At 60.9% G+C, this 57671-nt stretch carries 50 protein-coding genes; 10 read left to right on the top strand and 40 right to left on the bottom strand.

The genetic code is table 11. The features are described from left to right. Positions 1–794: 794 nt before the first annotated feature. From GSQ73_RS12345 to GSQ73_RS12335, 3 genes are all read right to left on the bottom strand, one after another. Positions 795–1082, bottom strand: a complete 288-nt coding sequence (locus GSQ73_RS12345) for a hypothetical protein (RefSeq protein ID WP_158884401.1) — start codon at positions 1080–1082, stop codon at positions 795–797. Positions 1083–1643: 561 nt separating this feature from the next. Beyond that, the gene (locus GSQ73_RS12340) at positions 1644–2108 is read right to left on the bottom strand and encodes a hypothetical protein (RefSeq protein WP_158884399.1); all 465 of its coding nucleotides are present in this window, start codon (positions 2106–2108) and stop codon (positions 1644–1646) included. Between the two features lie 144 nt (positions 2109–2252). Then, complete coding sequence (locus GSQ73_RS12335; protein WP_158884397.1) at positions 2253–3173, bottom strand: AraC family transcriptional regulator; 921 nt, start codon at positions 3171–3173, stop codon at positions 2253–2255. Between the two features lie 147 nt (positions 3174–3320). On the opposite strand from GSQ73_RS12335, the gene GSQ73_RS12330 reads away from it, so the two are divergent. Beyond that, on the top strand, positions 3321–4163 hold the full coding sequence (locus GSQ73_RS12330; protein WP_158884395.1) for an SDR family oxidoreductase: 843 nt from the start codon (positions 3321–3323) through the stop codon (positions 4161–4163). A gap of 202 nt (positions 4164–4365) precedes the next feature. Next, on the top strand, positions 4366–5289 hold the full coding sequence (locus GSQ73_RS12325) for an SDR family oxidoreductase (RefSeq protein WP_158884393.1): 924 nt from the start codon (positions 4366–4368) through the stop codon (positions 5287–5289). A 689-nt stretch (positions 5290–5978) separates the two neighbouring features. Here the strand turns inward: GSQ73_RS12325 and bamE are convergent. The 5 genes from bamE to GSQ73_RS12300 form a co-directional block, all read right to left on the bottom strand. Then, positions 5979–6824 carry an outer membrane protein assembly factor BamE gene (bamE, locus tag GSQ73_RS12320; RefSeq protein ID WP_158884391.1) on the bottom strand — a complete coding sequence of 282 codons (846 nt, stop codon included), beginning with the start codon at positions 6822–6824 and terminating at the stop codon, positions 5979–5981. Between the two features lie 86 nt (positions 6825–6910). Continuing rightward, positions 6911–13033 (bottom strand): ESPR-type extended signal peptide-containing protein, encoded by a 6123-nt coding sequence (locus GSQ73_RS12315; protein WP_158884389.1) that lies wholly within the window; start codon positions 13031–13033, stop codon positions 6911–6913. Positions 13034–13979: 946 nt separating this feature from the next. Then, positions 13980–14270 (bottom strand): hypothetical protein, encoded by a 291-nt coding sequence (locus GSQ73_RS12310; RefSeq protein ID WP_158884387.1) that lies wholly within the window; start codon positions 14268–14270, stop codon positions 13980–13982. Positions 14271–14342: 72 nt separating this feature from the next. After that, positions 14343–14654: a hypothetical protein gene (locus tag GSQ73_RS12305; RefSeq protein WP_158884385.1), complete on the bottom strand. Its 312-nt coding sequence runs from the start codon at positions 14652–14654 to the stop codon at positions 14343–14345. 62 nt (positions 14655–14716) lie between these two features. Then, complete coding sequence (locus GSQ73_RS12300) at positions 14717–15361, bottom strand: hypothetical protein (RefSeq protein WP_158884383.1); 645 nt, start codon at positions 15359–15361, stop codon at positions 14717–14719. 318 nt (positions 15362–15679) lie between these two features. On the opposite strand from GSQ73_RS12300, the gene GSQ73_RS12295 reads away from it, so the two are divergent. The 6 genes from GSQ73_RS12295 to GSQ73_RS12270 all read left to right on the top strand — a co-directional run bounded on the left by GSQ73_RS12295 (position 15680) and on the right by GSQ73_RS12270 (position 23815). Beyond that, positions 15680–16900: a PQQ-dependent sugar dehydrogenase gene (locus tag GSQ73_RS12295; RefSeq protein WP_158884381.1), complete on the top strand. Its 1221-nt coding sequence runs from the start codon at positions 15680–15682 to the stop codon at positions 16898–16900. 230 nt (positions 16901–17130) lie between these two features. Further along, complete coding sequence (locus GSQ73_RS12290; protein ID WP_158884379.1) at positions 17131–18141, top strand: ligase-associated DNA damage response exonuclease; 1011 nt, start codon at positions 17131–17133, stop codon at positions 18139–18141. After that, positions 18141–19736, top strand: a complete 1596-nt coding sequence (locus tag GSQ73_RS12285) for an ATP-dependent DNA ligase (protein WP_158884377.1) — start codon at positions 18141–18143, stop codon at positions 19734–19736. Before GSQ73_RS12290 ends, GSQ73_RS12285 begins: the two co-directional genes overlap by 1 nt. Further along, positions 19693–22137, top strand: coding sequence for a ligase-associated DNA damage response DEXH box helicase (locus tag GSQ73_RS12280; RefSeq protein ID WP_158884375.1), 2445 nt, complete (start codon positions 19693–19695; stop codon positions 22135–22137). The genes GSQ73_RS12285 and GSQ73_RS12280 overlap by 44 nt, the downstream gene beginning before the upstream one ends. Then, positions 22134–22781 (top strand): ligase-associated DNA damage response endonuclease PdeM, encoded by a 648-nt coding sequence (pdeM, locus tag GSQ73_RS12275; RefSeq protein WP_158884373.1) that lies wholly within the window; start codon positions 22134–22136, stop codon positions 22779–22781. Before GSQ73_RS12280 ends, pdeM begins: the two co-directional genes overlap by 4 nt. Before the next feature lie 530 nt (positions 22782–23311). Then, complete coding sequence (locus GSQ73_RS12270; RefSeq protein WP_158884371.1) at positions 23312–23815, top strand: PepSY domain-containing protein; 504 nt, start codon at positions 23312–23314, stop codon at positions 23813–23815. A gap of 77 nt (positions 23816–23892) precedes the next feature. On the opposite strand, the gene GSQ73_RS12265 is transcribed toward GSQ73_RS12270, so the two are convergent. From GSQ73_RS12265 to GSQ73_RS12190, 16 genes are all read right to left on the bottom strand, one after another. Further along, positions 23893–25446: an FAD-dependent monooxygenase gene (locus tag GSQ73_RS12265; protein ID WP_158884369.1), complete on the bottom strand. Its 1554-nt coding sequence runs from the start codon at positions 25444–25446 to the stop codon at positions 23893–23895. A 51-nt stretch (positions 25447–25497) separates the two neighbouring features. Next, positions 25498–25890, bottom strand: a complete 393-nt coding sequence (locus GSQ73_RS12260) for a VOC family protein (RefSeq protein ID WP_158884367.1) — start codon at positions 25888–25890, stop codon at positions 25498–25500. Between the two features lie 86 nt (positions 25891–25976). After that, on the bottom strand, positions 25977–26459 hold the full coding sequence (locus GSQ73_RS12255) for a hypothetical protein (protein WP_158884365.1): 483 nt from the start codon (positions 26457–26459) through the stop codon (positions 25977–25979). Positions 26460–26512: 53 nt separating this feature from the next. Continuing rightward, positions 26513–26866, bottom strand: a complete 354-nt coding sequence (locus GSQ73_RS12250; RefSeq protein ID WP_158884363.1) for a DUF3147 family protein — start codon at positions 26864–26866, stop codon at positions 26513–26515. Between the two features lie 63 nt (positions 26867–26929). After that, positions 26930–27313: a DUF6869 domain-containing protein gene (locus GSQ73_RS12245; RefSeq protein WP_158884361.1), complete on the bottom strand. Its 384-nt coding sequence runs from the start codon at positions 27311–27313 to the stop codon at positions 26930–26932. A gap of 43 nt (positions 27314–27356) precedes the next feature. Continuing rightward, positions 27357–27695, bottom strand: a complete 339-nt coding sequence (locus GSQ73_RS12240) for a hypothetical protein (protein WP_158884359.1) — start codon at positions 27693–27695, stop codon at positions 27357–27359. 68 nt (positions 27696–27763) lie between these two features. Continuing rightward, positions 27764–28492, bottom strand: a complete 729-nt coding sequence (locus tag GSQ73_RS12235) for a copper homeostasis protein CutC (protein ID WP_158884357.1) — start codon at positions 28490–28492, stop codon at positions 27764–27766. Next, entirely contained in the window at positions 28489–29538 is a 1050-nt protein-coding gene (locus GSQ73_RS12230) for a N(4)-(beta-N-acetylglucosaminyl)-L-asparaginase (RefSeq protein ID WP_158884355.1), read from the bottom strand. Before GSQ73_RS12230 ends, GSQ73_RS12235 begins: the two co-directional genes overlap by 4 nt. A 115-nt stretch (positions 29539–29653) precedes the next feature. Beyond that, a complete protein-coding gene (locus GSQ73_RS12225; protein WP_158884353.1) occupies positions 29654–29860 on the bottom strand; it encodes a cold-shock protein in 207 nt (68 codons plus the stop codon). A 153-nt stretch (positions 29861–30013) separates the two neighbouring features. Beyond that, positions 30014–30775, bottom strand: a complete 762-nt coding sequence (locus tag GSQ73_RS12220; protein WP_158884351.1) for an S-methyl-5'-thioinosine phosphorylase — start codon at positions 30773–30775, stop codon at positions 30014–30016. Positions 30776–30885: 110 nt separating this feature from the next. Further along, positions 30886–31437: a hypoxanthine-guanine phosphoribosyltransferase gene (locus tag GSQ73_RS12215; protein WP_158884349.1), complete on the bottom strand. Its 552-nt coding sequence runs from the start codon at positions 31435–31437 to the stop codon at positions 30886–30888. Beyond that, positions 31434–32450 carry a beta-N-acetylhexosaminidase gene (nagZ, locus tag GSQ73_RS12210; protein ID WP_158884347.1) on the bottom strand — a complete coding sequence of 339 codons (1017 nt, stop codon included), beginning with the start codon at positions 32448–32450 and terminating at the stop codon, positions 31434–31436. The genes GSQ73_RS12215 and nagZ overlap by 4 nt, the downstream gene beginning before the upstream one ends. Continuing rightward, on the bottom strand, positions 32444–32965 hold the full coding sequence (locus tag GSQ73_RS12205) for a CYTH domain-containing protein (protein WP_158884345.1): 522 nt from the start codon (positions 32963–32965) through the stop codon (positions 32444–32446). The genes nagZ and GSQ73_RS12205 overlap by 7 nt, the downstream gene beginning before the upstream one ends. A gap of 8 nt (positions 32966–32973) precedes the next feature. After that, complete coding sequence (gene rlmD / locus GSQ73_RS12200; RefSeq protein WP_158884343.1) at positions 32974–34311, bottom strand: 23S rRNA (uracil(1939)-C(5))-methyltransferase RlmD; 1338 nt, start codon at positions 34309–34311, stop codon at positions 32974–32976. An 81-nt stretch (positions 34312–34392) separates the two neighbouring features. Then, complete coding sequence (locus tag GSQ73_RS12195; protein ID WP_158884341.1) at positions 34393–35001, bottom strand: YdbL family protein; 609 nt, start codon at positions 34999–35001, stop codon at positions 34393–34395. A 42-nt stretch (positions 35002–35043) separates the two neighbouring features. Then, positions 35044–37074: a hypothetical protein gene (locus GSQ73_RS12190; RefSeq protein WP_158884339.1), complete on the bottom strand. Its 2031-nt coding sequence runs from the start codon at positions 37072–37074 to the stop codon at positions 35044–35046. Between the two features lie 45 nt (positions 37075–37119). Between GSQ73_RS12190 and GSQ73_RS12185 the strand changes: the two genes are divergently transcribed. Further along, the gene (locus GSQ73_RS12185) at positions 37120–37860 is read left to right on the top strand and encodes a response regulator (protein ID WP_254063400.1); all 741 of its coding nucleotides are present in this window, start codon (positions 37120–37122) and stop codon (positions 37858–37860) included. Between the two features lie 4 nt (positions 37861–37864). On the opposite strand, the gene recO is transcribed toward GSQ73_RS12185, so the two are convergent. The 11 genes from recO to GSQ73_RS12130 all read right to left on the bottom strand — a co-directional run bounded on the left by recO (position 37865) and on the right by GSQ73_RS12130 (position 50042). Beyond that, complete coding sequence (gene recO, locus GSQ73_RS12180) at positions 37865–38575, bottom strand: DNA repair protein RecO (protein ID WP_158884335.1); 711 nt, start codon at positions 38573–38575, stop codon at positions 37865–37867. Positions 38576–38689: 114 nt separating this feature from the next. Continuing rightward, complete coding sequence (era, locus tag GSQ73_RS12175; protein ID WP_158884333.1) at positions 38690–39628, bottom strand: GTPase Era; 939 nt, start codon at positions 39626–39628, stop codon at positions 38690–38692. Between the two features lie 117 nt (positions 39629–39745). Then, on the bottom strand, positions 39746–40405 hold the full coding sequence (gene rnc, locus GSQ73_RS12170) for a ribonuclease III (protein WP_158884330.1): 660 nt from the start codon (positions 40403–40405) through the stop codon (positions 39746–39748). 3 nt (positions 40406–40408) lie between these two features. Further along, entirely contained in the window at positions 40409–40792 is a 384-nt protein-coding gene (locus GSQ73_RS12165) for a DUF4845 domain-containing protein (RefSeq protein ID WP_158884328.1), read from the bottom strand. Positions 40793–40939: 147 nt separating this feature from the next. Continuing rightward, positions 40940–41869 carry a signal peptidase I gene (lepB, locus tag GSQ73_RS12160; RefSeq protein WP_158884326.1) on the bottom strand — a complete coding sequence of 310 codons (930 nt, stop codon included), beginning with the start codon at positions 41867–41869 and terminating at the stop codon, positions 40940–40942. 24 nt (positions 41870–41893) lie between these two features. Then, entirely contained in the window at positions 41894–43687 is a 1794-nt protein-coding gene (lepA, locus tag GSQ73_RS12155) for a translation elongation factor 4 (RefSeq protein ID WP_158884324.1), read from the bottom strand. Positions 43688–43902: 215 nt separating this feature from the next. Next, positions 43903–45366 carry a DegQ family serine endoprotease gene (locus GSQ73_RS12150; protein WP_158884322.1) on the bottom strand — a complete coding sequence of 488 codons (1464 nt, stop codon included), beginning with the start codon at positions 45364–45366 and terminating at the stop codon, positions 43903–43905. A gap of 143 nt (positions 45367–45509) precedes the next feature. After that, positions 45510–46175: a sigma-E factor negative regulatory protein gene (locus tag GSQ73_RS12145; RefSeq protein ID WP_158884320.1), complete on the bottom strand. Its 666-nt coding sequence runs from the start codon at positions 46173–46175 to the stop codon at positions 45510–45512. Next, complete coding sequence (gene rpoE / locus GSQ73_RS12140; RefSeq protein ID WP_158884318.1) at positions 46172–46786, bottom strand: RNA polymerase sigma factor RpoE; 615 nt, start codon at positions 46784–46786, stop codon at positions 46172–46174. The genes GSQ73_RS12145 and rpoE overlap by 4 nt, the downstream gene beginning before the upstream one ends. Positions 46787–46975: 189 nt before the next feature. Continuing rightward, entirely contained in the window at positions 46976–49540 is a 2565-nt protein-coding gene (locus tag GSQ73_RS12135) for a bifunctional diguanylate cyclase/phosphodiesterase (protein ID WP_158884316.1), read from the bottom strand. Positions 49541–49550: 10 nt separating this feature from the next. Next, positions 49551–50042, bottom strand: a complete 492-nt coding sequence (locus tag GSQ73_RS12130; RefSeq protein ID WP_158884314.1) for a hypothetical protein — start codon at positions 50040–50042, stop codon at positions 49551–49553. A 241-nt stretch (positions 50043–50283) separates the two neighbouring features. On the opposite strand from GSQ73_RS12130, the gene GSQ73_RS12125 reads away from it, so the two are divergent. Beyond that, positions 50284–52365 carry a 3-hydroxyacyl-CoA dehydrogenase NAD-binding domain-containing protein gene (locus tag GSQ73_RS12125; protein WP_158884312.1) on the top strand — a complete coding sequence of 694 codons (2082 nt, stop codon included), beginning with the start codon at positions 50284–50286 and terminating at the stop codon, positions 52363–52365. Between the two features lie 152 nt (positions 52366–52517). Here GSQ73_RS12125 and GSQ73_RS12120 read toward each other — a convergent pair whose 3' ends face one another. The 5 genes from GSQ73_RS12120 to GSQ73_RS12100 form a co-directional block, all read right to left on the bottom strand. Beyond that, positions 52518–53126 carry a DUF2058 family protein gene (locus GSQ73_RS12120; RefSeq protein ID WP_158884310.1) on the bottom strand — a complete coding sequence of 203 codons (609 nt, stop codon included), beginning with the start codon at positions 53124–53126 and terminating at the stop codon, positions 52518–52520. A 21-nt stretch (positions 53127–53147) separates the two neighbouring features. Continuing rightward, entirely contained in the window at positions 53148–53363 is a 216-nt protein-coding gene (locus GSQ73_RS12115; protein ID WP_158884308.1) for a SlyX family protein, read from the bottom strand. Next, entirely contained in the window at positions 53360–54703 is a 1344-nt protein-coding gene (locus GSQ73_RS12110; RefSeq protein ID WP_158886450.1) for a UDP-glucose/GDP-mannose dehydrogenase family protein, read from the bottom strand. The genes GSQ73_RS12115 and GSQ73_RS12110 overlap by 4 nt, the downstream gene beginning before the upstream one ends. Before the next feature lie 132 nt (positions 54704–54835). Next, a complete protein-coding gene (locus GSQ73_RS12105) occupies positions 54836–55612 on the bottom strand; it encodes an FKBP-type peptidyl-prolyl cis-trans isomerase (RefSeq protein WP_158884306.1) in 777 nt (258 codons plus the stop codon). Positions 55613–55746: 134 nt separating this feature from the next. Further along, positions 55747–57537, bottom strand: a complete 1791-nt coding sequence (locus GSQ73_RS12100; protein ID WP_158884304.1) for a cation:proton antiporter — start codon at positions 57535–57537, stop codon at positions 55747–55749. Positions 57538–57671 lie beyond the last annotated feature (134 nt).

Raw genomic sequence — 57671 nt, 5'->3', positions numbered from 1 at the left:
GACCAGAAAGACCCACGCGCCACCGGAAAAGAGCCAAGGACGGCTCTCCGAGAGCCAACGTCGACACTCAAAGACCCACGGTCGGCTCCATAAGACCCAAGCGCCGATGAAAAAGAGCCACCGTCGGGACGCGGAGAGCCACGTTTGGCATTCGGAGAGCCAACGTTGGCTCTCAAAGACCCACGCTTGGCACTAAAAGACCCAAGCGACGATGAAAAAGACTCAACGTTGGGACTCTGGGAGCCACGGTTGGCACTCGGAGAGCCACCGTTGGCTCTCAAAGACCCACGCTTGGCTCTAAAAGAGCCAAGCGCCGATGAAAAAAATCCAACGTTGGGGCTCGGAGAGCCACGGTTGGCACTCGGAGAGCGATCGAACACGGGTCAGAATCGACATTCCAAGGCACCCGCCCCAAGGAAAGTGCCCACTGTCCCGGGTTTCGGAAGTTGACCAGAGCGAGATCTAGCGCCCTATCGGCCGTGCAATGGGGGCCATCCTTGATGAAACCGTTTGGCCTGCCGTTCGCGCTTACCCGGAAAGAAACTTGGGTAGCCGTCGTCAGGGCCAGGGTCGCTGCGCGACCGGTTTGAGCTAGGAGCAGTAATTCAATCCGCAACACTGACCCCGCTCATACGTGGGTTCATGTCGATGATGCGCTGTGCGGTCCGCCTTGCAGCTGACACGGCCTGCCCCTCCCTCGTGGAGCACCTGTTGCCCAAGGCGTGCAGTGAGCCTTCGAACCCGGCCTATGAAATGTCCGCTTTGGGTCGAAGCGGACTTGGACAGGTCAAGCGTTAGTGGTTTCCCTCATAGGGGTCCTTGACCCCCAACAGACCCAAGACTTCCTCGCGATCCTGCGGAGAAACGTCCCTGCTTTGAAAGTCGCCACAACCTTGTGCCGTCAGGAAATTGTTTCCTACATCGAGGTCGCCGAGAAATTTGTTCCCCGCATAGAAATTGGCTCCTACTAGAGCAACGGGTACACCGGCCCCATTCGTTTTCCATTGGGTGTCGTGCGTTCGGGCGAAAGCTGTGAGTTGACCAATTTCACGGTTGTCACGAATGACTCGCAGTGTTGTCATGTTGCTCGTCGCGATGTCTATTCGATCAGCTTGATTCAATCGACCGAAATCCATCCGTGTACAGCGCTGCTCGCTTGGCACGCAGTCAGATCGAGAATGCATAAAACAAGAGCGACCTTACGCGTCAATGACACAAACGTATTCACCGATCCTCCTGCATTTGGCAATCGAACAACTTCACTCTTCAGGTCCGCTCTGGGTCGGAAGCGGACGTTAGCGTCAAAGTGAAAACCGTTCGCGCAGCGACGCCGAGTCAATGAGGAGGTCCTCGCCGAGAATATGCGCTAGTTGGGTAACCTGTTCCGTCCATCCTTGTTGGTTGTGACTAGGCAACTTGTATTCGGTGAATAGTGTCCGCCGCCCGTCGGGCGACACACGAAACACGCGAATCAAAGCTGTGTCGGCATCTACAGTTACCAAGTGATCGTGCACGTTCTCACCCCTAAACTCGTGACACTGAGAGTAAGCCTCGCGATGTGGCCCGCACGTCCGCTTTGGGTCGAAAGCGGACACTGGATGAGTGTCACAGCACCACTGGCGCCGATCGTCTCTAAGTTCTCATCATCTATGTTGCTTTGACAGCAAGAAGCTTCGCAAACGCTGCGTCAAGACGAATACTGCAATGCCCACCAAAATACATATCAGAGCCCGAAGTCCTAAAGCACCGAACAGCCTATGCCAGTCACCTGCAAAAGCCTCACCAATTAGGGCGACCGCTCCAGCGAGGATGGCGGCTAGCGCCAAGGCGCGCAGGGGAAGCCGCCAGAGTCCAGAAGCGTCGCCGCTGGCCACGCCCGCTCCCACCAAAAGAAGCAGTGAAGATACGAAACCAAAGAGCACTCGAAGCGCAATGAAATGAGATAGCGATACAAGCGCGGTGGCCACCAAATAGAAAGACGCGAAGGCGCTGATGAAGCTCACGATTAAGAGTATGGCCTCTAAAAGCAAGCGGCCATCAGAATGTTTTTTCGTGTTGACGGCGCTTTCTAAGAGCACATTGAATGCTACAGCCCGGAGACGTCGCATCTAACTTTCCTTACTTTTAAGACAGCGGTCATCCCAATTTATTTCCTGTTGATCGGACTTTAATGTCCGCTATGGGTCGAAAGCAGACATTCTCAGTTGAGGTATCGCTCGGCTGAAATGACGGATTGTTTCCAAACCTTCCAACTAGCGAAGTCGTGCTTGGGCGCGGTAGCGTGCGGGAGCCTTGCCAACAAGCCGTTTGAACGCATTGCTGAATGCACTTTCCGATGTGTATCCCAGCGAATAACCAAGTGTTGAAATCGCGCTATCGCCGTCGCGCAATGCCCGTTCTGCCAAACGCATACGCCACTGTGCCAGGTACGCGAGCGGCGTGATCCCGGCGTCTGCTTTGAAATGGACCGCAAATGTTGCGCGTGACATGTTGCACTCGCGAGCAAGTTCTTCCAGTCCCCATGCTCTGGCCGGTTCGCCGTGAAGCAGTCGGACAGCAGGTGCCAGGCGTCGATTGCCCACCAGGCGCAACCAGCCCGGAGCAAGCTCGGCACCCGAGTCCAGACGGGCGCGAAGAATCTCGATGAACATCAAGTGGGCGAGTTGAGTCGACGCCGTCGCGACACCCGGCATGTCCTCCGTCCGCTCGCGCACGAGTTGCGTGAGCAGACATTCGAGGATGGTTGCGTGTTGTGATCCATGGCGAATGTGAATCGATGACGGCAATGCATCGATGAGCGCCGCTCCATGCGCTGCGTCCAGTTCCACCTTGCCGCCGATCATCAAGAACTGCTCGCCTTGGCCATGATGAAGTCGGCCATCCGTGCCCGATGCGAGCACGTCTTCGAAATCGACCGGCGTCGTGGCCATATCACTGGCCAGAACGGCCCCTTCAGACGCGGTACGCAAAAGAAAGTCTCCGGCTTCGAGATGGAGCAGCGCGTTGGCTGATCCAATCCGTACCCAGCACTCGCCTCGCGCGACGCCCCAGAAGTTGACGAGGTCCGACGGCGGAAATCGAATCGACCACGCACCACCCGCCACCAGACTGCCGGACACAACCGACTTGGCCCGGATCAGGTCAAGAACATCGGAAAAGGGGTCAACAGACATCTCGGACCTCAAGACATAGAGGAGTCTATGTAATTTTCAGACTATTGAGCAATTAATCAAGACGTAAAAGTATTCATAGTCTGACCAAGCCACCTTACCATCAATCACATGGTCGAGCTTCCTCGACGCTCATGCACGGAGATTGATATGGCACAAAGAACTTGGCTCATCACTGGTGTGAACAGCGGTTTCGGCCGACACATGACGGAACAACTGCTCGCGCGCGGCGATCGCGTGGCGGGCACCGTTCGCCAAATGGAGGCGATGAACGACCTCAAGCAGAAGTACGGCGATCAGCTTTGGCTGAGCCATCTCGACATGACGGACACGTCCGAGATTCAGCAGGTCGTGGATCAGGCGTTCGCGCAGCTCGGCCGGATCGACGTCTTGGTAAGCAATGCCGGCTACGGCCTCTTCGGCGCCGCCGAAGAACTGAGCGACGAGCAGATCATTCATCAGCTGAACACCAATCTGGTCGGCCCGATCATGCTGATCCGCGCAGCTTTACCCCATCTGCGAGCGCAAGGCGGTGGACGCATCCTCGGCCTGTCGACTTTTGGTGGTCAGGCGACACTTCCAGGAGGTTCGCTTTACCACGCAAGCAAGTGGGGTCTTGAAGGTTTCCTAGACTCGATCGGCCTAGAGCTTGCCCCCTTCAATATCGGCGTCACCATCATCGAGCCAGGTGGGGCCCGTACCAACTTCCGCGGCGGCAGCGTCAAGCTCGGCAAACAAATGGACGCTTACAAAGGCACGCCCGCAGCTTTCGTCTACGTGATGATCAAAGACACATCGCGCCCCGCTCCGGGTGATCCGGAAAAGGTGTCGGCAAAAATCATTGCCAGCGTCGATCAGGAACCTGCGCCGAAGCGGATCGTGATGGGCAGCGATGCTTACACGATTATTCAGAAGGCGTTGTCGGATCGTTTGGCTTCAATTGAAGCGCAAAAGGATGAGGCAGGCTCGACCAACTTCCCGGTGAGCGCTTGATCACTGCCACTGCCCGTCTCCCTCGTCGACAGCAAGCGTGGAAAGCGGCGCCCATGGCCACAGGTTCGTCGGCGACATCTCCGACACGCAATGACGATCGCGACGCATTGAGCCGAGTGCGGCCTCTCCGCATGGAGAAGAGCGAGCGCTTGTCGGCCAAATGCAAACACGTGATGAAACTTCAATACGAAGGAATACAGACATGACGACCTGGACTGCTGAAAGCATCCCCGATCAATCCGGCAAACTGGCCATCATCACCGGTGCAACTGGCGGTCTTGGACTTGAGACCGCGCTGGGATTGGCTGCCGCGAAGGCTGACGTCATCTTGGCTGGACGCAATCCGACCAAAGGGCGCCATGCGGAAGCATGGATCCGCCAGAAACATAAAAATGCGAACGTCCGATTCGAACTCGCTGACATGGCCAGTCTGACTTCGATTCAGAATTTCGCTAACCGCATGCTCGCCGCAGGTCGGCCAATCAACATGCTGGTAAATAACGCAGGCATCATGGCGCCGCATGATCGCGGGACCACGGCGGACGGGTTCGAGTTGCAGTTTGGCACCAACTATCTCTCTCATTTCGCGCTGACTGCGAGACTTCGACCACTTTTAAGCGCAGCGAAAGCGCGCGTGGTTCAGTTGTCCAGCTTCGGGCACCGCACAGGCGCAATCCAGCTCGACGATCTCAACTACGAGCATGGGTACAAGCCATTCCCGGTTTATTCTCAGTCCAAGCTCGCCATGCTCATGTTCGCGCTCGAGCTTGATCGACGAAGCAATGCGAATGGCTGGGACTTGACCAGTGTCGCAGCGCATCCGGGTTTCGCGCGTACGGACCTGTTTGCCAACGGTCCGGCGCCCAAGGCAAATATTTTCTTGCGCACTATTATCCCTGTCGCAAAAAGTCTCATGGGTCAATCGGCCGCTGCGGGAGCGCTGCCTACACTGATGGCTGCAACGATGCCTGGAGTGAAGGGTGGTCAATATTTTGGCCCGCAGGGCTTCAAGGAATTCAAAGGGCCGCCGGGCCCAGGAAAGATCGAATCACAGGCGTTGGACGTGAGCGTGGCCTCGAAGCTTTGGAACGCATCCGAGGGGTTAACGGGCATTGTATTCCGCTAAATGGTAGTCACACCTTGCGTGGAAGTCGTTTCGTAAAAATCGACACGATAGCGCTTCCGAAATTCTATGAGTCGAAGTGGACAGTACGTTCGCAGCGCTAGCGAATGAGCAGCTCTATGGCCGCATCGCCGCAGCCATGTCCGTTTTTTGACCAGCTGTAAGAGATTGTGCTGAAAGAGTCTGCAGGTGCGCGCATATAAATCCCAATGTCGCCAATCCACGCAATATCCGTCGCATAGGGCCGTCCGTTGCTTTTCGCGCCAGGTCCGCTTTGGGTCGGAAGCGGACCTCTCGGTCAGCCACCCGCGCGCCGCTTTCCACGCAGAATCTGCACCCACTGGCGAAGGCCAAACATCAAGGCGATGGCGCAGAGCAGGCCTACCACTAGTTGTCAGAGTTCCAAGCTACGAAATGGGAAACCCGCGAGCGCGACCAAACCAAAGATGACGAGCGAACCGGCAATCAGCCAGAACACCGTAGTTGCGATTTTGTCACCCATTCGAGCTTCCCCTTGACCCTCGTGACACCAGCATAGAAAGATCCGCTTTGGGTCGAAAGCGGACGTTTCGCGTGATCGAACACCTTAACCAATCGCGCTGAAAGCGAGAGCTTCTGGAATTTTCAGGGTTTGAACCGGGCTAGATTGAATGGAGCAATCATTCATCGTCATTTGCGCTTGTCGCATGGAGTCAATGTGTGTCGCTGTTTGCAATGCCTTCTACACGAATCTCAACCCTGCGGTTTGGCATCAGGCAGGCGATCAGTGTGTTGCGATCAGCATCCTGGCATTCCTTTACGGGCTCGTTCATGCCACGACCCTCGGCATTAATGTATTGGTCTGACACACCGCGCTTCATGAGATATTGCATGACCGATTTAGCCCGGCGATCCGACAAGTTGTCGTTGTAGGCGGCGCCGCCGAGCCGGTCAGTGTAGCCAACGATGTGGATATGCCGGACTTGGCCATCTTTCGCGACGATCTGAGCTGCCAGCGTATCGAGTTGTTCGAGACCTCCTGACTTGATATCGCCGACCGCTGATTTATCGAACGCGAACAGCGCATCAGTGGATAACGTAAAGACCTCCTCCTTCGCTTCGTGCCGCTCGTGCATCGGCTCATCCAGCATCGCCGCACAGGTTTGTGGCTGCCAGTAGAAACTGCGCGACAATTTCTGCTCGTCGAACAGCACCTTGTACTGACATTGCGTCACTTCATTCGAGCCATGCTTGCGGAAGTTGAAGAGGTAGTTCCATTCGCGCACGCCCCAAACGCCTTCGCTGAAATGCGGCGTGCCGATCAACTGCGCGATCTGATGTTTATTCATGCCGGGCTTGATGAGCCGCAAGTCGGACACGTCTGGAAACGTGCCGTTCTTGTGGATCGGCGTCGTGCTGTCGGGCGATGGCCACACCAGTTGTTCCGCGCTGCTGCCATCGGCAGCAATCTTGTGGCTGATGTTTCCGCAGGCACCCAACGTGCCTGCAACCAGCAACACGGCCATCATCCCAACGCTTCTTGCCAATGAACTATGCATGTTGTTCTCGCTATGTAGGCGCGCATGTCTGCGCGCCGTTCAAGTGATCGACGCTTTCCGACCGGAAAGCGCCGCCGTCATCGGAATTACCAGACCACCGCCGCACCGACGCCCACGCCAGCATCACCGCGCGTGTTGGTCGAGGCGTTCACTTTGAAGATGTAGTGGCCGCTTTCGGTGATGGTCGATACACCGACCGCGATGCCGGTTTCACCGTGAAAATTGCCCAAGGCCACTGCCGCCGAGCTCTGGTTGGGCTGATAGGCCTGCGGCAGACTGGACATCGCCATGGCAGAAGCAACGCCACCGTTCGCGCGGTTGCCGATCGTGTTGAGTTCGCTGTTGATCGTGCTGAGTTTCTGGTCGGTGTAGTTCTTGGCCCAGTTCTCGGCGGTCGTGATGCCCTGGTTCAACTGACCCACGTTTGCAGCATCGGTATTTGCCACGCCCGCACCCAGGTTGTGGATGATGGTCGGGTCGCCACCCGGATCCAGCGTCACGTTGTGGTAGTCGACGCTGCCGTCGCCGTTCTTGTTGTACTGAACGTTGCTGGCGTTGGCCTGCGTCACCGACTGCTTCAACTGGCTCACGTTCACCGCATCGGTGTTTGCAGTACCGGCTGCCACGTTGGTGATCTGGCGCTCATCGCCCGCCGAACCGACCGAGACGCTGTTGTCCCGATCCGTCGTTGAACCCGAGCCGATCGCCACACTGTTGTCGTTGGTCGCTGTCGCGCCTGTGCCGACTGCTGTACTGCCCTGACCCGAAGCCGTGCTGCCGTTGCCTACCGCGGTGCTGTTGTCGCCGGATGCCGTACTTCCATGACCGGCAGCAATGCTGTTGTCACCGGAGGCGACAGATGTCGGACCGATGGCTACCGCGTCGGTGCCGGTTGCCTGGCTGTCCGCGCCAGTCGAGTTGGCGTGGAAGTATTTGCTGTTGGCGTTTCCGTTATTGATGTTGCTGACCACGGTGCCCAGGTTGTCCACCGCCTGGTTGGTGGCATACAGCTGGGAGCCGTTGACCGCATCGGTACTGGTGGCCGTCACCTGCCCGGCTGCCACATTGGTGAGCTGGCGTTCGTTGCCCACGCTGCCCACACTGACCACGTTCGCGGGGTTGATGCCCGCAAAATTGTAGGTCACGCCGTTGATCGTCACGCTGGCCGTATCTACGGACGCCGCAGTGACGGACCCTGCACCCAGCGCAACATCGCCGTCGTTATTGGCCATCGCATTCTCACCGATTGCTACGCTATCAGCACCCAAAGCCTGACTGTCTGCACCGATCGAGTTGGCATGAAAATACTTGATGCCACCGCCATTGTTGATGTTGTCGATGTCGGTGGTGTTCTGCGTCACCTGCTGGTTGGTTGCAAATAGCTGCGAGCCATTCACAGCATCCGTGCTCGAGGCACTTAACTGACCGGCTGCCACGTTCTGAACCTGACGTTCGTGACCGACCGAACCAACCGAAAACGCGCCGTCCGGCGTCGCACCGGCGAAGGCATAGCTAACACCCCCGATCGTTGCACCAGCCGCGGCCACTGTCGCGGCGGTCGTCGATGCCGATCCGACGGCGACATCGTTGGCGAAGTTGGCAACGGCGGTCGGTCCGATCGCCACGCTGTTCGTGCCAGTGGCGGTCGAATCAGCGAGTGTCGAATTGGCGTGGAAGTATTTGATGCCGCCGCCCGCATCGATATTGCCAATGTCGTTGGTGTTCTGTGTCACTTGCTCGTTGGTAGCGAACAGCTGGCTACCATTGACGGCATCCGTCGAAGTGCCGCTCAGCCTGCCCGCCGCGACGTTCTGCACTTGGCGCTCATGACCCGCAGATCCGACCGAAAACGCGCCATCCGGTGTAGCGCCAGCGAAAACATAGTTGACCCCACCAATACTTGCCCCGGTAACCGCTGTGGTTGTCGCAGTAACTGAAGCCGCACCGATCGCCACGTCATCAACGTTGGTGGCCGTCGCTCCATTACCTGCCGCCACGCTGTTACCGCCCACAGCGTTGGCTTCCGGTCCGATCGCCACGCTGTTTGCACCGGTCGGCGTCGAGTCGCCGAGCGTCGAATTGGTATGGAAGTACTTGATACCGCCACCATCGTTGATGGTGCTGATGTCCGTGGTGTTCTGAGTCACCTGTTGGTTCGTGGCGAAGAGCTCGCTGCCGTTGACGGCATCCGTGCTTGTACTGGTCAATCGCCCCGCCGCCACGTTCTGAATCTGACGCTCGTGACCGACCGAACCGACCGAGAATGCACCGTCCGGCGTCGCACCGGCGAAGGCATAGCTGACACCCCCGATCGTTGCGCCGGACACAACGGTGGTTGCAGCCGTCGACGAAGCTGAGCCGATGGCGACGTCGTCGGCAGTATGGGCTGCCGCGCCGTTACCAACAGCAACACTATTGCTGCCGACAGCGTTAGCCAGCGGTCCGACCGCTACGCTGTCGGTACCTGACGCCGCTGAGTCCGCAAGCGCCGAGTTGGCGTGGAAATACTTGATGCCGCCGCCTGCCGTAATGCCATTGACCAGGTTGTCGACGTTATCAATGTTGGTGTTCAAGCCGCTGAGTGCATCGCCAACGTTGTTGTAGCTCGACGTCGACTGGCTACCTGTTGCACTGATGTCGGTAAGGTTGAACGTTGGGCCGGAGACACTGCCGTCCGCGTTGGCGGTCATGTATCCGCTGCCGATCGTGCTGACCAACTGACCTTGCACAGTCTGCAATTGCCGCACGTTGACCGCATCGGTCGCTTGGGTGCCACCGGCAACATTCGTGATCTGCCGCTCGCCACCGGCGCTACCCACCGACACCGCGCCAGATGTCGACGTGATTGCTACGCCCGAGAACAACTCCGGTGCTCCAGCCAGTCCCGTACGATCCGCGCTGCTGCCCAACCCCAGCGCAACCCCACCCACAGCCGTGACCTTGGCCATCTGCCCAATGGCCGTGCCATCGTTCACCGTAACCGCGGCTCCCTGTCCCACCGCAGTGGAACGCGTGCCGGTGGCAACGGCGTTCATGCCAAGCGCTGTCGCATTGTTAGCAGCATTGGCGCCGCGACCAAGCGCGGTTGACTGTGCGGAGGTCGCCTGCGCGTTGGAACCAATGGCCGTCGCTTGCGGACCGCTGGCCTTCGAGCCATCGCCGATCGCCATGCTGTTTTGCGCGCTGGCAACCGACTGGTTGCCGATGGCGATGGTCGAAATGCGTGTCGGGTCACCACTGATGCCGGCCGTCGCGCCATTGCCGATCGCGATGCTGTTGTCGTTCCAAGCTGTGCTGCCCAAGCCTTCGGCCACACTGGCAGTGCCCGCAGCAACAGCCGTCGGACCGATTGCCACGCTGTTTGTGCCGGCCGCACTGGCGTCAGCCAGTGCCGAGTTGGCGCGAAAATATTTAATGCCACTACCACTGTTGATATTGTTGAGAGCCGTGCCGATGTTGCCCACTTCGGTATTCGTTGCGAACAGCTCGCTCCCATTGACGGCATCCGTGCTCGTCGCAGTGACGCGGCCAGCAGCTACATTGGTGATCTGACGTTCTGCTCCATTCGAACCGACGGACACAACGCTCGTGACCCCTGCGCCGGCGCCGGCAAAGTTATAGACGGTGCCGTCGATGGTTGCGCTGGGCGTGACGTTTACGGCGGCCGTCAATGAATTCATCCCGAGCGCTACGTCACCGGCGTTGTTGGATATCGCGCCACTACCGATGGCGACACTGTCTGCACCAACAGGACTGCTATCCGGCCCCGTTGAATTTGCGTGGAAATACTTGGTGCCTGTGGCAAAAATATTGTCAACCTGTGTACCCAAGTTGGTGACATTCGTGTTCGTCGTGTTGAGTTGCGAGCCGTTCACCGCGTCCGAGCTGGTGGGGCTGAGATCACCATCGGCAACGTTGGTCACGGTGACTGGCGTCGTAGCGCCCACACCACCCAGCGTCACACTGGTTTTCCCTGGGTTGTCGTACTGCACAGCGTTATTGGCAGTGGTGGCAACTGATTCGAGTTGACTGACATTCACCGCGTCGTTCGCTTCACTGCCCGCCGCGACTCCTGTGATTTGACGGTTGCCGACATTGACTTCGCCAGACGAAGTTTGAGCTGCGGTTAGGCCAGGAGCGGAGTACCCCGTCAGCGCGCCGCGTGTATCTTGAGCGCCAGAGCCCAGTGCAACATCGTTGTCGAAATTGACTGTGGCGTTAGAGCCGATCGTTACGCCGTTGGCACCGACGGTCCGCGTGTTGTTCCCAAGGGCAACGCTATCACCGCCGATTGCGCTGGCATTGTTACCAACCGCCGTGTCGTCCCCGAGGGCACTACCCGCGTTCGAACCCGCACCCAAGGCTGTATTGCCGCCACCGGTGAAAGTTGTCGCTCCCGAACCGACGGCGGTGTCATTCGCATCTGCAGCCAATGCTCCGGTGCCCGCAGCAAGGCTGTTGGCCCCATTCGATTGGCTGTCCGGACCGATGGCCACCGAATCCGTGCCCGTCGCTTCGCTATCAAGGTCCGTGGAATTGGCGTGGAAATACTTGATGCCCGAACTGTTCACTGCAGCCAGTGCCGCACCAACATTGTTTACCGTGCCAGTGCTGCCATCCGCATTGTAGGTTGTGTAGCTCGGCGTCGAGATCACACCGGTTGCACTGTTGTAAGTGCTGCCACCGCCCAATGCGGCTGCAGCAGCCGCGCCTTCTTTGTTGACGCCCGTCGCCACGGAATTCAACTGCGAGCCATTGACCGCATCCGTGCTGGTGGCAGAAATCACACCGGCGGCGACGTTGCTGATCTGACGTTCGTTACCGAGGGAGCCCACAGACACGACGCCGGAAGCTGCTTTGGCGACCCCCGCAGCAGAGGCGCCGTACAAGGCTGTCACACCGGTCGTCGGCGCGGCAGTAACACTCTTCGCACCCAGTGCCACATCGTTAGAATTTTGGGCCGATGCACCCGAGCCTAGAGCAACACTTGCTGCAGCCGCTGATGCAGTGATCGCACCGCTGCCGACCGCCACACTGTCACTGCCGTTGCTGCTGCTGGTATTCCCCAGCGCAACGCTTCGGTTGCCGATTGCAAGTGTTGATTGACCAGCAGTGTAATTTCCGGCCGGCTGACCCCCGATCGCAATCGCCCCAATGCCTGACGCCTTGGACCAGTCGCCGATCGCAATCCCACTGCCCGAGGTACTCACGGCGTTAGCACTGAACCCGATGGCCACGGGTGTGCCGCCAGGAGATGATCCCGTTGCGCCATTACCGATGACGACTGCGCTGGTCAGGGCTTTTGCTCCCGTACCGATCGCGATCGACCCCAAGCCCCCGCCGGAGGCGTTGGTGTTATTGCCGACTGCCAAATCGCCGTTGGTTGCCGAAATAGCGCCATTTCCGAAACTTAACGCACCCGCTGCTGCGGCAGACGAACTTGCGCCAAAGCTGATTGCGCCGGCACCCGATGCGACAGATGCATTGCCAATAGCGATGCCGTTAGCGCCTGTCGCGCTGGCTGCTGTTCCCGTGGAATTGGCCCGAAAGTATTTGAGACCAAACGTATCGATATTAAGCAGCGCGCTACCCACGCTGGTAGCTGTTCCCGTCGAAAGCGCGTAGCTCGGTGCCGTGATGACTCCAGTCGTACTAATGGCGCCACCTGTACCGCCGAGTGCGGTCAGCAAGCCATTGCCCGTGCTGTAAAGTTCCCCACCATTAACACCGTCGGTGCTTCCCGGAGCTACGGAACCGTTGGCCAATGCTGTCAGCTTCTGATTGTTCAGTGCGAGACCGTCGATGATTGAGCCGGTGCTATTGACGTAAAGCAATCCGCCAAGGCTGAGACTGTTTGAACCCGTACCAGCCGATCCGGCAGGTCCAAAAAAAGTCGAATGGTCTGTCTGTGTTGCGACGTTGGTGTTGCATTTGCTGTTCACCACGCTTCCGGAAAAGACGTTCACGGTAGTGTCCGTGATGACCGCGCACGTTCCGTCCGTACCATCATCAATAAATACTTGCGCTGAGGCAGGTGCACTCACACCGACAGCAACAGCGAAACCGATCATCGTTAAAGCCAGGGCGAACGGTGAGCGTGTTTGGCCCGTCCCGCATGTAGATCCTGAGCGAGCGCTGCTAGCTAGTTCAGACGCCACAACCAGCTGACCCAAGGCGCTGTTCCACACTTTGCTATAGATCTTGTTCATGATGATGTCCGAAATTTAGATAAAAGAATGAGTAGCCCGGCGGAAAGCCAGACTTGCCAGACGTTGCTGGCGCATGCAGTACGAACAGTCTTGTTCTAGCGGTGGCGATGTGCCCCGCCGCGGCAGGACAAGACGAGCAGCGTCCGAAGATCGCCGCGTGAGCTCTGATATTCCCCCTCCCCCTTGTTTACGCACATCGCGGTTAAAGCTCCCCCTGCCATGCAGGCCTTACCCTTCGCTTGCTTGCCTGAAGAACCAATCATTTTCGGTTCGGTACAGGAGCGCGGTTGCACGGACTGTGCCAGCGGTCACATTATTTGTCGAATCTCACAGCTTAAGGGCCTATAGGAGGGTTTTAGGCGCTGAAAAACCAAAGAGACCAAAGCAATAGGGAGTCAACCAGCCACCCTCACGGCAAAAAAAGCGTGCAGCTGTTGACCATGCTTCCGCAGAAAACGTCGCCGGGCAAACCATAAGCCGACGTTGTTCGCCTTCACTTTGAGGCGAATCAACGATAGATAAGGAAGAGTCCCGGGACGTCTTGCCGACGATCGAAGCGGGCAATGCAGTGAGTGGGAGGCTGCGTGCGACTCGTTGCGTGCGAACCAGACAACAGAAAGGTCGTTCAAAGGAAGCGACCCGATCTGCGAAGCGTGCGAGAAACGCGCCGCCGAGTACGCGCCTTTATCAGTCAGGCTTAATTTTTGTTTCCTTCATGCGCCGCGTTGTACGTCTTAAACGTCGTCAGTGGGTTAGCTGTTTTGCGTTTCTGCTCTTCACTTTCGATCCGCCACTTTCAAAGCGCTAAAGCCACTCCGCCCTTTTTGCACGCCGTTACTTGGTCGTCACGATCAGACGCCAACGTATGGGCACTGCCGAGTTGTGCTGATGGTGATGCTCACATTGCTTAATGTTCGCTATGGGTCGAAAGCGGCCACTTTGCTTTTCAAAACGAGATTGCGTACGAAGCGCCATGGAAAATCGGTCTCTTCATTTCCTTAAGAGTCACGAGATCGCCCCTCTTTGCAAACGGTTTGAAGACCCAAACCTGCTTGTTCGAAGGTGTAAGAACAACAACGCATTGGTTTGCTCGCTCGATGACCTCACAGTCCACCACGTGACCAACGACCCGGATGCCAGTGTCTTCAGGAGCATCAATGATGGACCATGACAACACTGCCAGTACCGAACCTGCGGCGAGCATCGTGGCGATTGCCGTTTTACCAGGTTTGCGCACTTAGAGGTCCAACGCTGATAGCTCGCGGCCATGATATTGATCGACCGGTTGCATTGGGTCAAAAGCGGACAACTACCCGCCTACAACTTCCCCGACATAGGTTAGCAACGGAGCAACCTCCGTCAGCGTAAGTGAAACAGGTGATGCGCCCGTTTTGAGGACACTGGGAACGAAATCCAGATCATCATTCAAGTTACCCACTCCTAGCTCACTCGGTGGCTCATCCATTTTGCGAGAATCGTGGGGGAGAATTGACCAGTACATAGGCTGGTCGATGACGACCTCATTAATGCCGCGAGCAATCATCACGTGGTCAAAAAGAGCGTCGACTGCTCTTCGCAACATTGCCAGTTCGATCGTCCGAGTTTGTTTGCCGGTTGCCATGAGCCTTCAACCTCGTTCTCCGGAGTCCGCTATGGGTCAAAAACGAACGTCACACAAACACGTTAGTCAAAGGTGCTTGGTTGCCCCTCGATGCTCGGCAAACCTAGAAGATTTCTAGCACGTTCGACCGTCCCCATAACCTCGGCATCAAATCCGCTGCGAAAGCCTAGGCAGCGCATGAGTTCAGTGGAACGTCGCCTGATGTCAGCAGCCCAAGGCCTGTCCTCTGGATCGGACATCACATCGGCGAAAGAGCGTTTACTCAGTTCTGTTGCACCGGCCAATCCGGCCGCTACGGCTAGGTGGTAGTGATCCCATATTGAAGCTGCTTGCTGATCCGCGAGCCATGCGTGCACATGCGTAACTGACTTAAAGCGCTCGCGCAGGACCACTACCTCTTCGCTTGCACGTTTCGCCAAGCTTCGGGCTATCAACGAGAACTGATCATCGCTTGAGGATGGCTGGAAGTTTTCGACCCGACCTCCCGTATTGAAAGACAAGTATTCCTTCTCGTACCAAAGCCAGCATGCTCCAACGTTCAAGTAACTGCCTTGTGCCCAAGCGGACGGCTGGAACTCAACTACCCCGATCCACCATGCATGATCATCAAGCCAAGTTCTTGATCGTCCTTTCTGCACACAACCAAGAGGCTTGAGGGCTGCTTTAGCCGCTGCATCAATCGAACGCGAATGCTGGGCTGTCGACATTGAAGGTAATTTTGCGCTCAAAAATACGACTGTGAGAAATCCGCTTTGGGTCGAAAGCGGACCTTCGTTTGCCGTTCGCTACGCAAGATCCGCTTCACGCAAACGACCGCAGCAGTCTGATTCAAACGCATAAGGATGGAAATCAATCGGAGGATGAAACTTCTTGCGATTTCAAAGCAGGTAATTGACAAGACACAGTCCGCATCGATCTCCCTTTGCAAAGCAGTTCACAGCCCGAATCAAGGCAAACCATCACACCAAGTCGGCATTCGAAACACTAGGATGTTCAGGATCATCCGGACGCAAAGGAAACAGGCAATGATGAAGCTGGCACACGCGATTGTTCTCTCGGCGCTGCTGACAAGCGCTGCCCATGCGCAGACGAATGCGGGCGATCAGAAACCCGACCCCGATCTTCCCTTCACCGTTACCAAGGTGGCGAGCTTCGATCTGCCGTGGCGCATCGCGTTTCTGCCGGATGGCCGGATGCTGGTGACCGAGAAGGTCGGCCGTGTCGATCTGGTGACGCCGCAGGGCGAGAAAACCGAACTCAAGGGTGTGCCCGCGAGTTATGTCGAGGGTCAGAACGGCATGCTGGGCGTGTTCCTCTCACCGCATTACGCCACCGACCACAATGTGTATCTCACCTATGTGGAACCGGGTGACTACGGCGGTGGGCTGGCGCTGGGCCGGGGCAAGCTGGTGCTGGATGGCAAGAAGCCCGGGCTGGACGGTTTTCAGGTGATCTGGCGACAGATGCCCCGGGGCAAGGGCGGCCAGGCAGGCGCGCAGATCGCGTTCTCGCCGGATGGCAAATATCTCTTCCTCACGGTCGGCGACCGCCAGCGCTTTACGCCCGCGCAGGATCCCAACCAACCGGTCGGCAAGATTCTTCGGCTGACGCTGGATGGCAAACCCGCGCCGGGTAACCCGTGGGCAGGCAAGGTCGGCGCGCAAAGCATTCCGCTGATCGATCCGGCCGCCGATACCGAGAAGGCCAAGACGGCACCGGTGGTGAGCACGTATACGTTCCCCACGCCCAACCTCACGCCGTCGGAAACCTGGAGCATCGGTCACCGCACACCGTATGGCCTGGCCTTCGGCCCCGATGGCCGGCTGTGGGAACTGGAACATGGCCCTCGCGGCGGCGACGAGTTGAACCTGATCAAGCGCGGCAAGAATTACGGCTGGCCGCTGGTTTCCTATGGCATGAACTACAACGGCGTGCCGATCCCCAGTCCCGATACGCGGCCCGACCTGGTCAAGCCGGTGATCTATTGGGTGCCGGTGATCGCGCCGGGCAACCTGATGTTTTACAAGGGTCACCTCTTTCCGAAATGGAATGGCAGCGCCTTGCTGAGTGGTCTGGTCAGCGAGGGAATCATCCGCGTCACGTTCGACGGCAAGGGCGGCGCCACGGCGGTGCAGCGCTGGACCATCGGCAAACGCATCCGCGATATCGAGGAGGCGCCGGACGGCTCGCTGTGGATGCTGCAGGACGCCGATGACGGCGGGCTGTTTCACGTCACGCCGAAATAATCCGACGGCCCGATGTCCTCAGATCCACTGGTGTGCTGAGGACACGCCGTTGTCGATGGATGGCTGATCCAGCAGATGGCGCGCTTGCGAAAGCGCGCCATTTTTCATGGCTCATGCGTTGACTGCCGGTACACCGCTCACGAAGCGAATGCTTGTCATCGCGGTGAAAGTCGGAAATGCCCCGACCCACCTTGCCGCCGCATTGACGCCGCCGCGCCTAACGTCGAGTGATGTCCGATCCCCTGCTGCAACCACGTCCCGAAGGTCTCTACTGCCCCGCCGGTGATTTCTTCATCGACCCGATGCTGCCGGTGGCGCGGGCGGTGGTGACGCATGCGCATGGGGATCACGCGCGCTCGGGCAGCGGCCGTTATCAGGTGGCGGCGGCAGGCATCGGGTTGATGCGAGAACGGTTGGGGCACGACGCGGTGATCGACGCGCATGGCTACGGCGAGGTGTTCGCGATGGGCGATGTTTCCGTATCGCTGCATCCATCGGGACACGTGCTTGGCGCCGCACAAGTGCGCATGGCATACGACGGTCGCGTGGTGGTGGTGTCGGGTGACTACAAGCGCGAGCCGGACCCGACCTGCGTGCCGTTCGAACCGATGCCGTGCGATGTGTTCGTCACCGAGTCGACATTCGGACTACCTGTGTATCGCTGGCCGCCGATGGCGCAGGTGATCGACGACCTGCTCGCCTGGTGGGACGACTGCGCGCGCCGGCAGGTGCCGGCCGTGTTGTTCTGCTATGCGCTCGGCAAGGCGCAACGCATCCTGGCCGAACTGGCGTTGCGCACGGATCGCGGCGTGCACCTGCATGGCGCGATGTTGCGGCTGGTGGAAAGTTATCGCGAGGCCGGCGTGCGCATGGTGCCCACGGAACCGGTCGGCGAATCGGCGCGTGGCCGCGACTTTGCCGGCGAGCTGATTCTCGCGCCGCCCTCCGCAGCGGGATCGCCGTGGATGAAACGCTTTGCGAAGGCATCGACGGGTTTCGCATCCGGCTGGATGCAGATACGCGGCAACCGTCGGCGTCGCGGTTACGACCGCGGCTTCGTGGTGTCCGATCACGCCGACTGGCCCGGGCTGCTGAAAAGCATCAGGGACAGTCAGGCGAAACGCGTCTACGTGACACACGGCGATGGCGAAACGCTGATCCGCTATCTGCGCGAGCAAGGGCACGATGCGCAACCGCTGCGCGTGCTTCGCGGCAGCGACAACAACGAGAGCGGCGGCTGATGCAACGTTTCGCGGCGCTCTACGCCGAACTCGATCGCACTGCTTCCACGCTGGCCAAGCGCGAGGCCATCGCGAGTTATCTGCGCGATGCGCCCGCCGCCGATGCGGCATGGGCGGTGTACGTGTTGGGCGGCGGAAAGTTGCGCCGGCTGGCGACGTCCACCGAGTTGCGCCAGGCATTGTCGGCGAGCACGGGCTACGCGGACTGGCTGATTGACGAGAGCTACGAAAAGGTCGGTGATCTCGCCGAGACGATCACGCTGATGCTACCCGCCGGCGACGGCACATTGGCGGACACATCGCTGCAATCGTGGATGGAAGAAAAACTTCCCGCACTCGGGCGGCTCGAAAGCGCGGAACGCATCGAACAACTGCGCGAGTGGTGGCGCAGGCTGCCGTCGACACAGGTATTCCTGCTCAACAAGCTGATCACCGGATCGATGCGCGTGGGCGTGTCCCAACGGCTGGTGGTGCAGTCGATCGCGCAGTGGTCGGAACAATCCACCGACCTCATCGCCCATCGCATGAGCGGTCCTTGGAGACCCGACGCTGCTGCGCTGCAGGCATTGACGCGCGATGCGGACGAAGGCGAGCACCTTGCCGATCGACCCTACCCTTTCTTTCTCGCGTCGCCGCTGGAAAACGACGTCGAAACATTGGGCGAACCTTCGCTGTGGCTGGCGGAATGGAAATGGGATGGCATCCGCGCGCAACTGATGCGCCGCGACGACAACGTCGGTTTGTGGTCGCGTGGCGAGGAACGTCTGGACGGCCGTTTCCCCGAGATTGAACGCGCCGCGTTGTCGTTGCCGGCCGATGGCGTGCTGGATGGCGAAGTGCTTGCGTGGGATGCGGCGAGCATGATGCCGCGCCCGTTCACTGCATTGCAGAAACGCATCGGCAAACTCAAACCCGGCGCGAAACTGCTGACCGACGCGCCGGTGCGTTTCATGGCGTACGACCTGCTGGAAATCGACGGCGTCGATCTGCGCGAACGGCCGTTGCAGGAACGCCGCACGCTGCTCGCCGGCCTGCTGGAGAAAACCGATGCGGCCTTGATGCTGTCGCCATCGATCGTCGCCGATGCATGGGAGGCGCTTGCCACGGAACGCGAGGCATCGCGCGAACGGCAGACCGAAGGCCTGATGCTGAAGCGGCTCGATTCGCCCTATCGCGTTGGCCGCAAGCGCGGCGACTGGTGGAAGTGGAAGATCGATCCGCACACGCTCGATGCAGTGCTGCTGTATGCGCAACCCGGCCACGGACGGCGCTCCGGCCTGTTCACCGATTACACCTTCGGCGTGTGGGACGGCGACACGCTGGTACCGGTGGCGAAGGCCTATTCGGGACTTGATGGCGCCGAGATCGAACGGCTCGATCGCTGGATTCGTGCGCATACCACCGATCGTTTCGGGCCGGTGCGCGCGGTGGATGCAGAACAGGTGTTCGAGCTCGCGTTCGAGGCGGTGCAGTTATCCGGCCGACACAAGTCCGGCGTGGCCGTGCGTTTTCCGCGCATCCTGCGCTGGCGTACCGACAAGGGCATCGGCGATGCCGACAAGCTCGACGACCTCCGCCGCCTGGCGTCGGGCTGAGGCCCGCCTGCGTGCCTGGTTCGCGACGATGGGTCGCAAGCCGGCACCGTTCCAGCGCGCCGCGTGGCGCGCGTGGGCCGATGGCCGCAACGGACTGATCCATGCGCCCACGGGCACGGGCAAGACGCTGGCCGCGGCCGGTGGACCGATGATCGACGCGGTGTTGCGACCCGAACGCGGTTTGCAGTTGTTGTGGATCACGCCGCTGCGCTCGCTCGCCACCGACACCGCACAACATCTCACCGCCGCGGTCGAAGCGATGGACCTGCCGTGGCGCGTGCTGCGTCGTACTGGCGACAGCACCAGCAGCGAGCGCGCGAAGCTTCGTCGCGGCGATTGCGAGCTGCTGGTGACCACGCCGGAGAGTCTCGCGCTGTTGCTCAGTTATCCCGATGCCGCCGAACGCTTCAGCCATCTGCGCGGCGTGGTGGTCGACGAGTGGCACGAGCTGATCGGCAACAAGCGCGGCACGCTGCTGCAACTCGGGCTATCGCGCTTGCGCACCTTGCAACCGGACATGCGTGTGTGGGGTTTGTCGGCGACGCTCGGCAATCTCGATGAAGCACTGGCGACGCTCGCCGGTGACGGTGTTCTGATCGGAGGTGGCGCCAGCAAACGCACGCAGATACAAACCGCGCTACCCGATGCGGGCGAACGTTTTCCATGGGCCGGGCATCTTGGCCTCAAGCAACTCGCGCGCGTGTTGCGCGCGGTGCTCGACGTACGCTCCGCGCTGGTGTTCGCCAATACGCGCTCGCAGGCGGAGCTGTGGCACGAGGCACTGGCATCGGTGTGGCCGGAGTCGCCGGAGACGCTGGCGATCCATCACGGCTCGATCGATCCCAAGCTGCGCTTCGCCACCGAGGAAGGCTTGCGCCAGGGCACGCTGCGTTGCGTGGTGGCGACGTCGAGCCTCGATCTCGGCGTGGATTTTTCCAGCGTCGAACGCGTCATCCAGATCGGCAGTCCCAAAGGTGTGGCGCGCTTGCTGCAACGTGCAGGTCGCAGCGGACACGCGCCGGGATTGCCATCGAAAATTCTGTGCGTGCCGACGCACCTGCTGGAGCTGGCGGAAATCGCGGCGGCACGTCGCGCACTCGCTGCGCATCATCTGGAACCACGTCGCCCGTTGCGCGGTTGCCTCGATGTGCTCGCGCAACACCTGCTGACGCGCGCGCTCGGCGGCGGTTTCGAGGCCGAGCAGGCGTATGCGGAAATCGGCAGCACACGTGCCTACGCGCAGTTGCCACGCGCGCAGTTCGACGCGGTACTGGCGTACCTGCAGCACGGTGGCACCGCGCTGGCCGGCTATCCCGAATATCACAAGCTGCAGCGCGCCGACGATGGCCGCTATCACGTCGAAAGCAAACGCGTCGCGCGGCTGCATCGCTTGTCGATCGGCACCATCACCGCCGACGGCAGCCTGCAGGTGCGCTACATGAAAGGCGCGCGGCTCGGCGCGGTGGAAGAAAGTTTCGTGTCGCGCTTGCGACCGGGAGATCGCTTCCTGTTCGCCGGGCGCCATCTCGAACTCGTGCGCGTACGCGACATGACGGCATACGTGCGGCAGGCATCGAATCGACAAGGCGGCGTACCGCGATGGATGGGCGGACGCATGCCGTTGTCCGGCGAACTCTCTGCCGAATTGCGTCGCACGCTGGCCGACGCCGACGCGCCCGACGCGGAGATGCGCGCGCTCGCGCCGCTGCTGGCGATCCAGCGCAAGCAGTCGCGCTTGCCACAGGTCGATGAAGTGCTGATCGAGCGCACGCACACGCGCGAAGGCGATTACCTGTTCGTGTATCCGTTCGCCGGACGTCTCGCGCACGAAGGCCTTGCCGCCGTGCTCGGCTATCGCCTCTCGCAAATCGCCAAGGCCGATTACGGCTACGCGGTCAACGATTACGGACTCGCGATTACCGCGCGCAAACTGCCGCCGCTCGACGCCGAATCGATGCGCCAGTTGCTGCATCCATGGAACCTGCGTCGCGACATCCGGGCCAGCATCAACCTCACCGAACTGGCGCGGCGACAGTTTCGCGAAGTGGCGCGCGTCGCCGGGCTGGTGTTCAACGGTTACCCCGGCGGCGGCAAGACATTGCGCCAGTTGCAGGTCTCCAGTGGACTGCTGTTCGACGTGCTGCGCCAGCACGATCCTGGCCATCCATTGCTATGGCAGGCCGAACACGAGGTGCTCGACCAGCAACTCGATTACCCGCGCCTGCGCGACTGCCTGATTCGTTGCGCGCGCAGCCGATTGCTGTGGGTCGAAACGCCGCGACTCACGCCGCTGGCGTTTCCGTTGTGGGTCGAAAGATTGCGCGGCGGCGTGCACGCGGACGACTGGAAAAGCCGCGTCGATCGCATGCTGGCCACCCTCGAAAAGGCCGCCGACCGATGAACGAACTGCGCATGCGCATCGCCGGCGAATCGTGGACGCTGCACGCCGAACGCGCGATGTACTGGCCGCGACACAAGGCGCTGCTGGTCACCGATGTGCACTTCGGCAAGGGCTCGGTGCTGCGTCGCGCGGGACTCGCCGTGCCAACCGGCCAGACCTCAGGCGACCTCGCGCGACTTGACGCATTGATCGCGCATTACGAACCGCAACGCGTCTTCGTGCTCGGCGATCTCGTGCACGGCGCCGCGCCGCTCGACGCGCCATGGATTCGCATGGTCAGTGCATGGCGACAACGCCACGCCGCCATCGCGATGATCCTCATCGCCGGCAATCACGATCGCCATTTCGACGCGCGTGAACTCGGTTTCGAAGTCATCACCGAATCGCTGCGCATCAGCGACATCGTGCTGCGCCATGCGCCCGGCGAGATCGACGGCTGCTACGTGCTGGCCGGTCACGTGCATCCCGGCGTACTGCTGCACGACGGCTGGCGCAGGCATCGATTGCCCGCGTTTCGGTTTGACGAACACTGTGGGTTGTTGCCGGCATTCGGCACGCTGACCGGTTTGCACGAAACACCGCCAGCACCCGGCGAGCGCATTGTCGCCGTCACGCCCGCCGGCTTGGTACCGATGGGCCCATGAAATAGCTGGCGCTATCCACTGTTGAAGAACTCTTTAGAGACTTCGTCATTCCGGCGAAGGCCGGAATCGCACTTGGTGTGGAGCAGAGCCTTCACGCTGATACAGAGCGCGAGTCACTTTTCTCTGATGACCAGAGAAAAGTAACCAAAAGAGAGGCCACCCCACTTGGCGCTTGCCGAGCTTCGCCGGCAAGTCCGTGAGCCGTGGCCGGGCTTTTCGACAGGACTCCTGTCGATTCCCCTGCGGGCCTGCCGTCCACACCTCACCGCCGCACAGGGATTGAAGATCAAGAGCGCAGATCAAGAGCCACAAAAAGCTCGTCGCTCGGATGATGAATTCGCGACGAAGGGCGCCGTTGATTCAGTTGCTGAATACCTATGGCCGAGCGCCCACCATGAGTTTCCATGACGCCGCGTCCACATAACTGAACCGCACCTACGCCACGCTTCGCAGTGACGCAGGATTTCACATCACCATCCGCAACACGGTGATCCCATCACTCTGGCTTCAAGCCCCCAAAGGAGTTCACCATGATCAAGCGTCTGCTTCCTCTGTTGATCGCGTTGTCGATGGGCAGCGTTGCCTTCGCTCAGGACACGCCGCCCGCAACCGCGCCGGCTACTGGCGCCACGGAAACCACCACCACGGTTACTACGTGGACCACCACCCAACCGGTGGGCGCACTGACCCAGGACGCCATCGAAACATCGATCGCGAATGCCGGCTACAAGGAAGTCGAGAACCTGAAATTCAAGGATGGCGTGTGGCGCACCAAGGCCCGCGGCGGCAACAAGCAGTGGGTCAAACTTGAGGTCGGCCCGATGACCGGCAGGGTCTATCCGGCGAATGCGCCGTCCAAGCTCAACGAAGACGAAATCAGCGCCAAGCTGGCTGGTGCCGGCTATCAGAACGTCAAGCATGTGAAGTTCGACGACGGCCTGTGGAGCGCCGATGCCAAGACGCCGCATGGCGAGGACGTTGCCGTGCTCGCCGACCCCACCGATGGCAGCGTGGTCGCCAAATCGCGCGATTGATGCCTGTGGTTTTGTTTTTGTACTGATGAAAAACCCGGCGCCGTGATGGCGCCGATTTTTTTTCAACCGAAGTCTGGCTACGGTTTCCGATGACGACCCGACAACGCGTCGCTTGAGGAAACAGGCACCGCGATGCGTCGCAAATACTCCATCAGCGGCGCCGCATCGACATGCCTTGTGACCATTCCGACATAGTTGTCCGGCCTGATCACGAACAACGCTTCGTCGCCATAAGCAGCTCGCGCGTGATCGTGCTCATCCACAATGTTCGTCATGTCATCGGATGACGCAGCAATGACGTAGCCCCGCACGTCGTCGCCGAACGCTGCAATGCAATCGTCGATCAACGGTCGCCAACGTGCGCCGAAACCGAGCAGCGTGATGTGTGGCCCGCGCAGCAGGTCGAAGACGCGCATCGATCGGCCGGCTGCGGACAAGCCCGGCGCATCCGGCGCGCGATCGCCGGCACGCAAACCTTCGCCTTCCGCACGCGCGTCCTGCGACAGGCCTCCATGGCGATATCCAAGGCCGAGTTGCATGGTTTTTTCATCGCGACTGAACACCATGCCGCGCGCCGCGATGGCGGCATTCATCAGTTCGCTGGAAACGCCGAGCACCCACGACGCGATGGGCAACCGTTCCTCGCCATAGGTGTCGACAAGGCTTTCATCGCAACCACGCAGCACGGCGGCGAGTTTCCAGCCCAGGTTGTACGCGTCCTGGATACCGGTGTTCATGCCCTGCCCGCCGGCCGGTGAATGCACGTGCGCCGCGTCGCCGGCCAGAAGCACGTGGCCGTCGCGATAGCGGTCGACCATGCGCACGTTGGCGCGCCACATCGACTCCCATGCGGTGTCTTCGACACGGATGTTCCGCTGCCGCGTGCGTTGATCGATCAGGCGCTGAAAAGCTTCGCGCGAGGGTTGGTCTTCCTGCCCCGGCGCGATCGATATCTGCAGCTGAAATACGTCGGTGGAAGGTAGCGGACATAGCGCGAGAAAGCCCTCTTCGCTGCGCCAGATGTGCCAGTGCTCGCGATCGAGTCCGCTCACGCGTATATCGCCAAGCATCATGCGGACTGTCTCCAGGGTTTCGCCGAGAAACGAAATCCCCGTCTGCTGACGGACGGAGCTCTTGCCGCCATCGCAACCGATCAACCAGCGGGCACGCACGGTGGTTTGGCCGTCCAAACTGTTGAGCTGTGCGGTCACGCCATCATCATCCTGCGCAAAGCTCGACAGCGTCACGCCGAATTCGACCTCGCCACCAAGCTCGGCGAGCTTCGCGCGCAACGCCTCCTCGACGCGCCATTGCGGCGTCAGCAACGTCGACAGGTATGGCGCATCCGGCCTCGGTGGAATATCTCGTCGCGGAGCCTCGGCGGGTGCGCCGGTCTCGTCGTACCGAAGCATCTTGATGCCGAAGCTGCCGTTGCCGATCACGCGATCGACGATGCCCAGATCGTCAAACAATTCCAGCGTTCGCGGCTGCAGCCCTTTTCCGCGCGATCCCGTTTGCGCTGAAGGCGAAGCTTCGATGATGCGAAATCGCACCTTCCGCTGCGCCAGCATGCAAGCCAGGGTCAGACCCGTCGGGCCCGCGCCGACGATCAGCACATCGATGTTCGGCATGGGTGGTCTCCTTGCGTTGATGGCTGTCGGACGGCTTCTTGAGATGCGTGCTCACAGCGGTCGGTAAAATTGCAGGCCATTCTGTCCGGGATCACGAAGATGAAACTCCCGCGTTCCCCACGGCGTGTTCGCTGGTACTGCCCATGGGCTCACATGCGTAGCGCCCGGATCGATGCAGCCGCTTTCGACGAACTCGCGATGGATCGCATCGACGTCGCTGACGACAAAACGATACACGGGACGATCCACCGGATACGCCCATTGCTCTGAATCCGCCCACTGCAGATGGAGCTGCACGCCATCGCGCGTCACTCCCGCGTACCTGGGGTCGTCAGGATGATCCTGGAATGCCAGAACGAATCCGAGGCGACGATAAAAGTCGATCGACGCCGCCACGTCGCGTGCCATCAGAACGGGATGAATTGTCTGAAGCATGGATGCCATGGTTGTCTCCCGAATGACACGCGTTTGAATGATGTCGCTTCGTGCTTCATTGAAACTTCGGTCGCGGAAAACCAGGCACGTCCGCTCTAACCAAGCGCCGCTCCGACGAAAATCAGGATCAGCGTGGCAACGATCGCCACGACTCCCATTCTGAAAATAGCGCGCTGGGATGGGCCATAACCGTCCGCTGGAGAATTGCAGTCTTCAGCTTCCAGGGCACGTCGCGCCCAGGGGATTCGATAGACGAGGAAGTTCGCCAGCATGAATGCCGGGAACATGCCGACAAGCATGGACGGAAAAATGATCAAGCCCGTAGTCAGGCGCATAGGCCCATCGAAGAACGCGCCAGCTGAGGCGTTCAACGCTGGATTGAATGCCAGATGGATAAGTTCACCCAGCCGGACAAACAGGAAGGCGAAGGCGGCCCAAAGTGGAAGGCCAAACAGTGGAAGCAAGAGATTCCAAGGACTTTTGCGTCGCTGTGATCGACGCTGAGCATTGTCCAGCCAGTCTCCCGTTTTCAGTTCCTTGGTGAAACGCGCTATTTGGTCTTTGTCATCGCTGTTCATTTTTCACTCTCGAAAGTCATCGCCACTAGCGGCGATAAAAGATGCTTGCAACTTCACGGCAACAACTGAATCCCGAATTGCCGCACCAGCAGTGCGAACAATCCAAAGCAGACCACCGTAATCCCGATACTGGCCAGCAACGTCAGCCAGAAACCGAGGCGTGGCAGCAACATCGGAAACGCGAGGAACATCGGCAGCGTGGGCACGACATACCAGAACGTGTACCAGGCGTGGTTGGAAATCTTGGACAGCGGTTGTTTCTCGACGTAGAGCCAGATGAGCGCAAGAAATGTGACCAGCGGGAGCGCCGCAATAAATCCCCCAAGCCTGTCGCTGCGCTTGGCCGCTTCGGACACCGCGACGACCACGGCCGCAGTGAGCAGGTACTTGGTAATCAGCCATCCCATCGATGATCTCCGGAAGCCTCTAACACCATAGCCGGGGTAACCCGCATCAGATTGAACCAAAGCTCACCACGGCTGACCACGATACTTGGCCAGCCTTGAAAGTACGTCCGGCTTGATCGTGTTGTCCCATATACCGTTTAGTAAAAGGCGAAACGCCGGATCGCGTCTTGCCAGCACCTCCACGCGATCAATAACGATATGCCCATTCGCTACCAGAAGGTCTTCCAGCGGACCGGCAGCCAACACTGCAAGAAGTCGGTTGGGTGATGAACAATCGATGCGCTCCAGGACGCTGATGATTGATTCGAGGCACAGATTCGGATCTTCCGTTGGAAGCTCAAAATCCAGACGAGAATCGCTCACTACTCCACTATCGGCTGGCAATTTTTTCGCAGACCAAGCCTGAATCCATTCTTCGGCGATTTCTACGGGCAATTGATCGGTCATGTTTTTTTAATTGGCGCCGAAGACGCACATATGGAGCGAAATGCTAGGCAGTCTCGCCGTTGACGCCAAATGAAGTCTGATGAAGCTCACCGAACCGTCGAAATAGCGAAGTGGTGCCCCATATGCCAAGTGCGATGCCAATCGATGCGAACGCGAGAGCAATACCGAAAAGACTGACAAGAGCTTCCGTGCTTAGAGTGACAAAAAAAGGTATGGCTCCCATGACCGCATAGACGGCAGCGAATGTGGTGCCCAAAGCGAGTAACCAGAAGCTTCGGTGTGCGTAGCGACGCAACGCGCCGATTTGAAGTGAAAGCATGACGACTTGAGTAGCCATGCCGAGAATGATGGACGCAAGCCAAAGTACGCGCAGAGCGTTCAAAGAATTCCCCTCATGTCTAGCCATATAGATTCAAAGTCGCGGTTCCAATCCTGTCATTCAATCCGCAATCAGCGTCGCGCATTGTTCAGAGCCGCCACAATGCTACGCACCTGCTCGACATCGCTGCGCAACTCACCGCCCTGCATTTCTTTCAATAACTCCGGCTGCCATTGCATGCCCGACGCGTGCTGCTGTTTTGCCGACGCATGAAATTCGCTAGCACCGGTAAGTTCGTGTAGCTTGCCGATGTTTTCGGCGGAGACGCTCGCTCCCGGCATCACGATGATGCGGCCGGCGGATAGTTCGAACAATTGGCGAATGAGCGGTGCTCCTTCAAGCGCGCTGCCTTGTGCGCCCGAGGTCAGCACGCGTTCGCAGCCGAGTTCGATCAGATCGCCGAGTGACGATTGCGGCTTGCGGGTGAGGTCGAAGGCGCGGTGAAAGGTGACGCCCATGTTGCCGGCGGCAGAGATGAGTGAGCGACAGCGCGGCATGTCGATGTCGCCGTCGGCATCGAGCACGCCGAATACGACGCCGTCGCAACCCGCTGCGTCGCAGGCTTCGATGTCGCGCAGCATGGTCTCGCATTCGAGATCGTTGTAGAGAAAGTCGCCGGCGCGCGGGCGAATCAACACGTAGAGCGGAATGCGCAGGTGTTCGCGCGCGAGTTCGATCTGCGCAGCCGAGGGCGTGAGGCCGCCGAGTTCGAGTGCGGTGCAGAGTTCGACGCGGCCGGCGCCGCCTTCCTGCGCGGCGAGTGCGGAGGCGACGGAGTTGGCGGCGACTTCGAGGATCATGAGTAGCTCGTGGTGTAGACGCTCTGCGACGGGATCAGGCCGTCCTGTTTCTGCGCGTCGCACACCGCGTAGGAGAAGCCGTGCTGGATTGCATAGGCGCCGACTTCGCCATGGCGGTTCATCGCAAGGAAGCCGACCTGCAAGGTCTTCGATGCTTCGCGGCGTTTTTTGACGATGCGCATGACGGCCTCCTTGCAGGCGTCGTGCGGCGAGCGGCCCTGGCGCATGAGTTCGACGACGAGAAAGCTGCCGGCGTTGCGGATCACTTCCTCGCCGACGCCGGTCGATGTTGCGCCGCCGACGTCGCCATCGACGTACAGGCCGGCGCCGATGATCGGGCTGTCGCCGACGCGGCCGCGCATTTTCCAGGCCATGCCGCTGGTAGTACATGCACCGGCCATGCGGCCTTGCGCGTCGATGGCGAGCATGCCGATGGTGTCGTGGTTGTGCGCACCGCCGGGCATGCCGGTCGCGCTGCTTTTGCCGTAGTCATGCACTTCGCTGTTGATCGACGGACTGTAGTGCGCGGTTTTCTGCCACTCGTGCCAGGCCTTTTCGGATTCGGGCGTGAGCAGCTCCTGCTTTTTGAAGCCCTGCTCAAGCGCGAACTGCAACGCGCCCTCGCCCACCAGCAACACGTGCGGCGTGCGCTCCATCACCCGGCGCGCGACGGAGATCGGATGCTCGATGTGTTCGAGCGCAGCGACGGCGCCGCAGCTGCCATCGCCATCCATGATGCTGGCGTCGAGCGTAACGTGGCCATCGCGATCGGGATAACCACCCTTGCCGACGCTGTGGTTTTTCAGATCGGACTCGGGTACCTGCACGCCTTTTTCGACCGCGTCCAGCGCACGCCCGCCGGTGCCGAGCACGGTCCACGCCGACTGGTTCGCCGCGATGCCGAAGTCCCAGGTGGAAACCACGCGCGCGCCGGTGGCCTTGCGCGCGGCAACCGGCTGGCCAGCGACGAGCTTGCCGCCCCAGGCGAGTGCCGATGCGGAGGCGCCGAGCAACGAAGCCTTGAGGAAATATCTGCGATCGGTCATGCCGTTCTCCGTGCCGTCGAAACAGAAACTCCGCACAGTGTGCGGCCGCTCCTCGATAAAAACAAAAACCCCGCACACTGTGCGGGGTTCGTTTTTGCATCACAACGCCGATGGATCAACCAGCGACTTCGACACCCGAAGCCTGGGCGCCCTTGGGCCCCTGGGTGATCTCGAACTGCACGCGCTGACCTTCCTGCAGGCTGCGGAAGCCTTTGCTGGAAATGGCCGAAAAATGGACGAAAACGTCCGCCCCCCCGTCCTCAGGCGAAATGAAACCGAAGCCTTTGGCGTCGTTGAACCACTTGACCGTACCGAAACTCATTGCTTGAACCTCTGGACCCATGGAATGGAGCGCCAGGTTTCGCACGTAACCAGCACTCCCCCGGTTCGCCGCCTGGCCGCGAAAAAGTATCAACACATGAAGGGGCAACGCAATACGTGTTTTTCGCACAACGCCAAAAGCCCGACGCCGTACTCAGCTTTCGAGCATGGCCGACAGGATGCGCGGCACCTCGGCGGTGGCCGCAGCCAGATGCGCGAAGATTTCCTCGATGCTGATTTCCGCTTCGTCGCCGCAGCCGGCAGCGAAGTTCGCGACCAGTGCGAGGCAGGCGTATTCGAGCGAGAGCTCGCGTGCCAGCGAGGCCTCGGGCATGCCCGTCATGCCGACGAGATCGCAGCCATCGCGCTTCATGCGCGCGATCTCGGCGCGGGTTTCCAGGCGAGGCCCCTGCGTGGCGCCGTAGCAGCCGCCGTCAATGGCAGCGATACCCGCAGCGCGTGCGCCGGTGATCAGCTGCTGACGCAACGACTCGGTGTACGGCTCGCTGAAATCGATGTGCTTTACCTCGGCGCCTTCGACATCGCAAAAACTTGTGTAGCGGCCGTGCGTGTAATCGATGAGCTGATCGGGCACCACGATCGCCCGCGGCCCCATGTCGGCGCGAATGCCGCCCACGGCGTTGACGCCAATCACACGCCGCGCACCGAGGCTGTGCAGCGCCCACAGATTGGCGCGGTAGTTCACGCGATGCGGCGGCAGGCTGTGGCTTTCGCCATGGCGCGCCAGGAACGCCACGCGGCGACCAACGAAATCACCGATGACCACGTCACCCGATGCAGAGCCATACGGCGTGTCGATGCTGCAGCGCTCGGTGTTTTCGAGCCCGGGAAATTTGTACAGGCCACTGCCGCCGATGACGGCGAGATCGATGGGCGTGTGGTCTGGATGAGACATCGTAGTAATCCGTCTGAACATGGATGAGTGTAGGAGCGCACCCTGTGCGCGGTGCTTTTTGTGACGTCAGGATGAACTATCGCGCACAGGGTGCGCTCCTACCGACGCCGCTATTCTTTCAGCGCATAAATGCCCGGCAGGTTGCGGCCTTGCTCGTGGAAATCCATGCCGAAGCCGAACACGTAGCGATCGGGCAATTCCACCCCGTTGAAGTCGGCGGCGATGCCTTCGACAAGTCGGTTGTGCCGCTTGGTGCAGAGACTCACGATGAGCACCTTGCGTGCGCCGCGCTTGTAGCAATCTTCGCGCACGGCTTTCAGCGTATGACCTTCGTCGAGGATGTCGTCGACCAGCAGCACCACGCGTCCTTCGAGTGAAACGTGCGGCTCGCGCAGCCAGTGAAGATCGCTGCCGGAGGTCGCGCCGCGATAGCGCGTGGCGTGCACGTAATCGAATTCGAAGTCAGTGCGGATCGACAACGCGAGCTGGCCGGCGAAAATCAGCGCGCCGTTCATCACGGTGAGAAACACCGCGCGTTCGCCTTCCAGCGCTGCATCGATGCGTCGGCCCATGTCGGCGATGATGCGGTCCAGCGCGCTGCGTTCCCACAAGAGGTCGGCATCGACCATCACATCGGCGAGCAAGGGAGTCGGGGCGGTCATGAAGTTTCCTGGGTGGCATGCAGCGCCGTGATGCGCGCGACGAAACGATCGCGCTGCGGGTTGTCGAGCAGGCCGGCCCACTCGGCGGTGAGTTCGCCGCGCAACGCGGCAAGCTGCGGCGGTAGCGTTCTCGACTCGCCTCGCACAGCTGCCAAGGCTTCGTCGACCACGTCGGGGAAACACGCCAGCACGAGATCGCAACCGGCGTCGAGATGCCCACGCACGCGTTCGCTAACACTACCTGCCGCACCGGCGGCGGCCATGCTGATGTCGTCGCTGATCACCGCGCCGCGGAAATTCAATTCGCTGCGAAGAATCTGCTCGATCCAGATCTTCGAATAGCCGGCCGGATGAGCATCGACGGTCGGATAAATCACGTGCGCCATCATGATGGCCTCGACGCGCGCTTCGATGCAGTCAATGAACGGCAGCAAGTCATCGCGACGAATCTCGTCGAGGCTGCGTGGATCGATCGCTTTGGCCCTGTGCGTGTCGGCGGCGACCGAACCGTGTCCCGGAAAATGCTTGAGCACCGCGGCCATGCCGCCCAGGTGCATGCCGCGCACGTAGGCCTGCGACAACTCCGACACGACGGCCGGATTTGCATGAAATGCGCGCAAGCCGATCGCCGCATTGCCGCGCGCCAGATCGATGACGGGCGCAAAACTGAAATCGACGCCGCTTGCGCGCAACTCGCTGGCCATCACCCAGGCATGTTCCTCGGCGAGGCGAACGGCTTCATCGGGATCGCAATCGTGGATCGCACCGACCGCGGCCAGCGGTGGCAATCGCGTGAAGCCGTCGCGGAAACGCTGCACCGGCCCACCTTCCTGATCGACGGCGATCAGCAGGTGGTCGCCGCCGACATCGCGAATCGATTCACACAGCGCGATCAACTGCTCGCGCGATTGATAGTTGCGCGCAAACAGCAGCACGCCCGCGACGCCATCGGCGATGAGCCAGCTTTTTTCGCGCTCGGCCAGTTCGATGCCGGTTATTCCGATCATCAGCATGCGGCGTCCTCGGCAGCGCGCTCGGCCGACGACCATTGCCGGTACGGATGCGCGATCAAGTTGACGTTGTAGAAGCGCACCAGCGCGCTCACTTCGCGGCCCAGCCATGAGGGTCGCGGGAACACGGCGTCGACGGCGGGCAGTTCGACCTCGGCGACAATCAGCCCGATGTTGTCGCCGAGAAATTCGTCGATTTCGAACAACACGCCATCGACGCGCACGTGATGGCGCGTTTTTTCCAGCACGCCATCGCACAACGTATCCAGCAGCGTTCGCGCATCGTCTGCCGGTATGGGGTATTCGAACTCGGCGCGCGCGATGCCGGGCGTGGCCGCCTTGATGTTGAGCCACGCGCGATCGCCCGCGATTCGCGCACGCACAGAGGCACGCGCGTCGCCATTACGCAATGCCTGCGCACCGACCAGGTAACCCTGCGAGAGTTGTTCGCTGTGCTCGATACCCGCGCGCCAGCTGTCGTCTTGCAGGAGAAACTTGCGTTCGATCTCGATGCCCATGCGCTTTCCTATTTCTCGAACAGCGCGATGGATTCGACATGCGCCGTATGCGGAAACATGTCCATCACGCCGGCCGACACCAGCTTGAAGCCATGCTGGTTCACCAGGATGCCGGCATCACGCGCCAGCGACGCCGGATGGCACGACACGTAGACGATGCGGCGTGTCTGCTTGTGCGGTAGATATTCCAGCACCTTGTCTGCGCCGGCGCGCGGCGGATCGAGCAGCACCTTGTCCCACGGTTGCTTCGCCCAGTCGGCATGGCGTTGATCCTCGAAAAGATTGGCCACATGGAACCGCGCATTGTCGATGCCGTTGCGCGCTGCATTCTGCGCAGCGCGTTCGACGAGGCCGTGTTCGCCTTCCACGCCTGCCACTTCGGCGACGCGACGCGCGATCGGCAAGGTGAAATTGCCGAGACCGCAGAAAAGATCGAGCACGCGATCGGTCGGTTGCGGATCGAGCAACTCGATGGCGCGCGCCAGCATGCGCTGGTTCATGCCCGCGTTGACCTGCACGAAATCCAGTGGCTCGAATTCCAGCTCCACGTCGGCATAACGCGCATCGTCGCTGCCGATGCGGAAAGCGAGCCGCGGGTGTTCGGGCCACAACGGATGCACGCTGCTGTTGCCGCCCGGCTGCAGATAGATGGCCAGACCGTGTTGCTGTCCGAACACGATCAGCGCGGCGGTATCGCGTTCGCTCAACGGCTGCATGTGGCGAAACACCAGCGCCATGATGTCGTCGCCGGCAGCGAATTCGATCTGCGGAATATCGCTGGCCGCATCCATGGTGTTGAGCAGTTCGGCGAGCAGCCCGATCTTCGGGCCGAGCGCCGGATGCACGACTTCGCAGTGCTGGATGTCCGCGACGAAACGCGGGTTTTCCTCTTCGCGGAAACCGACCAGCACGCGGCCCTTCTTCACCACGTTGCGCACCGAAAGCCGTCCTCGGCGACGATAGGCCCACGCGTCACTGGTCAGCGGCGGCAACCACGACTGCGGCGACACTTTGCCGATGCGCTCGAAATTTTCCGACAGCACGCGCTGCTTGGATTCGATCTGCGATGCGGCGTCCAGATGCTGGAACGAGCAGCCACTGCATTCGCCGAAATGCCGGCAGCGTGGTTCGACGCGGTGAGGAGACCGCTCGAGCAGTTCGACCACTTCCGCCTCGTCGAAACGGCGATGACGCTTTCGCAATCGCAGTATCGCGCGCTCACCGAGTAGCGCGCCGCTGACGAAAACGGTCTTGCCGTCGACGCGGGCGACGCCGCGACCGTCGTGGCCGAGATCGGTGATGACGGCTTCAAACGGTGTCTGCGGAACGGAGTTGGATCGAGACATGAGGACAGGCGGCGGCGCGGCGATGGCTGGCCGCCGATTATCACCCATCGATCCGGCGGCCGCCCAGCAAGCTGTGCCCAGTTACTTCCTCTGCCAGGCGCCCGCGGCGTTCTGGTAGTACCAACCGGCACGTGCCTTGTCGATCCAGCCCTTGGCGAACGTGGCGCGAATCTGCGGCGCCCATTCCGGATGATTGTTGGCGTTGGCGACCTCGGCATACAGCGCCGCGCGATCGCGGTTTTCGTCAGCAAGCGTCGCGTTGGCTTGCGTACGCTGATTGAGAGCGACTTTCGACGCGTCTCGCATGGCCACCATGCCGTCGCTGGTGAAACCTGCGGCGCCACTGTCGAGCAGCGCGCCGAGCGCACCGCGAATACGCGCCTGCATGCGATTGCGGATCGCCTCGGTGGTACTGGTCTGGATGCGCAGGTTCGGCGTGGTGTCGGCCGCCTGCGCGGCGGGGATCAGCAGGTCGAGCAACATCGCCGATGGCGGGTGACTGGCCGGCGGTGCGGGCTTGGGATCTTTCGATGGTGGTGCGGTCGCCTGGCTCGAATCGTCAAGTACGTTGCCGATGAATTGATCCGCCGCTTTCTGCGCTGCCGCCTCGGGAAAGTACACGTTGATGGTGACGCAACCAACCAGCGCGATGGCCAGCGAGGTCATCAGGAGGTAGACGAACTTGCGCATGAAGCACTCCGGGAAACGAAATCACGTGGATGAACGAAAAGGTCAGCGGATTTCCGGTGCGTTGCCGTTGATGGCGTCACGCAACCGTCGAACCAGCGTCGGCCAGTCGACCTGCGCCTGATGTCCGATGACCTGCAACCGAGGCAGCCCGCTGCCTTCGAGGATAGTGTAGCCATCGCCGTTTTCGCCGAGACCACTCATCTGGCAGACCGAGCCCTGCAGCGTGCAGTTCAGCCCGATGCGCTTGTAGCCAAACGTTTTGAACAGCTTGAGCACGGCGCCCTGCAGGCCCGCGGCGAGGCCGCCGCTGCCACCGCCGCCGACCGCCGTGAGGTTGTTGACAGCGCGCTGGCTGATCCGGCCACCGCTGCCGGCAAGCAGACTTGCCTTGAATGCCACCGGGTTCCAGTCGACCAGGCGCAAATCGCTGACCTGGCCATCCAGCGGTCCGGTCATGCTGCCGAAATCGAACACGCTGGTGATCGATGCAAGGTCGAGTTTCTGCAGATGCAGATCACCGCTCAATACCGGGCTCGGGCTGAACGGCTGTTGCAGCGAGAGCCGCGTGATGTCGACGAAGCCGCCGAACACGCTGGCGGACAATCCACCCTGCAGTTCGAAGCGATCATCGACCCAGCGCAACGAAGGCACCGCGCCGCCGAGCGTGCCGGGGAAAGCAGGCCAGCCCATCGCACGGCTGAAAGTCGCCATGTCGATGCCGGTCAACGCGAGCGATGTTTCCAGCCGCTGCCCCTTGGCCGCGGCGGGATTCCATTCCAGCTCCCCGATGCGTAGCTGGCCTTGCAGCACAGGCACTTCCACCGGCTGCAACAGACTCAGCGTGCCGTTGCGGCTCTGCCAGTTCGATTGGGCGGCGCCATTGAGCACGCGGTAGAACTTGAGGCTGCGCCAGGCGAGTCTGGTCGCGGGACGATCGCCCTGCGCACTCCAGTCGAGCCCGCCGTGAAGACCATCGACTGCGAGGCGGCCATCCGCATCGGTGACGTCGAGGCCATCGGTTGTGAAGGCGAAACCGCGCAGGCCGTCGGGGCGCAGATCGATGCTGCCGGTCAGCTGGCCCTTGATGTTCGCAACGTGCAGGCCGAGCGTGCTGGCCCACGCCTTGCCGTAGCGCTGGTACGCCGCGGGGAAGATGGCGTGGATGCGGTTCAACTTGAGCTTCTGCAGGTTGCCTTTCGCATCGAAGGCCAGCGCGCCGTCGAGCTGCAAGGCGTCGGCATCATTGACATGCAAACGGCTCAGCTCGAAGGCGCCGTGTTGGGCGGTGGCATGTAGTCCCAGCTGCGTCGTCTGATTCGGCAGTTCGGCGTAGATGGAGCCGAGCAAAAGCTGCCCGCCATGCAGGCTCGCGTCGAGATCGATTTGCGACGGGCCTTCCGTGCTGTCGAGATTGAACTGGCCATTGCCATTCACGCCCTGGCCGGCCAGCGTGCCCGCCGGCGTATCGAATCCGGCATTGCTCAGCGTGAAATCGCCCGATGATTGAATACCTGCGCCGCGCACGTCGAGCGCGAGGTCGGCGTCGAGCTGTCCACCGCTCACGTGACCCGACCACATGGTGCTCAGCAGTCCTTGCAGCCATCCGAGCGGCAGGTTTTTCAGGCGCAGCTGCGCATGCGTCGGCTGATCGAGCGGCAGCGCGGCTGAAACCTGCGTCTTGCCCTGCGTTAAGACCACCTGCAAGGTGTTTGCCGCGTCGCTCAACAAAACGCGCACGTGCGAGTTGCCCAGCGCCCCACCCTGCCCGCCGGCCAGCCGAATGCTGCCGTCGAAAATCCAGCGCAGCTCGGCGTCACGTTGCAGGTCGCCGTCCAACGTCAGGCCGAGCCGCCGCCAACCCATCGCCGGCAAGTCCATTTGCCCGGCATGCAACTGGATATGCAGACCACCGGCCATGTCGTCGCCGATGCGCGCGGTGACGGTCTGCAGATGCAAACCCGGCACGGTGAGAGATTTCGCTTCAAGCAAGGTGTCCGCGCGTGTCGGCGTGGCCAAGGCGGCTCCGCAGAAAAGAACGCAACACAGCAACAAGTGGCTTGATGTCGAACGCATGTCCGTCCATTCTGCCAAAGTCAGATGAACGATACGGATTTCGTCATGCCTCATTCGCACGCCCAACCCACCACGATCGAGCCAGCTCATCTCTCGGCACTGCATGTGCTGGTGGCCGACGACGATGCAGCGAGTCGTCGATATCTGAGTGACGGGTTGCAGTCGCTCGGCGCGCGGACCCGAGCCTGCGCGGACGGTACGGACGCCATGCGACTCGCGCAGGCCGAAACATTCGACCTCCTGCTTCTGGACGTCCGCATGCCCGGTGGCGGCGCGCTGGAAATCCTTCCCCCACTGCGCGACGACCCGCGAGCGGCCAGCTCCGACAGCTACGCCGTGGCGACCAGCGCGGAGCTGACGACCTCGCTGAGGGAGTCACTCGGTGCCGCGGGTTTCGACGATGTGTTGCTCAAACCTTGCGCGTTGAGCGACCTGCGCCGGATTCTGGCGCTGGTTCCGGCAGCACTGCCCGGTGCAAAACTGCTCGATGATCATGCCGCACTCACGGCTTCGGGCGATGCCGGCACCATGCAGGCGTTGCGCATGCTTTTGCGCGAAGAACTGATGCAGGTCGAACGGGATCTGGATTCGTTGAACCGCGATCCGGTGCGCTTCGGCGAACGCCTGCATCGGCTTCGCTCGTCGTGCGGTTTCTGCGGTGCGACCAGCCTGGCGTCGCAGGTCGTGCAGATGGAGCGGCAGCTTGCACACCCTGGCCGGTCGCGTGTATCGCTCAAGCGTTTTCGAGAAGCGCTGCTGCAGACGATCGGCGCACTCCACCACTGACGGATTACTTGCGCGACACTGCCATCGACAGCACGCGCCATGCACGCAGTTCACCACCGCCGAGGTGAAAACGGATGACTTCGCGAACCATGTCGCGCAACGACTTCAGGCCGGTGTTCTCGGGCATGCGATCCTGATCCAACGCCAGCAAGTCGCTGCCACGTAGAGCACGGACGCTGCCCCCCGCGCAGGCGATAGCGCCCCGCTCGACTTCGTAGCGATAGTGCATGTCGGGCTGCAACGGCTCGCCGTTGTCGGCGTCGAACTGCAGTTGCAGGCCGTAGCCGATCGCGTCGAGCAGGTCGCGCTCGAAACGGCGCAGGCTCCACGCGAGCGATTCGCCTGACGACATCCGATCGAGCGTCAACGCATACGCGTCGTAGATCAGTGGCGATGGATCCTGCCGCTCGGTCAGACGCACCACCAATTCATTGAGATACAGACCCGACAGGCCCGCGTCGCCAGTGAGCCGCTTTGCCATGCCGACGTTCTCGACGGCTGTCAGCGTGGCGAGTTCGCCGCGCATCAACAGATCCAGCGCCAGCGGCTGGAACGGTTCAAGTTGGGCACGCTTCAGGCGGGCGCGTTCGCCACGCACGCCACGCGCCACGACACCCAGGCGCCCGTGATCGCGCGTGAGGCACTCCAGCAACAGCGACGTTTCTCGGTACGCACGGGAATGCAGAACATAAGCCGGTTGTTGCTCGATGCGCATGTCAATCACTGGAGACGATGGGCGAGGGCTCCACATTGAACAGGACGCCTTCATGACGGTTTTCGAAAAGCTGCATCGACGCACCCTCGCGACTCTTTCCTCGCCCCTGCTTTATCAATCCGTGTAACCGAATTTCTTCAGCATGTTTTCGTCGTCGACCCAGCCTTCGCGCACTTTCACCCACAGCTTGAGGAACACCTTGCGTTCGAACATGCGCTCCATGTTGCGCCGCGCGCTGCTGCCGATCGCTTTCAACTGTGCACCGCCGTTGCCGATGACGATGGCCTTCTGTCCATCACGTTCGACCCAGATGATCGCGTGGATTTCGGCGATGCCGTCGGGGCGATCGCTGAATTGCTCGATCTCCACCGTGGTGGCGTACGGCAACTCCTGATCGAGCCGCAGCATCAATTGCTCGCGGACCATTTCGGCAGCCAGGAAACGTTCGCTGCGATCGGTGATTTCGTCGCCGCCGTACACGGGTGGCTGAACCGGAAGTCGCGTGAGTATGCCCTGCTCCAGTTCCTTCAGGCCCTGCTGCTTGAGTGCGCTGACGTAGTGGATTTCGTCGTAACTGTGCTTTTCCACCAGCCCGGAAACAAACGGCAGCATCACCGTCTTGTCCTTGTTGAGGTCGACCTTGTTGATCACCAGCAGACGCGGCGACGACTGCTCGACCAGTGCGGCGTAAAGCGCCTCGTCCTCGTCGGTGAAGCGGCCGGCTTCGATCACCTGCACGGCGAGATCGACGTCGCTGATCGCCGACCGCGCGGCGCGATTGAGGCTGCGGTTCATCGCACGCTTGGCGCCGCGATGCAGGCCGGGCGTATCGACGTACAAGATCTGCCCCGCCTCGCTGGTGGCGATGCCGAGGATGCGATGACGCGTGGTTTGCGGTCGCGGGCTGACGATCGAGAGGCGGAAGCCGATCAGCGCATTTAGCAAGGTGGACTTGCCCACGTTCGGGCGACCGGCCAGTGCCACCGTGCCGCAGCGAAAATCATCGTGCGGCAAGGTGCCTGCGCCGTCGGCGGGGTCCAGTTCGAGGTTCATGACGTGTCGTGCTCAACATGTTGGACAGCAAGTGTAGTGCCTTGCCGGGAAAGCCATGGCCGCAGGCAAGGCCTGTTGCGGGAGGGTGATCGGTGAATGGATGAGGCAGGAACGGCTTCAGGTGGCGCGGCGCTGTTCCAGCAACTGCGCCAGCACGGCTTCGGCGGCGTCCTGTTCGGCAGCGCGTCGGCTGCCCGCGCTGGCCTCGGCGTGCACGGGCGAAGGCTCGCCGATGGTGCAACTGACATCGAAGGTCTTGGCGTGATCATCGCCGTGGCTGGCAGTCAGCTCGTATTGCGGCAACGGCCAGCCGCCGGATTGCAGCCATTCCTGCAGGCGCGTCTTGGCGTCTTTCGACGAACGCCGGAGGGCCACAATGCGGTCGTTGAATAAACCGCGCACGGTGTCGCGACAGGCGTCGTAGCCGCCATCCACGTACACCGCCGCCACCAACGCCTCGAAGGCATCGGCGAGGATCGAATCGCGACGGAATCCACCGCTCTTCAATTCGCCCGGCCCGAGCTTCAACTCGTCGCCAAGTTCGAGCTCACGCGCCACCACCGCAAGTGCCTGCCCGTTGACGAGCTGCGCACGCAATCGCGACAACTCGCCCTCGTTCGCTTTGGGATGAATCTCGTAGAGCATCTCGGCGATGATCGCGCCCAGCAGCGCGTCGCCGAGAAATTCCAGTCGCTCGTTGTTCGGTTTGCCGATGCTGCGATGGGTCAACGCCAGCTCGGCCAGCAGCGGATCGCGAAAACGGTAAGGCAGCTTCAAGGTTTACTGACCTGCATTGCCCTGCAATGTCACCGTCTTGTTGAAGTGAAGCAGGAAGTCGATGTTGTACATGAACGGAATTTGCTTGTCGTAAGAGACATTCAATTCGTTCGAGCCGCCTTCGTTGCGCTTGATGGTGATGTCCGTCGGCTTGACCACTGCCGTATCGACATATTGAAAATCCATCTTGCGCATCAGATTCCGTCGAATTTCGTCCAGCGACTTGCCACCGGAATCCTCGGTGCTGATCTGCTTCATGGCCTTGACGACGCCCGCGTACTCCGAATACGACGGGAACAGTTTCATGGCCATGTAAGCGAAGAAACCGACGATCGCGATGATGAACAGGAACCCGATCAAGGTGACGCCCGACTGCTTGGATTTCATAGTTTCCCCTGTGCCGCAGGCGCGGCGTGTCCATGGATGCATGGAATGACCATGCCGGCTTGTGACACACCGGCGCGCCGATTATGCCAGCGGATTCTCGCCTGGCGGTTGGTTTTCATGCATCGGCGAACATGCCCGTGCGCTGCGTCAATGAATGACGGTGCCGATGCGGGAAAAGTCCACCCCGCCCGTGCCCCAGCCTTTCCAGCTCATCCAGATCAGAAACGCCTTACCGGCCAGGTTTTCTTCCGGCACGCAGCCCCACCAGCGGCTGTCGAGGCTGTTCTCGCGATCGTCGCCCATGACCAGGTAGCAATTTTTCGGCACGACAGAGGGCACCAGCACATTGGGAATGCTAGGCGTCGGCCTTGACGGCATCCGCCCGACAGTGTGATTCACGTTGCCCAAGTGTTCGGTCCATAACGTCGCGCCGTTACTCAGCAGTTCGGCGTCTTCGTCACGTCCGGGATTGCCTACGAACGGCCCTATTTCGTCCGCCGTGACCGGCACGCCGTTGATGCTGATCTGGCTGTCATGCACTTCGATCGTGTCGCCGGGCAGGCCGATCACGCGCTTGATCCAGTTCTGGCTTTTCACCGGCGGGCGCGGATCAGGGCAGCTGTTGCCGACGCCCAGATTCGGTTCACCGCCCTCGTCGCCACCCATGCGCGCGAGATTGCCGTTGCTGTCGAGGCAGCGGTAACCCGGGAACCGGAACACCACCACGTCGCCCCGCTTGGGTTCGCCGAAGCTGACGAACTTGTTGTTGAATGCGGGAACGCGCAAGCCATAGGCGAACTTGTTCACCAGGATGAAATCGCCGACATCCAGGGTCGGCATCATCGAACCGGACGGAATCCGGAACGGCTCGGCGACGAACGAGCGCAACAGCAGCACGACGAACACCACCGGAAAAAGCGAACGCGACCAGTCGACCGCCACCGGGTCGGTGTACTCGACACCGGCTGCGTCCAGTCGCGCCTTGCGCTTCTTGTAGAGAAACATTCGATCCAGTGCCCACACCACACCAAACAACACGGTGAGGCCGAGCAGAATCGCCGAAAAATCGAAATCCATGCCTTGCTCCTGTCGCAGCGTTCTCTATTTATCCACTTTCAGCACGGCAAGGAAGGCTTCCTGCGGAATTTCCACACGGCCGACCTGTTTCATGCGCTTCTTGCCTTCCTTCTGCTTTTCCAGAAGCTTCTTTTTCCGGCTCACGTCGCCACCGTAGCATTTCGCAAGCACATTCTTGCGCAAGGCTTTTACGGTGGAACGCGCGATCACCTGCGCGCCGATTGCCGCCTGAATCGCCACGTCGAACTGTTGGCGCGGGATCAGATCTTTCATCCGCTCGACCAGTTCGCGACCTTTGCGATCGGCGTGGCTGCGATGCAGGATCAGGCTCAGCGCGTCGACGCGCTCGCCGTTGATCAGCACGTCGGTGCGTACGAACGGGCCGGCCTCGAATCGATCGAAGTGATAGTCCATCGACGCATAGCCGCGCGATACCGATTTCAGGCGGTCGAAGAAATCCATCACCACTTCGGCCAGGGGCATTTCGTAGCTGATCTGGACCTGCGTCGCCAGGTACTGGATCGAGCGCTGCACGCCACGCTTCTCTTCGCACAAAGTAATCACGTTGCCGATGTAATCCGGCGGCGTGAGGATGTTGGCGATGATGATCGGCTCGCGGATCTCCTGCACGAGGCTGGAGTTGGTCGGCAGCTTGGCCGGGTTGTCCAGCATCAGGATCGAACCGTCGGACTTGAGCACCTCGTACACCACGGTGGGCGCAGTGGTGATCAGGTTCAAATCGTATTCGCGCTCGAGCCGCTCCTGCACGATCTCCATGTGCAGCATGCCGAGGAAGCCGCAGCGAAAACCGAAGCCCATCGCCTCGGAACTCTCCGGTTCGAAAAACAGCGCCGCGTCATTGAGCCGCAACTTGTCCAGCGCCTCGCGCATCGCCGGATAATCGTCCGACGACACGGGAAACAGGCCAGCGAACACGCGCGGCTGCATATGCTGGAAACCAGGCAGTGCCTTGTCCGCCGGCTTGCCCGCATGGGTCAGCGTGTCGCCGACCGGCGCGCCATGCACGTCCTTGATCGATGCGTTGATCCAGCCGACTTCACCTGCGCCGAGCTTGTCGAGCTTTTTGCGCTTGGGCGTGAACACGCCGACGTCGCCCACTTCGTGCGTGCGCCCGGTGGACATCACCAGCAGCTTGTCGCCGGACTTGATTTCGCCCTGCATCACGCGAACGAGCGATACCACGCCGAGATAATTGTCGAACCAGGAGTCGATGATCAGCGCCTGCAGTCGATCGGTATCGCGCGGTTTCGGCGGCGGTATGCGGGCGATGATCGCCTCCAGCACCTCGACCACGTTGAGGCCGGTCTTGGCGCTGATCGCCACCGCATCGGTGGCATCGACGCCGATCACCGCCTCGATTTCGAGTTTCACTTTTTCGATGTCGGCGGTGGGCAGATCGATCTTGTTGATCACCGGCACCACTTCCAGGCCCATCTCCACTGCGGTGTAGCAGTTCGCGACCGACTGCGCTTCGACGCCCTGCGCCGCATCCACTACCAGCAACGCACCTTCGCAGGCAGCGAGCGAGCGGCTGACTTCATAGGAGAAGTCGACGTGGCCGGGCGTGTCGATGAAATTCAGCTGGTAGGTTTTCCCGTCGCGCGCGGTGTACGGCAACGACACCGACTGCGCCTTGATGGTGATGCCCCGCTCGCGCTCGATCGGATTGGTGTCCAGCACCTGCGCTTCCATCTCGCGATCGGCCAGGCCACCGCAGATCTGGATGATGCGGTCGGCGAGGGTCGACTTGCCGTGGTCGATGTGCGCGATGATGGAGAAGTTGCGGATCAATTCCATGGAACAAAGGCGGCCTTTCAGGCTTGGGTCTGCCGCCTGCGCATCACGCGGGCAGCGCATCGCCGAGATGGCAATGCTAACCCGGCATTATCGCACGGAAAATCCGTCGGGCATGCGCGGCCACGAGCATCTGTTCGACGAATGCAAGCACGAACCAGTCTGCGATGCGATGTGCGGAGCGACGACGGCAAAGCCGTCATCGCTCCGCAAGCTCACTACTTATCGGAAGGAACCGTCAGGCCGATGAAGCTGCTTTGGTCACCGCGGCGCACCAGCAAGAGCAGTGTGTCGCCGGGCTTTGCGCTTTGGGTGGCTGCGTGGAATGCCGCGACGCTGCCGATTCTTTGTTGTCCGACCATCAGGATGATGTCGCCCTGCTGCAGGCCGGCATTCGCCGCCGTAGCTCCCGTGATGTCGCTGATCTCGACGCCTTCGCCGGCCTTGAGTCCGGATTGCTGGCGCGCGTCGGCGTCAGGCTCCTGCACCGACAGGCCCAGAACGGCCTGACTGGTTTTCTTTGCCGAAGGTGTGGAGGAATCATCACTCGACTCGCCCTTTCCATCGCGCGGTGCGGCGCCCACCACCACTTCCACGGCCTGTCTTTTTCCGTTCCTCACGATGTCCACCGTGGCCTTGGTGCCCGGTTTTGTCATGCCGACCAGCGGCGGCAAATCCGCACTCTGTCCGATCGTCTCGCCGTTGAAGCGAAGAATGACATCACCAGCGCGCAGGCCGGCTTTCTCGGCACCGCTTCCAGGTGAAACGTCCGACACGATCGCGCCATTGTTGTTGTCGAGCTTGAGGCCTTTCACGATATCGTCGGTTAGCGGCCCGACCGTCACGCCCAGTTGCCCGCGCGTGACGTGACCGCCGCTCTTGATCTGCTGTACGGCGTTCATCGCCACATCGATCGGGATCGAAAACGAGACGCCGGTGTAGTCGCCGGTGTTGGAGTAGATCTGCGAATTGATGCCGACAACTTGGCCCTGCAGGTTGAATAGCGGACCGCCGGAATTGCCGCGGTTGATTGGCACGTCGGTCTGGATGAAAGAGGTGTAACGCTGATCCTGCTCACCGAGGTTGCGTCCCACCGCGCTCACGATGCCCTGCGTGACGGTGTAATCGAAACCGAAAGGCGAGCCGATCGCCAGCACCCACTGCCCCGGCTTAAGGCTGTGCGAATCGCCGATGGTCACCGCCGGCAGGCTGCCGCCGGCATCGACCTTGAGCACCGCGATGTCATACGTGGGGTCCGTACCGATCACCTTGGCGGTGAGCGTGCGACGATCCTGCAGGCGCACGGTCACCTTGTCGGCGCCATCGACCACGTGATTGTTGGTGAGGATGAAGCCATCAGTGGAAAGGATGAAACCCGAACCCACGGACGTGTGTTTCTGCTCTTCCGGCGAAGGCATCATCGGCATGCCGAAAAAGCGGCGCAGTATTTCCTGCTGATCGTTGGGCATGCCCTGCCCGGGCATTCCCTGCTTCTGCTGCGACCGCTGGCGTTCGCCGGTGTACTTCGCCTCGACATGCACCACGGCGGGTGCATTCTTTTGCACGATACCGGTGAAATCCGGGAGCGATGCGGCCGGTGCAGTTTGGGCCTGTAGAGCGCCAACACTGAAGCAGGCCAGCAATGCAGAGCACAGCACGGTGCGCAAGATGGAACGACGCATGACTTCTCCTTGGGTTTGGCTAAAACCGGATGTTAAGACAACGCGCTTGGACGGCTAAACGTCCGCACTTACCCTGCCGACGGTCACGTCCGGCGCGAACAAGAACTGCAATAACGCGAGCCGCGAACCATCCGCGGCTCGACTCAACGGGCAGCGGCGGCCGCAGCCTGCCGCGCGCGATCCGAGGTTACCTGCTGATCCGGATCGAGCAGGATCAGGTAGCTGCCATCGTTGTTGTCGAGCGTGCGATAGCGACGCATCGACGGAATGTTCGACAAGCTGCGCGCGTAGTTCTGGTTGTCGCCAAACGACGCCTGCTGGCTCGACGCGCCAACCACCGACTGCCGTTGCAACCATTGCGGCACGGCTGCCGGTGCGACCGAACGATCCACCGGTGCCGCGCTGATGGCGGCAATGGCCTGCGCCTGGCGAGCGGCCGGTGCCACGTTGTGGCTGGCATCGCCGGCAGGCTGACTGATCATCAGCGCCGCCGCCGCCACGCTGGCGGCAATCGCGCCACCAGCCGACCAGCGCAGCCAGTGATTGCGTTTGCCCGCCACGGGAGCGGATTGAACGTGTTCCTGCTCGATCGCAAGCATGACCCGCTCCGCGAAACCGGGCGTCGCCACGGCAGGCAATTCACGCCGCAGACCGTCGCGGGCTGTGTGATAACGGGCCCATGCCTGCTGCAGCAAAGCGTCGTGGTCCAACCGGCGCAGCAGGAATCGCAGCTCTTCTTTCGAAAGCTCGCCGTCGATACCCGCGGAAAGATTTTCACGCATATCCTGATTCATGCCTGCCTTGTTCATGTCTGGTCCTCGCGGTCTGACAACAGGGGCCGCAGTTTTTCGTCAATCGCTTCACGAGCGCGGAAGATGCGAGAACGCACCGTACCGATCGGACAGCCCATCGCTTCGGCAATTTCGTCGTAGCTCAGACCGTCTACCTCGCGCAGCGTAATGGCGGTCCGCAGTTCCTCGGGCAAGGCTTGGACAGTGGAAAATACCGATTGTTCAATTTCCTGGCGCATCATTTCGCGCTCGGGCGTAGCGGTGTCGTGCATCCGCTCGGCGCCGGCCATGAATACGGCATCCTCGGCGTCGATATCGTCGGTGGGCGGTCGCCGGCCCATCGCCACGAGATGATTTTTCGCCGTATTCACGGCGATCTTGTATAGCCAGGTATAGAAAGCGCTGTCGCCGCGGAACGAGCCGATGGCGCGCCAGGCGCGGATGAAGGCCTCCTGCGCGATGTCCTCGCATTCGGCGTGGCTGCGCACATAGCGCGACACCAGTCCGATCAGCTTGTGCTGGTACTTACGCACCAGCAGATCGAAGGCGCGCTTGTCACCGTTCTGCACTCGCTCGACCAGCGCGCGATCCAGTTCGTTTTCACCCTGTCGGGCCGTATCCGTCGTCAATGCCGTTATCCGCTGCGGGAATTTGTTTCGAACCGGTCGCGCCGCTCAGACCTCGCGCAGGCGACCAAGTTCAGCCGTCCATCATGCCGTACCACCATAACGTACCGCCTGTTGGCAGGTTGTCATGCCCCACAAGTCAGCCATCATCGCAACCGAGCCGATGTCGTTATGGGGACGCGCGGCGCGTGCTCAAGCCGGCATCGGTTCGCGGACGTCCAGCAGACGCTGACGTTCGGCCAGCAGCTTGTCGAATCCGATCGGCGGCAACGGACGGCAAAAAAGATATCCCTGCAATTCGTCGCAATGGTGCGCGCGCAGGAATTCCAGATGCTGTTCGATCTCCACGCCTTCGGCGACCACCGCGCGTTTCAGTCGATGCGCCATGTCGATGGTCGCGCGCACGATAGCCTCGTCGTCCGGATCGACGCCGATGTTGCGCACGAAACTCTGGTCGATCTTGATGCGATCCGCCGGCAACCGGCGAAGGTAATCCAGCGATGCCGCGCCCGTGCCGAAATCGTCGATCGCGATATGGCATCCAAGCCGATGCAATCCATGCAGGTTTTCGACCAGATGCGGCGCTTCCTTGATGCTGATGCTCTCGGTGATTTCCAGTTCTAGCAGCGACGGGTCGAGGCCTGTGTCGTGCAGCGCCCTGACCACCGTATCAAGAAGCCTGGGCTCCATCAGCTGCACCGCGGACAGGTTTACGCCGAGCCGCAAACGCAGGCCGTAGCGATGTTCCCATTCCTGCGCCTGACGGCAGGCCGTACGCATGACCCATTCGCCGATCGACACGATCAGCCCGGTCTCTTCCGCCAGCGGAATGAACACGGCGGGGCTGATCACCCCGAGCTCCGGATGCTCCCAGCGCAACAGCGCTTCCATGCCGACGATGTCTTCGGTCGCGGTATCCACCTGTGGCTGGTAGACCACGCGCAACTCGCCGTTGCCTTCGGCATGACGAAGACGAGTGCGCAGCGCCATGCCGTGTTCCTGCGCGTACTCAGGGCTGACTTCGTAAATATGGAAGTTGTTTCGCCCGCGATGCTTGGCAACATACATCGCCTCGTCCGCGTGCTTGAGCAAGGTCGGCGCGTCATGTGCATCGTCGGGGAAAAAACTCAGGCCGATCGATACGGTGACCTGCAGTTGCGTGCCATCGTCCAGGAAAAGCGGCGTCTCCATCAACTGGACGATTTTTTCGGCCACGCGCGATACGTCTTCGTTCTTCACCACGTGGCGCAGCGCCACGGTGAATTCGTCCCCGGCATAACGCGCCACGGTGTCGGATGCGCGGATGCTGCCGCACAGCCTTTGCGTGACCATGCGCAACACCTCGTCACCCGCGGCGTGGCCGTGCGTGTCGTTGATGTTCTTGAACCGGTCCAGGTCGATGAACAACACCGCAAAGCACTCGCCGTTGCGCGATGCTTCGCGGATGATGGTTTCCAGCCGGTCGTTGAACAGCAGTCGATTGGGCAATCCGGTGAGCGCATCCACCAGCCCTTCGGCACGACCTTGTTCTCGGGTGCGTCCCAGTTCGAACACCTGTGCAAAACGCGTTGCCGCACAGCGCAGCACCGGTTCGATGATGCTCATGTCGCCAAAGTTTCGGCGGCTGCCGGCGAGCATCGCGCCGAGCACGGTATGGCGTTCGTCGTAAAGCGGAAACCCGGCAAAGCCCGAGAGGTTCAAGTCCTCCAGCAGTGGATCGAACGACGCCAGTCGCTTGGCATCGGCGCGATACATCACGGCCTTGCCGCCAAGTACCGTTTGCAGCGAACCCTGCGCGGAAGCCGGTGGCCAGGTTTGATCGTCGCCGTTCCACAATTGCAATATCTGTTGCGGCAATTCGGAACCTTCCTGCCGGCCGGACCAGATGGCCAGATAGTCCAGCCCCAGTTCATCGAAAAGCAACCGACCGGCCGCGAGCTGCGGATCGACGCCACTGGTCGACGCAAAAATGCGCGAGAGCAATGACAACGCCGCCTCTGCCCGCAAGTCGGCACGATCGCTGCGAAACATCAGTGCCAGTGCTTCGTTTCCACCGTGCTGGACTTTACGCACGCTGGCTTGACCCGTATCGAACCCCACTGAGGATTTGCGCTGGCATGCATGCCAGCTTCGATCGGCCTCGGTGAGCACCTGTTCGATCGAGATGCCTTCGAAACGCAGTACGTCCTGCAACGTCAAGTTTTCCCACTGGCTGGAAGCAAGGCGGCTGTGCCGAATGACGGTCGGGCTGATTTCCAGCAATCGTCCTGTCGATGGATCAGCGATCAGCCATTCGCTGCCGCCCTCTTCGAAGACATAACGGAAATCCTCGCCGCCATCCTGCGTCGGCGCTGCCTGCTCTCGATGGGGGATCGACAATGCCCGCAGCGATCGGTGCCATCGGGCGATCAGCTCCGTGCCGATCTGCGTGGCATAGAGCCAGTCGGTCACTTCGGCAGGAAGCTCGGCCGGATCGAGTGCGCAATCGTCGGACAGAACGGCGATCAACGGCGTGGCCACTTTTCCGTCCAGCATCTGTAACTGCTCGCAGCATTGCCGAGCCTGCTGGGAGTCACCGGAAAACACAGCGACCATCAATTGCAACGGCGATGCCGGCGGACGTCCTTCCAGCAGGATCGCGGCGTGCGATACGTCACGCGCGCTGTGGATGAGCGCATAGCCAGCCTGATCGAAAACATCGAAAAGACTTCGTCGCAACGCGCGCTGCTCGGCAACCACGAGGATTCCGGAAATCATGTGGTTCGCCTCAAACAACCCAGTGGCCATCGCGCAGGCGCGGACGGCGCGGGCTGCCGTCTTCGCCGCCGAGACGCACGACCTGCTCGCCCAGGTGTTCGATTAACGCAGCCGGCGCATCGATCAGCACGACACGACGCAGGTGTTCCTTCGGCGCACGCGCAAGCTGGCGAAGCAGAGTGGCATCCATCACAGATAGCGGCAGTTCGAGCCCGACCAGAAAGTAGACCCCGAAATGCATGCTCTGCTGCATGTAGCGCAACGCGTTACCCAGGCGCTGGCAATCCGGCACCCGAACATGCACATCGCGCAGGCTGCTCAGGCCGGTGTCGGGCTGCCAGAGATAGAGCGCCTGACCGGAATGTCGGGCAAGCGCACGAAACTGATCCATGAGCGCGTGGACGTCACTGCTCTCCATCGCCACGAGGCCACTGGAGGCAGCGAGAATGCGCTCGAAAGTTTCGGCGCCTGCTTGCGGTGGGGCGGAGGCCATCGGATTCATTGCATCCACGTCCTGCAGAGTTGGCAGTATGGTCAGGCCACAACCGGCGCTACCAGTGGCTGCAAGTTGATAGTTGTCACGGAAACCCGATTCCGAATAGCCGACCAGAATCGCTGCCCACCTGTCGGATATCAGCGGATTTCACACTGGCTCCACAGTACCGTCAAGCAGCGCCACTACATCTCGCAATCGGAAGCACACAACGGTATGGTTGAAGCTTCTTCCTCTCGCCTGCCCGCCCATGTTTGAAGGTCTGCGTTTCAATCACTGGAAGACCAGCGAAGGCGACGACGGTATCGTCTTGCTTGCGCTCGATCGCGCCAACAGCAGCGTCAATGCCATCTCTCGCGAGGTCATGGACGAACTTGAGCAGATGGTCGAGCGTCTTGCGATCGAGAAGCCCGCTGGCGTCATCATTTATTCCGCCAAGGCGCCCGGTTTTGCCGTCGGCGCGGACATCAAGGCGTTCGTCGAGTACGCGAAAAACGATACGGTGCAGGAGAATATCGAGCACGGGCAGCGCGTGTTCGAGTCGCTGGCGCGTCTTCCCTTTCCCACCGTGGCCGCCGTGCACGGCGCATGCATGGGCGGCGGCACCGAATTGATGCTGGCCTGTCGGCAGCGTATCGCCGCCGACGACGACAAGACGCGTATCGCGCTGCCCGAAGTCATGCTGGGCATTCACCCGGGTTGGGGCGGCACGGCGCGGCTGCCACGCCTGATCGGCGCAACCGAAGCATTGCCGATCATGCTCACCGGCAAATCGCTTTCGGCGAAGCGCGCGTTGTCACTGGGCGTGGTCGATCGCCTCGCACGTCCTGATGAATTGCTGGTCGAGGCGCGGCTGCTGCTGCGTCGGCCGCATGCGCGTCCCTTTGCGCAACGGGCGAAGGCGTGGGCAAGCAATACGTGGCTGGCCCGACAGGTCCTTGCGCCGATGGTGTTGAAGCAGACCGCTGCGAAAGTGCGCAAGGAACATTATCCCGCGCCATTCGCGATGATCGATGTATGGAAGCGCGGCGGCAGTGATATTCGCCAGCGACTCAAACTCGAGGCGCGATCGGTCGCGAAACTCGCGACGACGCCAACCGCTCAAAATCTGATTCGCGTGTTCTTCCTGCAGGAGCGGCTGAAGAGTCAGGGCAGCGGCGTCGACTCGGACATCAAGCGCGTGCATGTGGTTGGCGCCGGCGTGATGGGTGGCGACATCGCGGCATGGGCGGCGTTCAAGGGATTCGACGTGACGCTGCAGGATCGCGAAATGAAATTCGTGCAGCCGGCACTGGACCGCGCACGTCAGCTCTACGAAAAGAAATTGAAGTCGCCCGAAAAGGTCGAGGAAGCCAGCCGTCGCCTACGTGCGGATGTCGAAGGCAAAGGCGTGGCCACGACAGATCTGGCGATCGAGGCGATCTACGAAAACGCGGATGCGAAACGCGAGTTGTACGGCCGCATCGAACCGCAGTTTCAGGGCGACCAGATTCTCGCGAGCAATACATCAAGCATTCCGCTGGATCAGCTGCGCGAAGGCTTGAAGCGTCCGGAACATTTTCTCGGACTGCACTTCTTCAATCCCGTCGCGCGGATGCCGCTGGTCGAAGTGGTGCGTCACGATCGACTGGATCCGGCGATCGAAAAGCGCGCGCTGGCTTTCTGCAAGGCGATCGGAAAACTACCCATCGCAGTGAAAGGTACGCCTGGTTTCCTGGTCAACCGCATCCTCATGCCCTACCTGCTCGAAGCGTTGCGCCTGTACAGCGAAGGCGTGCCCGGCCCGGTGCTTGATCGTGTCGCGAAAAAATTTGGCATGCCGATGGGCCCGATTGAACTGGCTGATACCGTCGGGCTGGATGTCTGTGCATCCGTCGGCAAGGAACTCGCACCATTTCTCGGGCTCGAGCTTCCGCCGGGCCTTGACGAAAAACTTGCCGATGGCAAGCGCGGCAAGAAAGATGGGCAAGGTCTTTATGTCTGGCAGGATGGCAAGCCGCAAAAACCCGAAGTCGAAAACGACTTCGTGACGCCGCCGGATTTGCAGGATCGAATGATTCTTCCGATGGTCAACGAGGCGATCGCTTGTCTGGCCGATGGCGTGGTCGACGATGCGGACCTGCTGGACGCAGGCGTGATTTTCGGTACGGGCTTTGCGCCGTTTCGCGGTGGCCCGATTCAGTACGCGCGCAGCGAAGGCATCGAGATGCTGCGGAAAAAACTCGATCAACTGGCACAGCGCTACGGTGAACGATTCCGTCCGAAGAACGGCTGGGACAATCCGCTGTTAGCGCATGGAGCATCGAGTGCCCCATCTCCAGGCGAAAGCTGAGAGCCCCGCGCGCGGTTTAGCGAAGTTCTATAAGCGGTCGATTCAACGTCGAACAACAACGGCAGTCGCAACAACAGGGCCATTGCATCAGTCAGGTTTTTCATTCGACACGAATATCCGGCGACCCGCTGAATTTCAAAGCACGCTCGTGATCACCACATCAAGTCATCGGGGACGCCATCTTCTGGGATGCCGTCGGTCTGAGTGTCGATCAGCAAAGCAACAGGATGCGGATCGATGGCCTTCACTTCTTCGGCGACGGCACGCGACACCAGCAGATAGCGACCCGCCTGCTGTACGACGCCAAGTTCGCCCGCGTTGAGTTCCCTCAGCTGTTCGGCATCGACGTAAATACGACGGATCTTGTCGCCGTACTGAAAGTTACGCGGCAAGTCCGCATCGGCTTTGTTGAGCGCTTTTCCTTCCAGCGTCTGCTGCACTTTCAGCTTGCGTTCGCGACGCAGCCGAGCCTGCTCAGCGGCCTCTTGCTCGACGCGCTTGCGCTCGCTGGCTTCGGTCTGCGCGCGAATGGCATAGGCCTTGGCCAGGTCTATCTCGCTTTGATCGCGTCCACCTTGATTGCTAGCAGGCGAACGCTGTGCATTCGTTGGCTTGCCTGCGCCTGATTTCTTCTGCGCTGGTTTGCCTTCCCTCGAAGGCGGGCGATTGTCCGGACGCGGTCGTTGCTGCTGAACCCGTTCCTGTTGAACCTGTTTGACGATGCCGCTTTTCAGCAGTTGATCGCGCAGGGAATCTGCCATGAGTTCGATCCGATCGGTAAGTCAATAATGGGGTGGCGGCGGTTCGTCATGCGGGTCGTCCGATTGCGCACTGCGCATCGACGAAAGTTCACCACGGAGCTCGCGCACGAGCCGTTCGAGTGACGCGATGCATTGCGACTGGTTCGCGTCGGCTGAGGCGAGCGCTTGCACCGTGTCGTCGATGAAGGTCAACCTCACTTCCAGGTCGTTGAGGCGCTGTTCCAGCGAGTCATTCATTGCGCAATTCGCAGACTGCGGCCGCGCCCGATGCCGTAGTACGCGAGTCCTGCCTCTTCCACCGTGCTCGGGTCATAGAGGTTGCGTCCGTCGAAAATCACCCGCTCTGACAACAGGGTGCGGATGCGCGAAAAATCCGGGCTGCGAAAAGCTTTCCATTCCGTCACGACGACCAGCACATCCGCGCTCTGCAATGCTTCGTACGCTTGCGTGCACAGAACCAGATCATCGCGCTCGCCATACAGTCGGGTCGCTTCTTCGCGTGCTTCAGGGTCGAACGCGCGCACCTTGACGCCGGCATCCCACAACGCTTCGAGAAGGCGACGACTGGGCGCTTCACGCATGTCGTCCGTATTGGGTTTGAACGCCAAGCCCCACAACGCGATGGTCTTACCCGAAAGTGAGCCTTCGAAGTGGCGCGAGATCAGTTCGAACAGTTTGTTCTTCTGCTGATGATTCACCGCTTCGACGGCACTAAGTAATTTCGCGTCGTAGCCGTAGCCGCGCGCTGTACGTTCGAGTGCCTGCACGTCCTTCGGAAAACATGAGCCGCCGTAACCCGCGCCCGGATAGATGAAGTGATAACCGATGCGCGGATCCGAGCCGATGCCCTGTCGCACGAGTTCGATGTCCGCACCGACACGCTCGGCGATGTTGGATATCTCGTTCATGAAACTGATCTTGGTCGCGAGCATGGCGTTGGCGGCGTACTTGGTCAGCTCCGCCGATCGTTCGTCCATCACCACCATGCGATCGTGGTTGCGGTTGAACGGCGCGTACAACTTGCGCAACGCCGTGACGGCACGTTCGCTGGAGGCGCCCACAATGATGCGATCGGGCCGCAAGCAGTCTTCAACTGCCGCACCTTCTTTCAAAAATTCGGGATTCGACACCACATCGAATTCGATCGTCGAATGACGAGCCGCCAGCGCGCTGGAAACATGTTCGCGCACGCGATCTGCCGTGCCGACAGGGACTGTCGATTTGTTGACGACGACGGCATAGCGATCGAGGTGTTCGCCAATCGTGTTGGCCACAGCCTCCACATATTGCAGATCCGCACTCCCGTCTTCGTCCGGCGGCGTACCCACGGCGATGAAAATCAAATCACCATGCGCGACAGCGAATGCGGCGTCCGTGGTGAAACCCAGCTGACCACTCGCGTGATTGCGCCGGACAATCGGCTCAAGGCCCGGCTCGTAGATCGGAATCTCGCCGCGCTTCAGGCGTTCGACCTTGGCTGCGTCGATGTCGACGCAAACAACGTGATTGCCCATCTCTGCCAGACACGCTCCCGTGACCAGTCCGACATAGCCGGTACCGAATATCGTGACCTTGATCATCGTGGCGTAGCGTTTCCTGAGCGTCAGCCTTGCATTGTAACCGCGTCGCGGATGACGCCTCCATGACGCAAAAGCAAAGGGGCGCGAATCTCTTCGCGCCCCTTTGCGATCGTGCGTAAGAGCTGCTTATCAGCCGCCCTGACCGCCGCCATTCGGAGCACCGGCGCCAGCACCCGCCGGCGTCGGCCCGGTCTGAACCAGGGTCACGTCGAAGATGAGCGTGGCATTCGGCGGCATCGGCGGCTGCGGCTCGGCGCCGTAGGCCTGCGTCGACGGAATGAACAATTTGTAGTGACCGCCAACCTGCATCAGCATCAAACCCTCACGGAAACCCGGGATCACGCCGGCGAGCGGAATCTTCGCTGCGCCGCCACCCGGATGCTTGGCCGAAGCGTCAAACACCTGGCCATCGACGAACGTGCCGGTGTAGTTGATCGATACTGTGTCGTTCGGACCCGGACGTGCGCCCGTGCCCTGCGTGATCACCTGATACTGCAGGCCAGAAGCGGTGGTTTTCACGCCCGCAGCCGAACGGTTCTTGGCGAGAAACGCTTCACCTTCGGTCTTGTTCTTGGCGCCGAGCTTGGCCATTTCGGCCTGGTACTTGGCCTGAATCTTGGCCATGAACGCGTCATGCACCTGCTTGGCTTCGGCGTCACTCATGCTCGGCTTCTGGCCCGACAGCGCCGCCTTGACGGCGTTGGACACGGCAACCGGATCCAGTTCATCGCGCATGATCGGCGGAACCTGGGAAGCGATCTCCCAACCCACCACGTAGCTTGCCTTCGCCTTGTCGACCGTGCCGGCGGCGCCGGTCTTGGCAGCCTGAGCGTACACGCTCGCAGTCATGCCCAGCGCAACGGCCATGGCGGCCGTCGTCAGCGTGGGACGCAGAAATTGCTTCATTCGAAACTCCCTCGTGTTTGGATGTGCCGGCATTGCCGACTGGAGCCTCCCCATGGAGGCAGGCCTCGCATTGTGCGGTGCTTGTCCGGTCTTGGCAACGATGTATGGCTCCGACCGTCAGTCGGCAGAAAGGTTCACTCGACGGCCCGGCCGCTTGTTTTGCCAGGCTCTGACGGCGGAGAGGCCGGCTTTTCGAGCGTTTCCTTGAGCGCAGCCTGCAGTCGCGCGTGCATCTGTACCAGCCCGCGCCACAGCACGATGGCCAGCACCACGCACAGCAGCGCTAGCGACAACACGATGCCCCGTGGCGGCAGGATCGTCGATCCCAGCACGCTGACCAGCAGCGCAAGTCCAAGCAGCGTCGCCAGCGGAATGACCCGCTCGAGCACATTGCGGATGGCCTGCGTGTACGAGCCCGCAAGCCGTTCGCGTATGCCGATTTCCGCGAGCAACATGCCCAGCGCCTCGGCCTTGCGATAGACCGCGATCAGCATGGGCAACGAGAGGAAAAGCGCGCACGCCCAGATCAACGTATGCCGCATATCGCGCCCGATGCCGAACATCGAGAAGAGGTTCCAGTTGTTCGCGTTGATATACGCGCCGATCATGAAAAGCGTGATGACCAGCAGTACGTTGATCGCGATATGCCACGCGAGCCGACGAAAAATCGCGGCAAGCGCCGCGTTTTCGTTCACCGGCTTGAGGTTCTCCAGCCAGCCGCTGTAGCTCGTCGCCAGCAAACGCAGCGGGCGCGGCGTGACCCGACGCACACCCGTGGCAATGCCATCCGCCGAGCGTGTCAGGTAGGGCGACGCCGCCATGCAGATCACCGAGATCGCGACCGCGATCGGATAGATGAAGTCGCTGATCACGCCAAGCGAAAGCCCGAGGGTGGCGATCACGAACGAGAATTCGCCGATCTGCGCCATCGCGAGTCCCGAGCGCAGCGATGTCCTTGCGTCGTGTCCGACAATGAAAATGCCGAGACTACACGCCAGCGTCTTGCCCGCGATGACTGCAATCGCGATCAGCAGTGCCGGCACCGCATATTGAAGGAGCATTGCCGGATCGATCTTCAAACCGATCGCCACGAAGAACAACGCAGCGAACATGTCGCGCAGCGGTTCGACCAGATGCAACACACGACCGACGCTACGCGATTCAGCCACCACGGCACCCGCCAGAAACGCACCAAGCGCCACGCTGAAACCCATCCAGACGGCCAAAAGGCTGGCGCCGAAACAGATGCCCAGCACACTGACCAGCAGCGTTTCATCGCGACGAAATCCCGCGACGTAATCGACGAGACGCGGCAATAGCAGCAGACCGAGAATCATGCCGACCACGACGAACAGGCCGAGGTGACCGATCAACGTGAACGCCGTCTCGGCCTTCACCGAACCACCGATGGCCACCGCCGTCAGCAGCGTCAGCATCACGATTGCCAGCACATCCTCGGCTACCAACAAACCGACGACGACCTGGGCAAACGGTTTGTGACGCTGCCCGCTCTCGGACAACGTGCGCGTGGCCACCATGGTTGAGGACAACGCGATGATGGCGCCGAGGAAAAGCGCATCCATGCCCTTCCATCCGAACAACTGGCCAATGCCGAAACCGACCCACAGCATCAGGCCGACTTCCACCACGGCAACCACCAGCACGCCCAGCCCCACCTCGCGAAGCTTGCGCACGCTGAACTCCAGCCCGAGCGTGAACATCAGCAGCACCACGCCGAGGTTCGAGATGTCATCGATGGCGCGTGGATCGGCCACCAGCATGCCTGGCGTATGCGGGCCGATCAGCACGCCGGCGAGAATGTAACCAAGCAGCACCGGCTGACGCAGGCGCTGGAAAAGAATCGTGGTCGCGCCTGCCACGATCATGACCAGGGCAAGGTCGCGGAGGAATCCGACGTCGTGCATGCAGCTCTTCAATCAAGGGATGAGTGGCAGCTTAAACGAAGCACTTGCCCATGCATGCGCGTTACGCATGCGCCTGTCGCGAATGCGGTCGATCATCATCGAACTTGCCGCACGCCTCGGAAAAAAAGCTTGAC

Origin of the sequence: Rhodanobacter sp. L36, from assembly GCF_009765755.1 — a bacterium.
Classification (GTDB): domain Bacteria; phylum Pseudomonadota; class Gammaproteobacteria; order Xanthomonadales; family Rhodanobacteraceae; genus Rhodanobacter.
Note: the sequence above shows the minus strand (reverse complement) of the source record. Positions and strands in the feature narration are given on the sequence as shown.

Excerpts from the sequence above, each read along its gene's own strand:
- GSQ73_RS12345 (WP_158884401.1), bottom strand. The coding sequence starts at position 1,082 with ATGACAACACTGCGAGTCATTCGTGACAACCGTGAAATTGGTCAACTC.
- GSQ73_RS12340 (WP_158884399.1), bottom strand. The coding sequence starts at position 2,108 with ATGCGACGTCTCCGGGCTGTAGCATTCAATGTGCTCTTAGAAAGCGCC.
- GSQ73_RS12335 (WP_158884397.1), bottom strand. The coding sequence starts at position 3,173 with ATGTCTGTTGACCCCTTTTCCGATGTTCTTGACCTGATCCGGGCCAAG.
- GSQ73_RS12330 (WP_158884395.1), top strand. The coding sequence starts at position 3,321 with ATGGCACAAAGAACTTGGCTCATCACTGGTGTGAACAGCGGTTTCGGC.
- GSQ73_RS12325 (WP_158884393.1), top strand. The coding sequence starts at position 4,366 with ATGACGACCTGGACTGCTGAAAGCATCCCCGATCAATCCGGCAAACTG.
- bamE (WP_158884391.1), bottom strand. The coding sequence starts at position 6,824 with ATGCATAGTTCATTGGCAAGAAGCGTTGGGATGATGGCCGTGTTGCTG.
- GSQ73_RS12315 (WP_158884389.1), bottom strand. The coding sequence starts at position 13,033 with ATGAACAAGATCTATAGCAAAGTGTGGAACAGCGCCTTGGGTCAGCTG.
- GSQ73_RS12305 (WP_158884385.1), bottom strand. The coding sequence starts at position 14,654 with ATGGCAACCGGCAAACAAACTCGGACGATCGAACTGGCAATGTTGCGA.
- GSQ73_RS12300 (WP_158884383.1), bottom strand. The coding sequence starts at position 15,361 with ATGTCGACAGCCCAGCATTCGCGTTCGATTGATGCAGCGGCTAAAGCA.
- GSQ73_RS12295 (WP_158884381.1), top strand. The coding sequence starts at position 15,680 with ATGATGAAGCTGGCACACGCGATTGTTCTCTCGGCGCTGCTGACAAGC.
- GSQ73_RS12290 (WP_158884379.1), top strand. The coding sequence starts at position 17,131 with ATGTCCGATCCCCTGCTGCAACCACGTCCCGAAGGTCTCTACTGCCCC.
- GSQ73_RS12285 (WP_158884377.1), top strand. The coding sequence starts at position 18,141 with ATGCAACGTTTCGCGGCGCTCTACGCCGAACTCGATCGCACTGCTTCC.
- GSQ73_RS12280 (WP_158884375.1), top strand. The coding sequence starts at position 19,693 with ATGCCGACAAGCTCGACGACCTCCGCCGCCTGGCGTCGGGCTGAGGCC.
- pdeM (WP_158884373.1), top strand. The coding sequence starts at position 22,134 with ATGAACGAACTGCGCATGCGCATCGCCGGCGAATCGTGGACGCTGCAC.
- GSQ73_RS12270 (WP_158884371.1), top strand. The coding sequence starts at position 23,312 with ATGATCAAGCGTCTGCTTCCTCTGTTGATCGCGTTGTCGATGGGCAGC.
- GSQ73_RS12265 (WP_158884369.1), bottom strand. The coding sequence starts at position 25,446 with ATGCCGAACATCGATGTGCTGATCGTCGGCGCGGGCCCGACGGGTCTG.
- GSQ73_RS12260 (WP_158884367.1), bottom strand. The coding sequence starts at position 25,890 with ATGGCATCCATGCTTCAGACAATTCATCCCGTTCTGATGGCACGCGAC.
- GSQ73_RS12255 (WP_158884365.1), bottom strand. The coding sequence starts at position 26,459 with ATGAACAGCGATGACAAAGACCAAATAGCGCGTTTCACCAAGGAACTG.
- GSQ73_RS12250 (WP_158884363.1), bottom strand. The coding sequence starts at position 26,866 with ATGGGATGGCTGATTACCAAGTACCTGCTCACTGCGGCCGTGGTCGTC.
- GSQ73_RS12245 (WP_158884361.1), bottom strand. The coding sequence starts at position 27,313 with ATGACCGATCAATTGCCCGTAGAAATCGCCGAAGAATGGATTCAGGCT.
- GSQ73_RS12235 (WP_158884357.1), bottom strand. The coding sequence starts at position 28,492 with ATGATCCTCGAAGTCGCCGCCAACTCCGTCGCCTCCGCACTCGCCGCG.
- GSQ73_RS12230 (WP_158884355.1), bottom strand. The coding sequence starts at position 29,538 with ATGACCGATCGCAGATATTTCCTCAAGGCTTCGTTGCTCGGCGCCTCC.
- GSQ73_RS12225 (WP_158884353.1), bottom strand. The coding sequence starts at position 29,860 with ATGAGTTTCGGTACGGTCAAGTGGTTCAACGACGCCAAAGGCTTCGGT.
- GSQ73_RS12220 (WP_158884351.1), bottom strand. The coding sequence starts at position 30,775 with ATGTCTCATCCAGACCACACGCCCATCGATCTCGCCGTCATCGGCGGC.
- GSQ73_RS12215 (WP_158884349.1), bottom strand. The coding sequence starts at position 31,437 with ATGACCGCCCCGACTCCCTTGCTCGCCGATGTGATGGTCGATGCCGAC.
- nagZ (WP_158884347.1), bottom strand. The coding sequence starts at position 32,450 with ATGCTGATGATCGGAATAACCGGCATCGAACTGGCCGAGCGCGAAAAA.
- GSQ73_RS12205 (WP_158884345.1), bottom strand. The coding sequence starts at position 32,965 with ATGGGCATCGAGATCGAACGCAAGTTTCTCCTGCAAGACGACAGCTGG.
- rlmD (WP_158884343.1), bottom strand. The coding sequence starts at position 34,311 with ATGTCTCGATCCAACTCCGTTCCGCAGACACCGTTTGAAGCCGTCATC.
- GSQ73_RS12195 (WP_158884341.1), bottom strand. The coding sequence starts at position 35,001 with ATGCGCAAGTTCGTCTACCTCCTGATGACCTCGCTGGCCATCGCGCTG.
- GSQ73_RS12190 (WP_158884339.1), bottom strand. The coding sequence starts at position 37,074 with ATGCGTTCGACATCAAGCCACTTGTTGCTGTGTTGCGTTCTTTTCTGC.
- GSQ73_RS12185 (WP_254063400.1), top strand. The coding sequence starts at position 37,120 with ATGCCTCATTCGCACGCCCAACCCACCACGATCGAGCCAGCTCATCTC.
- recO (WP_158884335.1), bottom strand. The coding sequence starts at position 38,575 with ATGCGCATCGAGCAACAACCGGCTTATGTTCTGCATTCCCGTGCGTAC.
- era (WP_158884333.1), bottom strand. The coding sequence starts at position 39,628 with ATGAACCTCGAACTGGACCCCGCCGACGGCGCAGGCACCTTGCCGCAC.
- GSQ73_RS12165 (WP_158884328.1), bottom strand. The coding sequence starts at position 40,792 with ATGAAATCCAAGCAGTCGGGCGTCACCTTGATCGGGTTCCTGTTCATC.
- lepB (WP_158884326.1), bottom strand. The coding sequence starts at position 41,869 with ATGGATTTCGATTTTTCGGCGATTCTGCTCGGCCTCACCGTGTTGTTT.
- lepA (WP_158884324.1), bottom strand. The coding sequence starts at position 43,687 with ATGGAATTGATCCGCAACTTCTCCATCATCGCGCACATCGACCACGGC.
- GSQ73_RS12150 (WP_158884322.1), bottom strand. The coding sequence starts at position 45,366 with ATGCGTCGTTCCATCTTGCGCACCGTGCTGTGCTCTGCATTGCTGGCC.
- GSQ73_RS12145 (WP_158884320.1), bottom strand. The coding sequence starts at position 46,175 with ATGAACAAGGCAGGCATGAATCAGGATATGCGTGAAAATCTTTCCGCG.
- GSQ73_RS12135 (WP_158884316.1), bottom strand. The coding sequence starts at position 49,540 with ATGATTTCCGGAATCCTCGTGGTTGCCGAGCAGCGCGCGTTGCGACGA.
- GSQ73_RS12130 (WP_158884314.1), bottom strand. The coding sequence starts at position 50,042 with ATGAATCCGATGGCCTCCGCCCCACCGCAAGCAGGCGCCGAAACTTTC.
- GSQ73_RS12125 (WP_158884312.1), top strand. The coding sequence starts at position 50,284 with ATGTTTGAAGGTCTGCGTTTCAATCACTGGAAGACCAGCGAAGGCGAC.
- GSQ73_RS12120 (WP_158884310.1), bottom strand. The coding sequence starts at position 53,126 with ATGGCAGATTCCCTGCGCGATCAACTGCTGAAAAGCGGCATCGTCAAA.
- GSQ73_RS12115 (WP_158884308.1), bottom strand. The coding sequence starts at position 53,363 with ATGAATGACTCGCTGGAACAGCGCCTCAACGACCTGGAAGTGAGGTTG.
- GSQ73_RS12105 (WP_158884306.1), bottom strand. The coding sequence starts at position 55,612 with ATGAAGCAATTTCTGCGTCCCACGCTGACGACGGCCGCCATGGCCGTT.
- GSQ73_RS12100 (WP_158884304.1), bottom strand. The coding sequence starts at position 57,537 with ATGCACGACGTCGGATTCCTCCGCGACCTTGCCCTGGTCATGATCGTG.